Raw genomic sequence first — 57,671 nt, 5'->3', positions numbered from 1 at the left:
GCCGACGCCCACGGAGGCCGTCAGCCCCACCTCGGTGCGCACCCGCTCCCGGAAGGCGACGACGGCGGCCAGCACGCCCTCGTCGTCAGGCCCGGAGGAGGAGCCGCTGAGGTCCACGTAGGCCTCGTCCAGCGAGAGCGGCTCCAGCAGCCCGGGTGGACCGGCCAGGTCGGCCAGCAGCTCCATCACCCGGGCCGAGGCCGTGCGGTACGCCGCGAAGCGCGGGGCGAGGTAGGCCGCCCAGGGGCAGGCGCGCCGCGCCGCGGCCGTAGGCATCGCCGAGCCGACGCCGAAGGCCCTCGCCTCGTAGGAGGCGGTGGCCACCACCCCGCGCCAGGCGGTGCCGCCCACCACCACGGGCTTGCCGCGCAGCGAGGGCTTGTCGCGCTGCTCCACAGCTGCGTAGAACGCGTCGAGGTCCACGTGCAGGACGGTCCGGCCGGGCGCACGGGCGGCACCGGCGTCGGCGCTGCCCTGCGGGCTGCGCGGATCTGTGTGCTCAGGGCCGTCCGGAGGCACACGACGACGGTAGTCCGCACCGCGTCGTCCACAAGTTCGCCCAAAAGCACCCACGGACGCACACCGCGTCCGTAGGTTGTGGGCGAACGCCCGGTCGAGCAGCAGTGCGACCGGGACCGGAGCACCGTCGACACGGAGGTCACCCGTGAGCCGCAACGCCCGCCACCGCGCCCAGCCCCAGCCGAGCCGCATCACCCGCCGCGCCCTCGGCGTCGCGGCCACCGCCGCCGTCGCCGCCGCCCCCGTCGTCGCCGTGGCGGCCCCGGCGTCAGCCGCGACGGGGGACACCTGGGACCGCCTCGCCCAGTGCGAGAGCACCGGGAACTGGGCCATCAACACCGGGAACAGCTTCTACGGCGGTCTCCAGTTCACCTCCAGCACGTGGACCGGCTTCGGCGGCGGGCAGTACGCCTCCCGCGCCGACCTCGCCAGCCGCGAGCAGCAGATCGCCGTGGCGGAGAAGGTCCTCGCCGCCCAGGGCTGGGGCGCCTGGCCCGCGTGCTCGCCCAAGCTCGGGCTCGGCAGCGCCGACAAGGCCGGCTCGGCCGGGGCCGCTCCGGCCGCGTCCGACGTCGCCGCCCAGCGCGCCCCGCAAGCCTCCCGCTCGGCGGACCGCACCGGCGGCACGTACACGGTGGCCGCGGGCGACACCCTGGCCAAGATCGCCGCCTCTCAGGGCACCACGTGGCAGGCCGTCTACTCGGCCAACGCCTCCGTGATCGGCAGCAACCCGAACCGCATCTTCGCGGGCCAGGTCCTGTCCGTCTGACCTGCACCACCGCCGCTGCGGGGCTCGTCGCCCACCCGGCGACTACTAGCAGTGACGGTAGGGGCTTCCCGGGGCTCTTTTCGACACTCTGGGTCATCTGTGTCAGGGTGGAAGCCCTGATGACCCAGCAGACACACGCCCCGGTCCGAAGCTCCCGCCGTCGCCTGCTCGCCCTCGCAGCAGCAGCCTCCCTGGCAGCAGCACCCCTGGTCGCCCTCTCGGGCACCGCGGCCCAGGCGGCCTCCGCCAGCACGTGGGACCGCCTGGCCGCCTGCGAGTCCACCAGCGACTGGTCGACCAACACGGGCAACGGCTTCTACGGCGGTCTCCAGTTCACCTCCAGCACGTGGACCGGCTTCGGCGGCGGGCAGTACGCCTCACGCGCCGACCTCGCCAGCCGCGAGCAGCAGATCGCCGTGGCCGAGAAGGTCCTCGCCGCCCAGGGATGGGGCGCCTGGCCCGCCTGCTCCGCCAAGCTCGGCCTGAGCAGCGCTGACGCGCAGGGCAGCGCCGCGAGCGAGGTCTCGGCCTCCCGGCAGGCGCCCGCCGCCTCGCGGTCCGCCGACCGCTCCGGCAGCGGTGCGGGCTACACCGTGCAGCCCGGCGACACCCTCTCCAGCATCGCCGCGTCGACCGGCACCAGCTGGCAGTCGCTGCACGCGGCGAACGCCGCCGTCATCGGCGCCGACCCGGACCGGCTCAGCGTCGGTGCGGTCCTGTCCGTCTGACACACCGCCGGACCCACCTCGACACCCACCTCGACACCGGTCCAGCAGGGGCGCCCGGGACACCCGGGCGCCCCTGCTGCGCGTCACGGGAGGCTGACCGGGGTCCGCCTCACCGGCGGCGCCGGCCCACCTCCAGCACGGCGTCCTCGAGCGCCTCCAGGAGCCACGCGCCGTCCTCGTGGGAGAAGACCAGCGGCGGCCGCAGCTTGAGCACGTCCCCACCGGCCCCGCAGACGGAGGTCAGGACGCGCCGCTGCCTCAGCGCCTCGACCACGTCCAGGGCCAGCGCCGTGGACCCGGCGCCGGTGTCCGGGTCGACCACCTCGAGGCCGGTGTAGAGACCCGACCCGCGGACCTCGCCGAGGAGGTCGCTGTGGGCCGCGAGGGTGCGCAGGTCGTCCCGCAGCGCCGCCCCGACCCTCAGAGCGCTGCCCTGCAGGTCCTCGTCCCGGATGACGTCGAGCACGGCCTGCGCGGCCGCCACGGACACGGGGTTGCCGCCGAAGGTGTTGAAGTACGGCAGGTGGTCGGCGAAGGACGCCAGCACCTCGGGGCGCGCGAGCAGGCCCGAGACCGGGATCCCGTTGCCCATCGGCTTGCCCGTGGTGACGAGGTCCGGGACCAGCCCGTGGCCCGCGAAGCCCCAGAAGGCGCGCCCGGTGCGGGCGAACCCGGGCTGGACCTCGTCGGCGATGACCACGCCGCCCCGGGCGCGCACCGCGGCCGCGGCCGGCGCGAGGAACCCGGCGGGGTCGGGGAACACGCCGTCGGAGGAGAAGATCGAGTCGACGAGCAGCGCGGCGACGCCGTGACCGGCCTCCTGCAGCTCGTCGGCAGCCGCCGCGACCTTCGCGGCGAACCAGGCGGCGACGTCGTCGGAGCCCTCGGCCGCGGCGAGGCGCGGGTCGGGCGCGGGCACCGTGCGCACCCAGGGGCCGATCGGCTGCGCGGTGCCGAGCGCCGGCGACAGCTGGGAGACGGTGTCGGTGTTGCCGTGGTAGGCCTCCGAGGAGATGACCACGCCCCGGGCGCCGGTGTGCGCCTGGGCGACCCGGACGGCGAGGTCGTTGGCCTCCGAGCCGGTGCACAGCAGCATCAGCTGGCTGATCTCGTCGGGAGCCGTGGACAGGAGGTCCTCGGCGTAGTCGAGCACCGCCTCGTGCAGGTAGCGGGTGTGGGTGTTGAGCGTGGCCACCTGCTCCTGGACCGCGGCCACCACCCGCGGGTGGCAGTGCCCCACGCTCGCGACGTTGTTGTAGACGTCGAGGTAGCGCTCGCCGTCAGCGTCGAACAGGTGCGACCCGGAGCCGCGCACGAGGTGCACGGGATCGCGGTAGAAGAGGCGGTACGCCGGGCCCAGCAGCTGCGAGCGGCGGCGCGCGAGCGCCAGGGTCCGCTCGTCGACGCCGTCGGCCTCCTCCGGGCGGAAGCTGTTGGTGTCCATGATCGTGGATCGGGTGGTCGGCGGGGTCGTCGGCGGAGCGGTCACGGGCGGAGTCTGGGGGAGCCGCGTTAAGGACCTGTTTCGCCAGCTCCCAGGAGGTCCCGCGGTGGTCACGATCCGGGTGTGACCGCCACCACTCGCGCAGAGCTCGTCGAGCAGCCCAGCACCGACGTCTCCCTGCACGCCTTCGACGCGCTCGGCAAGGGCGCCCCGGCCCCGTACTGGCTGCACCGCGGCGTCTGCGCCGCGTGGGGGCTGGAGCCGATGCGGGTGGAGATGCCGCTCATCACGGTCTCGGAGAACGCCACCTTCCGGCTGGACCTCGACGGGCGCCCCGTGGGCGTGGTCCGCGTGTCCCAGCCCGGGTACGTGGGCGGACCGGCCGCCATCGCCAGCGAGATCGCCTGGCTGGGAGCGCTGCACGCGCTCGACGAGGTGCGACTCATCGACCCGGTGCCGACGGTCCGCGGGGGCTTCACCGCCGTCGTCAAGGACACCCGCGGGCACGGGTGGGCGTGCGTGTCGACGCGGTTCGTGGAGGGGTCCCCGCTGGAGGACCTCGACGACCCCGCCGAGTGCTACCGCACGATCGGCCGGTGGACGGCGCGGTTCCACCAGCACGCGCGGTCCTGGGAGCTGCCGCACGCCTTCGAGCGGTTCACGTGGGACCTGCCGGACCTGGTGGGCCCCACGGCTCGCTGGGGCCCGTGGGAGGCCGCCGTCCAGCGGGCTGAGGACGAGCTGCTGCTCGCGAGGGCGCAGGACCGTGCGCTGGAGCTGCTGGCCGACCTCCCGGCGACCCGTGAGCACCGGGGCCTGATCCACGCCGACCTGCGGCCCTCCAACATCATGGCCGGGGCCGGTGGCGCCCTGACGGTCATCGACTTCGACGACTGCGGCTTCGGGTTCTACCTCTACGACTTCGCGGCGGCCCTGAGCTTCGTCGACCACGAGCCGTACGCGCCGGCCATGGCGCGGGCGTGGGTGGCCGGCTACCGCGAGGTGTCCCCGCTGTCAGAGGTCGACCTCCTGCACGCCTGCGCGCTGGCGATGCTGAGGCGGCTCCAGCTGCTGGGCTGGACCACCGGCCACCGGGCTGACGCGCTGCCCGAGGGGCTCTTCGACGCGCAGCTGCCGGGCTCGCTGCAGTGCGCGCAGCGCTTCCTCGACGACCCGCTCTGGCTGCTGCGCTGACACCAGGGGACCTGCAGCAGGTCGTGCTCTCGGCAACACCGGAGAAAGGATCTTGCTGCATCCCCTCCACCAGGCGCGCGCACCGACCGATCCAGGTGTGGAACCGGCATCCCTGGAGGTCCTCGTGCTGCTCAACAGGCTGCAGCCCCGCCGCACCACCATCAAGGCCAAGCTCTTCGCGCTCGCCGGCACCGGAGCGGCGCTCATCGCGCTGCTGTCCGGCTTCACCGTCGTGACGCTGGATCCGTGAGCGACAGCAGCCAGCGCGCGCTGGAGCTGAGCCGCGCCGGCCAGCGGATGACCGCGCTGGCGGGCCACATCGACCAGGTGCAGGTGATCCTCCGGGACGCGTTGCTGTCCGGTGGTGGTGCCGGAGCCCAGGCCGCCGGCACCGCGTTCGAGAGCACGCAGAAGGCCGCGGCGACCGACTGGCAGGGCGTGGACCCCAGCATCCTCTCGCCCCGGGCCCGCGCTGCCGTCCAGCAGCTGCGCACGGACTACCAGGCCTACCTCGACGGCGCGCAGGAGCAGATGTCGGTGCTCCCCCGGATCGACCCGGGCAGCGAGCTGGGCCGGGCGATGCTCGGCCAGCTGGCGGCGTCCGCCGCGTCCATCACGCTGCAGCAGAAGGTCGTCAGCGACCTGATCGACGCGGACGCCTCCCGGGCCAGGGCAGACGCGGACGCCGTCCGCTCCCGCGCGGTGCTGGCACTGGCCGTCGGCGGGCTGATCGGCCTCGTCGTCCTCGTCGGCGCGAACGCCTGGGTCGGGCGGTCCGTGCTGGTGCCGGTGCGCCGCATGGTCGCGTCCCTGCAGCGCGTGGAGGCTCGTGACCTCACCGCCGAGGTGGACGAGACCGGACGCGACGAGATCGGCGACATGGGACGGGCCCTCGGGGCCGCGCTGCGGTCGCTGCGCAGCACCGTCGGAGCCCTCTCCCAGTCCGCGTCCACGATGGCCGAGGCCTCCCAGGGCATGGACCACGTGGCGGCCGACCTCACCACCGCCTCGGAGGCGTCGGTCACCCAGACCAGCGTGGTCGCCGACTCCGCCCAGCAGGTGTCCTCGGCGGCGTCCACCATCAGCGCCGCGACCGAGCAGATGAGCGCGTCCATCGCGGAGATCTCCGAGCAGGCCGTCTCGGTCTCCCAGGTCGCCTCCGGCGCCGTCGCCGCGGCCGCCGAGACCTCCCAGGCGGTCGCCGACCTCGACACCGCCAGCACGGAGATCGGCGAGATCATCCAGACGATCACCACCATCGCCGCGCAGACCAACCTGCTGGCGCTGAACGCCACCATCGAGGCCGCGCGGGCCGGTGAGGCGGGCCGCGGCTTCGCCGTCGTCGCCAGCGAGGTCAAGGACCTCGCCCAGGGCACCGCTCGCGCCACGGAGGACATCACCGAGAAGATCAGCGCCATCCAGCGGACCACGGCCCTGGCCGTGGAGCGGATCGCCGAGATCCGCTCGGTGATCGGCACCATCCACGAGAAGCAGCTGACCATCTCCTCCGCCGTGGAGGAGCAGTCCGCCACCACCGCGGAGATGGCCCGCAACGTCACGGACATCTCGCAGCAGTCGTCGAGCATCGCTGGCGCGATCGCCGCCGTCGTCCAGACGAGCAGCCAGACCACGGGTGCGGCGGCGACCGCCCGCTCGTCGTCCCGCGAGCTGTCTGACCTGTCCGCCTCGGTGCGCGACCGGCTGGCCCAGTTCCAGTACTGAGCCACCCCTTCCGACCCCGCGACACCCCGACGTCCCCTGGAGCTGACGGACCATGACGCCTTCCCCCGCGCGCACGCGCGCCACCGCCCGCACCACGACCCGCACCACGACCCGCACCACCGCCCGCGTCCTCGCCGCAGCCGCCGGCTGCGCGGCGCTGCTGGCCACCTCCGGCTGCGGCTCCGCGTCGGTGGGGGCCGCCTCGTCCACGCCGGTGGTGGGTCTCATCACCAAGACCGCCGACAGCGGCTACTTCAAGGCGCTGCGAGCCGGCGCCGAGCAGGAGGGCTCAGCGCTCGGCGTGACGGTCCGCTCCTACGCCGGCACCGGTGAGAGCGACACCGCCACCCAGATCGCTGCCATCAAGGAGCTGGAGGCGATGGGCGCGGAGGGCATCCTCATCACGCCGTCCGGCAAGGACGTGCTGCCCGCCATCGCGGAGGCGCGCCAGAAGGGCCTGCTGGTGGTGGCTCTCGACTCCCCGACCGACCCGGCGGACGCCGTGGACACCACGTTCGCGACGGACAACTTCGCCGCCGGCCGCTCGATCGGCCAGTGGGCCGCGAGGAACGTCGACCCGGCCAGGGCGCGCATCGCCATGCTGGACCTCAGCGACGCGCAGGTCCCGGTGGACGTCGCCCGCGACCAGGGGTTCCTGTCGGGCTTCGGGATCGACCTCGCCGACCCGAGCAAGATCGGGGACGAGAAGGACCCGCGCATCTCGGGCCACGCGGTCACCGGCGGTGACGCGGCGGGCGGCAAGGCCGCCATGGAGAAGCTCCTGGCGGCGGACCCGAAGATCAACCTCGTCTACACGATCAACGAGGGGTCGGCGATGGGCGCGCACGAGGCCCTGCAGGCCGCGGGGCGCGCCGACCAGGTGACGGTCGTGTCCATCGACGGCGGCTGCGACGGCGTGAAGGCTGTCGCCGCCGGGCAGATCGGCGCGACGGCGATGCAGTTCCCGCTGCGCATGGCCCGCCTGGGTCTGGACGCCGTCATCGACCACGCGCTGACCGGTGACGTGCCGTCGTCCTCCCCCGGCCTGGCGTTCTTCAACACGGGGTCCCAGCTGGTCACCGACAAGCCGGTGGACGGCCTCTACAGCAAGGGCACCGACTGGGCGGCGAAGAGCTGCTGGGGCTGACCCTCCGGACGAGCGAGTAAGGGTCACCTAACCCTGGCGGCTAGCATGGCCGCGTGCATGGACAGGTGGTCCGCGTCGAGCGGCTGACGCCGGCGCTCGTGCGAGTGGTCCTCGGCGGGCCGGGCCTGGACGGGTTCCGGCCCGCCGAGGGCACCGACGCGTACGTCAACGTGGCGATCCCCCCGGCGGGGGCGCCCTACGGGCCGGTGTTCGACCCGAAGGCGCTGCGCGACGCGGGGCTGGCGCGCGAGCAGCTGCCCGCACGCCGCCGCTACACCGTCCGCTCGTGGGACGACGACGCCCGCGAGCTGGCGGTGGACTTCGTCGTCCACGGCGACTCCGGCGTGGCGGGGCCGTGGGCGGCTGCCGCCCGGCCCGGTGACGTGCTCGTGTTCGAGGGACCGGCGTCGGGCTACCGCCCGGACCCGCTGGCCGCGTGGCACCTCATGCTCGGCGACGAGTCGGCGCTGCCCGCGATCGCCGCCTCCCTGGAGGCCCTCCCGGACGACGCGACGGCGGTGGTCCGCCTGGTCTGCGACGGCCCGGACCACGAGCTCCCGCTGGTGGCGCCGGCTCGCGCCGACGTCCGGTGGCTGCACCGCACCGGCGACGACGAGCGCGACACCGCGCTCCTCCTGGACGCGGCGCGGGCGCTGGACTGGCCCGGCGGCCGGGTGCACGCGTTCGTGCACGGCGAGGCCGAGGAGGTCAAGGCGGTCCGCCGCCACCTGCTCGTGGACCGCGGGCTGGCGCGGTCGGACATGTCCTGCTCGCCGTACTGGCGCCGCACCATGACCGACGAGGCCTGGCGGGCGGTCAAGCGCGACTTCGTCGCGGCGATGGATGCCGACCTCACCTGACGCCTCCGGCCAGACTGCGGAGGGGCCAGGGCACCGCGGACTGAGCGAATGACACGCCCCGCTACGCGACCGAGGTCCATCGCTAGAGCCGCAGCGGGTGTCATTCCGTCAGTTCGATGTGGTGCCCGTCTCACATGCCCTGGTCGACACCTGTCCCGCGTCAAGTAGCTGGCAGGTTCTGGGGTTCGGGAAAGTTGGGCACCAGCGGGTCGGCGACGCCGGTGTGCACCTCGAAGGGCCGGTTCCAGGCGATCGCCTCGTGAGGGCGCACGGTGTTGTACTCGACGCGGTAGTCCTCGGCGTGGGCGAGGAGGTCCAGGACGTGCTCGACCTCCTCCAGGAAGAGCCGCTCGTACTTCAAGGACCCGAAGCCACGCTCTCGTGAGCCGTTCTGCCCGGGGGTGCGGACCGGAGTCCTGACGTGGCGAAGCTCGGGGTGGGTGGCGATGAACGCCTCGAATCGGAAGGACCGGAACGGGCCGCCGTTGTCGGTGACGAGGGTGACCAGCGGCTGCACGTGCCCGTCCTCGTCCCGTGGGGCGAGGTCCACCAGCGGCGCCCCCGCCAAGCGCTCGGCCTCGACCAGGGCGGCCTCGACGGCGGCGATCGCGTCGTGCATGTTCGCCGTCGCGGACGTGTGCCAGCCCAGCTCGTACTTGCTCCAGTAGTCCCGCCAGCCCGCGATCCGCCACGTGCCGCCGGTGGTCGTCTCGGGCCGACGATCAACTCGGAGAAGTCCAGCTGCCAGACCTGGTTCGGGCCGGTGGGCTCCACCGCGAAGGCGGCCTTGCGGCGGGCGGGGAGCTGGCGGCGTTCTCGCTGGTAGTTGGCCTCCAAGATGAGGCCCTCGTCGCGCAGCAGCCGCAGCACGGTGGCCTGGGACACCACGTGCCCTTCATGTCTGCACATCGCCCAGACCTTGCGGTGGCCCCAGGCCGGGTGAGCCAGCGCGTGGCGACGGGCGACCTCGCGGGCCGATTCCCGCGCCGGGCGCGGCCAGGGACCCTTCGCAGGGGCGCTGGACGCGGGCTCGGGCCTGGTGACGGCGCCAGGTTCGCTCGGGCACGCCGATCAAGGAGGCGAACCTCGTGGTCGGCATGCCCGCCTCAACGCGGATCACCTCGAGGTCTTCGAAGGGCCCAGGCGCCCCTCAGCGGACTTCTTCCAGACGCGGATCTCGACGGCGCCCTCGCCCAAGGCGGTGGTCAGGTCGGCGACTTCGGCTTCGAGCTGGGCCTCGCGGGTGGAGGGTCCGTTCTTGCCCGAAGCCAGGCCTGTGCGGCCGGCTTCGAGGAACTGCCGCTTCCAGGTGCCGACGGACTGCTCGGAGACCCTCGCGCGTCTGGCGGCCTCGGCGACGGTGGTCTCTCCGGCGAGGATCGACAGCACGATCCGGGTCTTCTCCTCGGTCGCCAGGGCTGGTGGTCTTGGCATGGTGGTCAGGCTCCTTGCTGGTCAACCCCGTAGGCAACGGGGACTGCCACAAAGCCTGACGCGCGACAAAAGAACTGGTACCGCTCCTATGATGTCTGCAAGACGATACAGTCGGGCAAGAACTGTGACGAGTACCCGTTCGCCAGTGCCAAGGAGGGCGGCGCTGCTGATAGCTCGATATCGCCCGCCAAGCCGATGGCCTCGCTCAAGCAGGTCAACTCCACGCAGAACCACTTGGAAGGATCTCGCCTCAACAGTTTCTACAGTGTCTGCTCCATTGGCGTGACCCGGCAGTACTTGGTCATCCCCATCTACGGCAACCAGACGATCTCCACCACGACTGCCGATACAGCCTTCGTCTGCGGGAAGTGACTATGCCGCCTCCCTATGGGCCGCCCGACGACCCGACCTACGCCGCCTTCATCACCACACTGCAGCAGCATGAACTGCCGTTGTTCGGACACCTCCGATCACCGGCGGACATGCAGACTGGACAGTCAGTCGATCCGCCGCTGCCACCACTGGGAACTGACCTGGAAGCCTGGTGGAGCTGGCACGACGGGATTGACTACAACGTCCCCTATGACAACGACCAGCCGTACACCTTCTTTTTCTGGAGACTCCCGGGCCTGCGCGATGCCGTGGCGCTGCGCGATTGGTGGTGGGAGCAGTCCCGCGCAGGTTCGCCGGATGACCCGACGGCAACATGGCGCCCGGAGTGGCTGCCAGTACTGGTGGACCAAGACTCGATGGTCTTCGCCAATCTGCTGGCCAATCCGGGTGACCGTGATCGGATCATGCGGCTCGACCGGGAAACACCGGCGGATGAGGCGCAGGTGCTTGCGCCTGACTTCCAGACGGTAGTTGCCCGGCTGACGGATCGCTTTGACCGTGGGGTCATCAGCTGGAACTCCCGCAAGCAGGAATGGGTCGACCACGGCCTGGGTGACAGGCGCATCGAAGACGCCTGACTCAGCCCGGTCGGCCATGTGTGCGACAGCTACTGCAGTGGAAATTCGTATACATACCTGATTAAGACCTACGACCGAGGGTCGGAGAAGCTGGCACTGCGCTGCGGCACCAGCAGCTGGGGATCCAACCACATCACGGCGCGATGGAATTCCACCTTTGACTCGGAGATGGCTCTCACGATTTCACGCATAGAGAGGGTCGATGACTATCAGGGTGACGGACGAAGCGCCATCTATGCCCTCTTCGATGTCCGCCGCAACGAGATATTTCGAGTCATCTACAACGGTCGCGTATACAACGGAAATGGTGTCTCCCCTCAGGGGATCATCACCGCTTACGAGCGTTCAGGAACCATCACCACAGCAGTCCCCAACACTGCGAGCACGAACGCCACCCCCGCTACAGAACTGACTGCTCTGTCAACCAGAACATCTGAGGTACATCGATGACTCCGGGTCACGTCCCCTGTAGTGGTGTAGATCGTTCTCACCGTGCGGGGCCAGCTGGTGGGGATCATGCCGTCATGGCGGCCCCGGTGTCGACGCCTGATCCACCGGTCGTGCCGGTGCTGGTGATGGCCGGCAAGGTGGCGACGTTGGTGCCGTTCAGCGCAGCCATCGACGCCTCCGACAGGTAGCGACGCTCGCCAGCGGCCCACTCATCGTGGGCCTCGATCAGCACACACGCCGTCAGCCGCAGCAGGGCTGCGTCGTTGGGGAAGACCCCCACCACGTCGGTGCGCCGCTTGACCTCCTTGTTCAGGCGCTCCAGGGGGTTGGTGGACCAGATCTTCTTCCAGTGCGCCGCGGGGAAGGCGGTGCTGATGATCGGAACGCCAGCACGTCCTCGCGGGCGGCGTCCATGACCGCGGCGACCTTGGGGTGGGTGGTGGTGAAGCTGGCCGCGACGTGGTCCCACTGCGCGGCGACGCCGGCCGCGGTCGGCTGGGCGAACACCGTCCTGTAGGCGGCGGTGACGACCTCACCGTCGGCCTTGGCCACGTGGGCCAGCAAGTTCCTGGCGAAGTGCACCCGACACCGCTGCCAGCTGGCCCCGGACATCGAGCGCGCGATGGCCTTCTTCAGGCCCTCGTGGGCGTCGCTGATGACCAGCTGCACCCCGGACAGCCCGCGGCGCTTCAACCCCGTCAGGAACGCCTTCCAGAACGCTTCGTCCTCGGAGCCGGCGACGTCCACGCCGAGGACCTCACGGTGACCTGCGGCGGTGACGCCGGTGGCGATGACCACCGCTCTGCTGACCACGCGGTGACCCACGCGGGCCTTGCAGTAGGTGGCGTCCAAGAACACGTACGGGTAGGGGTGCTCACCCAGCGGTCGGGTCCGGAAGGCGGCGACCTCCACGTCCAGGTCGGCGCAGATCCGGCTGACCTCGGACTTGCTGATCCCGGATGCGACGCCGAGGGCGGCGAAGAGGTCGTCGACCTTCCTGGTGGACACCCCATGGACGTAGGCCTCGGCCACGACGGCGAACAGCGCCTGGTCGATGCGGCGGCGCCGCTCCAGCAGGCTCGGGTAGAAGGAGCCGGTGCGCAGCTTCGGTAGGCGCAGCTGAAGGTCCCCAGCGGTGGTCGCCAGGGTCTTGGCCCGGGTGCCGTTGCGGTGGGCCAGGCGCTGCTCGGTGCGCTCATAGCGGTCGGCGCCGATGGCTACGGCGGCTTCGGCATCCACGAGCTGTTGGTAAGCGTGCTCAGCGATCCTGCGGATGCGGTCGGACTCGGTCGTGTCGTGCAGCTCGGCGAGCAGGGCGAGCAGGGCAGAGTGGTCATCGGTCACCGCGCTGGTGTCCTTCGGTGAGTTCCCTAGGCAGGTCTCACTGACATCGCGCGGTGACCGCTCAACTTGATCGCTGCGCCGTCGCCGATGTCGACGGCCGCGTTGATCACCAGGAGCGGCTCCGGGATCTACACCACTTCACGGGACAAGACTTCTCATCTCCCACATTGGCCGGCGCCCCGCGCCAACCCAGTGGGTCTGCCTGCCCACCACCACGCCACCGGAATCATCCGCAGTGAGGGTCAGAGCGAAGTAGTCCGCGTCCCCCAGAACCTCATGCATCTGCCGGGCTAGATCACGAAGCGGATCGGCGCTCGTCAACTCTCTCGGTCCATCGTCAGGGCGACTTCTCGTCACACCTTCGCTCGATGCGGCTTCGTCCCTGCCCTCCGTCATCCCGTGGCCATGTCGACGAAGCGCGAGTAGTGGCCCTGGAAGGCCACGACGATCGTGTCCGTGGGACCGTTGCGGTGCTTGGCGACGATGAGGTCGGCCTCCCCCGCACGCGGGCTCTCCTTCTCGTAGGCGTCCTCGCGGTGCAGCAGGATGACCATGTCGGCGTCCTGCTCGATGCTGTTGTGCGAGGCGATGGAGTTGGCGACGAAGTTGTGGAGCCCCATCACCGTCGCGTCGTAGACGTCCACCGGGCCGACCGGCGTGATGGAGACGACCTCGTCCCAGAACACGTCGTTCGTCGCGATGACGTCGAGGTCAGCGGAACCCAGGACCTCCGCCACGCGCGCGAGCCGCTGACGCGTCATCGGGGCGTTCGCCTTGAGCTGGATGCCTTCGCGACGCAGGATCGAGCGGAACCGCTCCGGCTCGACACCAGAGCTCTCCATGGCCTCGCGGATCCTGGGCCAGACCTCGGCGGGCACGGAGTCCCGACGCACTCGTCCGACACGCTCGCCAATGCGCTCCAGCACGGTCTGAGCCTTCACGCCGCGAGCCCCGTGGCACCCGATCTCCGTCAGGAAGTGGCGCTGGGTGTCCACGTCCATGAGGTGCAGCTGGTAGCCATCGCGGTACCCGGCCTTCGTCACGGTCTTGAGACGCGCGTTGATGTTGAAGCGCAGCAGCAGCCGCGCGACGTCCTCGACCAAGCGGCGACTCGTGGAGGCGTAGTAGATGATCGCCTTGCCCTGGCTCTCCTGCCAGTGCACGCAGCCGTCGGTGGACCACAGGTGCCGTAAGAACATCGCCACCTGCGCCTTCGGGAGCCCGAAGACGCCAGCCGGGATGAACTTCTCGTGGCTGCGCTTGTCGAAGATGCCCAGGCCGTCGAGCCACGCTGCTATGGGGTTCCGCTTGCCGTGGGTCAGTCGGTAGGGAGCTGGGAGTCGCAGAGTGGTGACACGAGCCGCCGCGTACTCGTCGCGCACAGCAGTGATGCCGAAGCGGCGCGCAGCGGCCTCAGCGACGGCGGTGAGGTTCGCCTCGTCGATGCTCGCGTACCGGATCGGCTGGCGGGCCACCATCGACCCGTCCCCGATCAAGTGCGCCAGCAGCACCACCTCATCGTCGTCCCACGCCGTGATCTGCAGGGGCGGCGGGACGTGGCGCACCACGCCGAGACGGTCGCCGGCAGCCAGCTCTCCCAGGGGCTTCCAACCGTCGAAGGTCAGGAACGGGTGGTTGGCCGTCGCCGTGACCTCCCGACCCGACGCCAGTCGCAGGCGGAACGCCTCCCTGGTGCCACTGGGGAAGGCGTGCGTCATCGTCCGGGGGACCAGCTGGAGCCGCTCGTTGAGGGCCCAGACCGGGATGTCGCGGTCCTCGTTGGCCACGAGCTCACCGAGGGTCACCTCAGCACCCGTGTCGGCCCTCATGAGGCGTGTGTCAGCAGTCATGCAGCCGGACTCGCGCAGGTCGCTCATGGCCGGCCGCTTGTCGGTGCGCTGCTCAGGACCGCGGTTCAGCTGCGAGATGGCGATGACGGGCACCTCGAGCTCCTTGGCGAGCAGCTTGAGGGCGCGGGAGAACTCCGAGACCTCCTGCTGGCGGCTCTCGACCTTCTTGCCCGAGGTCATGAGCTGCAGGTAGTCAATGACGACCAGCTTGAGGCCGTGCTGCTGCTTGAGGCGGCGGCACTTGGCGCGGATCTCCATCAGCGTCATGTTGGGGCTGTCGTCGATGAACAGCGGCGCCTCGCTGACGGCGCCCATGGTGCGGGCCAGGCGGGTCCAGTCCTCCTCGCGCATGGTGCCCTTGCGCATGTTCTGCAGCGGCACCTTGGCCTCCGCCGACAGCAGGCGCATGGTGATCTCGGTCTTGCCCATCTCCAGGGAGAAGACGACGGCGGGCATGTTGTTCTTGATGGCCGCCGACCGCAGGATGTCCAGCCCGATCGTCGAGTTGTGCGTGGGCACCATCGAGCGCGTCGCGAGGTAGAGGTGCGAGGGGTGGTCGATCTCGATGCACCGCACGGGGACGCTCGTCACCGGACGGACCTCGACGACGTAGCGCTGCCGCAACCTCGCCGTAGAGGGGCGACGACGGAGCTTGTGGACCATGCGCTTGCGCTCGAGCCTGAACACGTCGTCGTCAGTGGTGAAGGTGATGGTGTAGCAGGTGGAACGCTCAGCGCGGCGAGTCGTCACACGGCGGGTGGAGACACCGCAGCGGTAGCCCAGGCCCAGCACCAGCTCCTGAACGTCCTGGGCGAGCCGCTCGTCGGTCACGGAGAACTGCACGCTGCCGGTCGGGGTGACGGTGCCGTCACTGTCGAGGAGGCCCGCGAGGAGATCTCTGCGCTGCTGTTCGCTCGCTCTCAGGTACGCGGCGGGTAGGTGCTTGTCTCCAAGCACCCCGAGCCCCCGCAGGAGGCCCCGGACGGACCCGTGGTCGGCGTGGCAGTCGGCGCACCGGCGCAAGCCGGACGAGGGTCGGCCGCAGTCGGGACACGTCGGCGACGGGACGGCGGGGCTGACCGTCTTGGCGCGGCCGCCACACGACCTCCCACAGGTCCAGACCTGGCTGGTGCGCGGTGTGAAGGTCGCACCGCACACCACACAGGTGCGCTCGTCGAGAGCCGGTTGCACCAGGCACCACGAGTAGCTGATCGTCCCAGGGACGGGCCGCACCTCGTAGCCCTCCCCCTCGACGAAAGCGACGATCTCGGGGTCAGCGGTGGTGAACCTGGCCGCATCGGTGTGACCGTCACCCAGCCACACGCCTAGGGCGTAGGGGGACAGAGGGAGCTGCTGTGGCTCGAGCTGGAGCGCCCCAGCGACGTCCACGCTGTGCTCGGCGCGCCGATCTGCGGTCGAACAGCGCACCGACCGGGCTATCTGCTCGGTGGTCCGCACAGCAGCGGGCAGACCCACGCGCCGTTCGTGGCGGGTCTTGGTGGCCCACTGGTGCTGGGCGTCGGCGACGACGGTGGTCCCGTCGTCGAAGACGACCTCGAAGCACGGGCGGTCGGCCATGACCTCGGTCGCCGCGACGACACGGGTCGGCGTCCCGTCGGCGGCGAGCACCTCGTCACCTACGACGACGTCCCGCATGGTCGTCCAGCCGGTGGGGGTGGGCAGAGGCGTGTCCAGCGCCAGCGCCTTCCCGATGGCCGGCCGGGCGGCGATGACGATCATCTGGCCGCCGTGCAGCCCGTTGGTGAGGGCGTCGAGGTCGGCGAAGCCCGTGGGGACGCCGATCATCCCGTCGCCGCGGTGGCTGGAGGCCTCGATCTCATCGATCGTCGCCTCGATGGTCGACCCCAGCGGCACGTAGTCCTCGGTCTGGCGCTGGTCGGTGACCGCGTAGACCTCCGCCTGGGCGGTGTTGACGAGCGCGTCGACGTCGCCGCCCTCGGCGGCGTAGCCGAGCTGCACGATGCGCGTCCCGGCCTCCACGAGGCGGCGCAGCACGGCGCGCTCGCGCACGATCCTCGCGTAGTAGCCGGCGTTGGCGGCGGTCGGCACCGAGGAGATGAGGGTGTGCAGGTACCCGTTGCCGCCGACGCGCCCGATCTCGCCCTTGCGGGTCAGGGTGGCGGCGACGGTGATGGCGTCCGCCGGCTCGCCGCGACCGTAGAGGTCCATGATCGCGTCGTAGATGAGCTCGTGGGCGGGCCGGTAGAAGTCCGTGCCGCGGATCTGCTCGACGACGTCGGCGATGGCGTCCTTGCTGAGCATCATGCCGCCCAGCACGCTCATCTCGGCGGCGACGTCCTGCGGGGGCGTGCGCCCCAGCTCCTCCGACGGTCCCGAGGAGGACTCGTACGGCTCCAGGTCAGCCAGTGACATCCGTGTCGGCCCTCCTGCCTCTCCCGAGCGGATCTCCGCTCGCCCGTCCTGCACCGCCTGCTCGTCTGGTCCTTCGTGGTGCTGGGCCCATCTAGCCACCCACCACCGACAGTCCGCGGGCCGACGGCGGAACAGGGTGGACGGGAGGGCCGGAGGGCGCTCGCCGCCTGCTGCCGCGGACTCGGTGGCAGGGACGACGGTAGGCGCCCGCGGCGGTCGGCGACGGCGATCAGCGCGGTCCGGCGCACCGACCCTGTGGACAGCCGCGGGCGGCAGGGCTCCCACCAGCGGCGCAGGAGGTGGCAGTTGTCCACAACCTGGGGACAGACCTGTGGACAACTGTGGATAACTCAGTGTCGATCACAGAAGCACGACCTGTGACCTGCATCGTTGTCCATCCACCGGGTGTGGACGGAGAACCGTCCACAGGGTGAACTCCAGGTTTCGGCGTGTCGCTGCACCGGCGTGTCGCAGCCGACGCGCCGGTGGTGACGCAGCGCTGATGGAGCATTCCCCAGCGTCGCTGTGGGTCATGAGAGCACGCCTGGCCACCGTCCACACCCTCCCGTCCACCGCCGAGCCCCCGGCCCGTTGGAGCGGCCCAGCGCTGGCACGACGCTGAGCGGTGACGCCACCCCTCGGGCACACACCTGATGACGACCACGGGGTTCCGCGCCACCTCCGGTGGGCAGGCTGAGCCCCCCTGGCGAGGACCGCTCGACGGTGTCCACTGCCGGCGAGCGACTCGCAGCCCGACGTCCCCTGACGTGACCGCCGGCCTCCGCGCCCCGGAACGCGACGACGCCCGCCCCGCAAGCGGGACGGGCGTCGAGGTGGTGCAGCGGCGCTGCAGCGCGTCAGCGGGGGCTCAGGCCTCCGGGACGACCTGCACGTCGATCGAGGCGGACACCTCAGGGTGCAGGCGCACCTGCACGGTGTACTCGCCGGTGGACCGGATCGGGTTGCCGATCTCGACCTTGCGGTGGTCGATCGACGTGCCCGTGGAGTCCTTGACCGCCGAGGCGACCAGGGACGGGGTCACGGACCCGAACAGGCGGCCGCCTGTGCCGGTGCGCACCTGCAGCTTCACCGGAGCGGACTCCAGGCGCTGCTTGACGGACTTGGCCTCGTCGATGGAGGCCAGCTCGCGGGTGGCGCGGGCCGCGCGGATGGACGCGACCTGCTTCTCGCCGCCCTTGGTCCAGCCGGTGGCCAGACCGCGGGGCACGAGGTAGTTGCGGGCGTAGCCGTCCTTGACGTCGACGACGTCGCCGGGGGCACCGAGGCCGGTGACCTCCTGCGTGAGGATGAGCTTCATCTCTCGGTCTCCTCTTGTCGGCCGGGTCAGCGCGGCGAGCTGGTGTAGGGCAGCAGGGCCATCTCGCGCGCGTTCTTCACGGCGGTGGCGATCTGGCGCTGCTCCTGGACGGACACACCGGTCACACGGCGGGCGCGGATCTTGCCGCGGTCGGAGATGAACTTCCGCAGCAGCGCGGTGTCCTTGTAGTCGACCGTGGTGATCTTCGCCGCCTTGAGCGGGTTGACCTTCTTCTTGGGCTTGCGCACAGCGGGCTTGGCCATCGTGGAGCTCCCTCTCTCGGAGCCCGACCCCGCTGGCAGGGGCCGGGATGGTGGGTGTTGGTGTGTGTCAGTGCTGGCCGGAGCCGGTCACGGGCGCAGCCGAGACCGGCCGACCTCGAGGTCTGTCAGAACGGCGGGTCGTCGTTGAACGAGCCGCCGCCCCAGCTGCCGCCGCCGGAGCCGGAGCTCTGGCCGCCGCCGCCCTGGCCGCCCGAGGGGCCGGTGGCCCACGGGTCGTTGGACTGGCCGCCGCCGGAGGAGCCGCCGTAGCCGCCACCCCCACCGGACCCGGAGCCGCCGCCGAAGCCGCCGCCCCCGCCCTGTCCACCGCCGCCGAAGCCGCCACCACCGCCACCGCCGGAGCGCTGGGTCTTGTTGACCTTGGCGTTGGCGTACCGGAGCGACGGGCCGATCTCGTCGACCTGCATCTCCATGGTGGTGCGCTTCTCGCCCTCCTTGGTCTCGTACGAGCGCGAGACCAGGCGGCCGGTGACGATCACCCGCGTGCCGCGGGTGAGGGACTCGGCGACGTTCTCCGCCGCGTCGCGCCAGACCGAGCAGCGCATGAACAGGGTCTCCCCGTCCTTCCACTCGTTGCTCTGGCGGTCGAACGTGCGGGGCGTGGAGGCCACGGTGAAACCGGCCACAGCCGCCCCGGACGGGGTGAACCGCAGCTCCGGATCGCTCGTCAGGTTGCCGATGACGGTGATCGTCGTCTCGCCGGCCATGGTGTGCTCCTCAGCAGCTGGGGGTCGTGTCGCGTGCGGTCCGCGTGCAGCGCCGGTCTAGCAGCCGGCGCCGACAGCGGGTCTCAGGCGGTCTCGAGGCGCAGGAGCTTGGTGCGCAGCACGGCCTCGTTGAGGTTGAGCTGGCGGTCGAGCTCCTTGGCGGTGGCCGGCTCGCTCTTCATGGTCACGACGGCGTAGATGCCCTCGGACTTCTTGTCGATGTCGTAGGCCAGGCGACGACGGCCCCAGATGTCGACGTTGTCGACGGTGCCACCGTCGGCGCGGACGACGTTGAGGAACCTGTCGAGCGAGGGAGCGACGGTGCGCTCCTCGAGCTCGGCGTCGAGGATGACCATCAGTTCGTAGGCGCGCATCAGCGGCCCACCTCCTCTGGACTCGGCGGTCACGGTCTCTCCGTGACAGGAGGTGCCGCCCTCGCAGGCGGCAGCGGCCCGGGGACCCGGACCAGCAGGTCAGTCTACCGGCTGGGGAGCAGCTGCTCTGACGGCGTCGTCGGAGACCCTCGCGGCCCGCCGGGAGCCCGCCGGCGCGGCACCCCTCGCCGTCGTCCTGACGCCCTGCACGGCCAGGTAGCCGAGCGCAGCCAGCCGCAGCACCAGCAGGACGGCGTACCCGCCGGGGGACAGGCCGCGACCGTCGGAGGAGCTGGTGGCGTACAGGTACAGCCACGTGCCGGTGGCGTAGGCGCATTCGGCGAGCGCCCACGGCAGGTGGTCCCGCCACCGGGGCGCGGCGACGGCGGCCAGCGGCAGCACCACCAGCGTCGCCTGCACGGGCACGCTGGGGGAGACGGCGAGCCCCCCGGCCACGAGCACGAGCGCCACGGCGGCCAGCCTGCGAACGGGGTCGGCTCCGGCGGTCCGGGCCGCCGCGGCCGCCCCCAGGAGGAGGACGACGAGCAGGCCCACGCCGGCGAGGGCGGTCACGGCCCCGGCGGGCAGCGCGGACCAGGGGAGGCGGCTGCCGTCGGGCAGGTCGCCCTGGAGGCCGGGCAGCAGCCACAGGGAGCCGAAGCCGGCGCCGCCCGAGCCGTCCCACCAGCGCGAGCCGCCGGGCTGCCCGCCGAGGCCGACGCTGGACAGCAGGGTGACCACGCCCCCGGCGAGGACAGCCGCCGCGGTGGCGGCGAGGGCGTCCAGCACCCCCAGCGGCTCGTCCTGCGCACCGTCGCCGCGCCGCGCTCCGCGCCCGAGGAGCACCACCAGCCAGATCGCGACGACGACGAGCGCTGCCGCCGGCCTCACTCCCGCTGCGAGCCCGACCAGCGCCCCCGCCACCGCGGGGTGGCGCCGCGCGACGGCGAGCAGCGCCCCGGCCAGCAGCGCCACGGCCGCGAGGTCCACGGACACCAACCCGGCGGTCACCACCACGGGGCTGAGGGCAACCAGCGCGGCGTCCCAGCCGGAGGCGCCCGCCACCCCCGAGCGCGCCCGGACGACGAGCACCGCCGCCAACGACAGCGACAGCGCCGCGAGCAGCACGGACGCGTCGAAGGCGCCGCGAGGGGTGGAGCTCACCAGGTCCAGCACCCGCAGCAGCACCGCGGTGGTCGGGGTCTGGCCGCTGGCGCCGCCGGCGCTGGCGGCCAGGGCGGGGACGTCGGAGTAGCAGGCGTGCACGTACTGGTCCGGCGCCGCCCACCCGGTGGTCCGGCAGTGCTGCCGCGTCAGCGCGGCCAGGGCGACCGGGACGACGGCCGCCAGCGCCAGCAGGGGAGCGGCGCCCCAGAGGCGGCCGCGTGGACCTCCCGGTGCGCCGGGAGGGGCGGCGCGGTCACCGAGCGGACCGCCGACCACCTCGCTGGCGGCCCTGACGACGCCGTCGCTGCGACTGGGAGCACCCACGGCGTGGATCGTCCCCCACCGGTGCCCTGCGACCCGCGCCGGGCCTCGTCAGCCCTGCCCGCGGGCGCCCGGGCCGGCAGGACCACCGGCGGCCTGCTGTCCGGGCCGGGCCTGGTTCAGACGGGCCGCCACGCGATCGGCGACGCCGGGCTGGCCGGCTGCCTGCGCGGTGGTGTCGCCCTGGTTCTGCCCCGGGCCGCCGTTCCCGCCGCCGTTCCCGTTCTGGCCGCCGTTCTGGCCCCCGTTCTGGCCCCCGGTGGCGCCGTCTGTCGGGCCGCCGGTGGCGCCGTCCGTCGGGCTCGCCGAGGCGGTCGAGCCGTCGGTGGGGCTGTCCGTCGGCGAGGACGTCGCCGTGTCGGTGGGCGTGGGCGTCGCCGTCGGGGTCGGGTTGGAGCTCACCTGCCTGGAGGGCTTCGGGAACTGCTCGATGTCGGTGCCCTTGAGCGCCTTCTGCATGTAGGAGGTCCAGATCTTGGCGGGGATGGTGCCGCCGGTGATCTCAGAGACGCCTCCCCAAGAGCCGAGAGACAGCTGGGCGAAGTCAGGAGCCGGGCCGGTGTTGTAGAGGACGACAGCGGTCTCGAGCTGCGGCGTGAAGCCGTTGAACCACGCAGCCTTGTTCCCGCTCGTGGTGCCCGTCTTCCCCGCGATGGGCCGGTTGCCGAACGCGTTGCCCACGCTTTCCGCAGTGCCGTTCTTCTTGGTCACCGCCTGCATCGCGTAGACGGTGTCGGCAACTGCCTGCTTGTCAAAGGTGTGCGTCGGGTTGGTGTTCTCGTTGTAGCGAACTGCGTCGCCCTGCTTGACAGAGGCCACGAAGTGGGCGGGGCGCACCTCACCACCGTTGGCGAGAGCCGCATAGGCCTGCGCCATCTGGATCGGCTTCACCGTAGAGGTTCCGAGGACGTTCGACAGCAGGTCCGTCTCACTCTTGGCCACAGGTGCGCCCAGCTGCTGCGCGACCTCGGCCGTCTTGTCGGGTCCGATCTCCTCGTTGAGCTTGACGTAGACGGTGTTGACGGAGTCGGCGGTCGCCTTGACAAGGTTGATGTCCCCGAACTGCTCACCGTTCCCGCGCCCGTAGTTCTTGACGGGAAACCCGTCGATGGTCTGCGGGCTGGACCCGTCGAAGGTGTCCGAGAGGCTGAACTTCCCACTCTCGAGCGCTGCCAGGAGAGTGAAGGGCTTGAACGTCGAGCCGGCCTGAGCATTTCCGTAGGTGACGGCGTCGAAGTTGTTCTTGGGGTCGTCCCCGCTGTACATCGCTCGGACGCCGCCGGTCTGCGGGTCGACGGACACGAGGCCCGCCCGTACCGACTCCGGTCGCCCGCTTGTCGGATAGGCCCGCTTGTCGGCCATGGTGTCGACGGCGGCCTGCTGGAGGTTGGGGTCGATCGTCGAAACGATCTGAAGACCTGCGGTGGCGACCGCATCAGTGGTGTCGATGCGCTGAGTCCCACCGTCGAGCGTCTCGACGGTGAGACCGTTGTCCAGACCTGCGACCTCCTGGACTACCGCCTGGAGGAGGTAGCCGTTGGGGCCCTCGAACCAGGTCGGCTTCTGCTGCTCTGCCGTCTGCGGCATCTTCGGATTGGCGGCCACCTCGTCGGCAGAGACGTACTTCATCTCAGCCATGGCGTTCATGACGTAGGAGTAGCGCTTCTGAGCGTTGGTGGAGTCGACGGCGGGGTCGTAAGCGGACGGCGCGGGGAGGATGCCGATGAGCAGGGCCGCCTGCTCGTTGCTCAGCTGGGTGGGGTCCTGGAGGCCGAAGTAGGCCTCGGCCGCCGCCCCGATGCCGTAGGCGCCGCGCCCGAAGTACACGGTGTTGAGGTAGCTCGTCAGGATCTGGTCCTTCGAGTACTGCTGGTCCACCTTGATCGCCTGGATGGCCTCGGTGGCCTTGCGCGTGTAGGCGTGCTCGTTCTTGCCCGTGATGTTCTTCACGTACTGCTGGGTGATCGTGGACCCACCGCCAGCGTCCGACTGCCCCGTGATCACACCGAGAACCGCTCGACCGAGGCCGGTGACCGAGACGCCCTTGTTCTCGTAGAAGGTGCGGTCCTCGGAGGCGACCGCCGCGTTCTTGGCGGACGTGGGCATCTGGTTGGGCTCCAGAGGCTTGCGGTCGACCCCGTCGTTGAGCTCGCCCATGACGGTCTTGCCATCGGCGTAGTAGACGGTGGTGGTCGCCTTGAGGGCGGCGGCGTTCATCGACGGCGCCGGCGTGGTGGCGTAGGCGAAGGCACCGGCACCCACCACGAGGATCACCAGGAGCAGGAGGCCGCTCACCACCAGCTGCCACGACGGCACCCAGCGGCGGCGCTTCTTCTGCGCCGGCGGCCGCGCAGGACCACCGCCCCCGTGGCGGGGGTCGGCCGTGCGCGCGGCGGGGGCGGAGCGTCGGCTGGGGGCCTGGGGGTGAGAAGGCACCGGGTGCGTCCCTGGAGTCGTGCGGGCGCTGCCAGCCCGTCCTGGGCTCGGCGGCGCCGCGGGTGGAGCGGTCTCGAGTCCCCGCCAGTATGCGGCGCTGGCCTGAAGCGGGGCTGGTCTTCGGCCTCACGGGTGGGTCACGACTCGCGCACTCCCGGTCGCGCCGCTACAGTCCGCAGATGTATCGGCTCGATACATCTGCGAGTGCTTCGCGCACCGCAGACCGGGCACCGGGGACGACGGCGGGGAGGACGGCGGGTGGCACGAGGCTCCGACGCCCTCACCATCGCCGTCCTCGGGCTCCTGGACGACGCGCCGCTGCACGGCTACGAGCTGCGCAAGCGCATCGACCTCGTCATCGGCCCGCTGCGCCGCCGCATCTCCTTCGGCAGCCTCTACCCGGCCCTGCGCTCCATGGAGGAGCGGGGCTGGATCACGCAGAGCTCGCCCACCACCGCGACGCCCCCGCTCGCCGGGAAGCGCAGTCGGGTGGTCTACCAGCTCACCGACGCCGGCCGCGGCCAGCTCCGCTCGCTGCTGGCCAACTCCGGACCGGCGACGTGGGAGGACGAGCAGTTCGACGTCCACTTCGCCTTCTTCGGCAGCACCGACCCCGCCACGCGCCTGCGCATCCTCGAGGGGCGCCGCACCCGCGTGGTCGAGCGCCTGGAGCGCGTGGGCGCCGCCGGCGCGAGCGCCCGCGCTGACAGCTGGTCCGCGGAGCTGCACCGCCACACCACCGACTCCCTGGAGCGGGAGCTGCGCTGGCTCGACGAGCTCGTCGAGCGCGAGCGCAGCTCCGGGTCCGGGTCCGGGGCTCCGTCCAGGTCCCCGCACGCACCGCCGCCCGCCCCCTCCGCGCGACCCAGCGCTGACGGGACGGGACAGGCCAGCACCACCAGCCAGCCGTCCGGCCAGCTGTCGTCCAACCAGTGAGGAGAGAACGGATGGGCTCCATCCGCGTCGCCGTCGTGGGCGTCGGCAACTGCGCCGCGTCCCTGATCCAGGGCGTCGAGTACTACAAGGACGCCGCGGACGACGCGACCGTCCCCGGCCTCATGCACGTCCGCTTCGGCGAGTACCACATCTCGGACATCGAGTTCGTGGCCGCGTTCGACGTGGACGCCAAGAAGGTCGGCTTCGACCTCTCCGAGGCGATCTTCAACTCCGAGAACAACACCATCAAGATCGCGGACGTGCCGCCGCTGGGCGTGCCGGTGCAGCGCGGCCACACGCACGACGGTCTCGGCAAGTACTACCGCGAGACCATCGAGGAGTCCGACGCCGAGCCGGTCGACGTGGTGCAGGCGCTCAAGGACGCCCGCGTCGACGTCCTGGTCTGCTACCTGCCGGTCGGTTCCGAGGACGCCGCGGAGTTCTACGCTCAGTGCGCCATCGACGCCAAGGTCGGCTTCGTCAACGCGCTGCCGGTGTTCATCGCCTCCGACCCGGAGTGGGCGCAGAAGTTCACCGACGCCGGTGTGCCGATCGTCGGGGACGACATCAAGTCCCAGATCGGCGCGACCATCACGCACCGCGCCCTCATGCGCCTCTTCGAGGACCGCGGCGTCATCGTCGACCGGACGTACCAGCTCAACGTCGGCGGCAACATGGACTTCAAGAACATGCTCGAGCGCGACCGCCTCGAGTCGAAGAAGATCTCCAAGACGCAGGCCGTGACGAGCAACGTCGACCACGACCTCGGCAAGCGCAACGTCCACATCGGCCCGAGCGACTACGTCGAGTGGCTCGACGACCGCAAGTGGGCCTACGTGCGCATGGAGGCCCGCAACTTCGGCGACGTGCCCCTGAACATGGAGTACAAGCTCGAGGTCTGGGACTCCCCCAACTCGGCCGGCGTCATCATCGACGCGCTGCGCGCCGCGAAGATCGGCCTGGACCGCGGCATCGGCGGCCCGCTGACGTCGCCGTCGTCCTACTTCATGAAGTCGCCGCCGGTCCAGAAGCGCGACGACAAGGCCAAGGACGACGTCGAGGCCTTCATCGCCGGCACCAACGAGCGCTGACGCACCGCCCGCTGACGGCAGACCAGAGGCCCGGACCCCGTGGGGGTCCGGGCCTCTGGCGTTCGACGTGGAACCCGTCGACCCGTCGGCGCCGGATCCGAGAGGGTGGGGACATGAGCGCTGACACGGCTCCCGCGGGGGGCACGAGCCGTCAGCCGCCCCGCCCCGAGACGTCCGGTCTGGTGGCCGGGGCAGCCGCTGTGGCCCGTGCTCGCGGCGCCCGCCGGCTGGTCGGGGTGCGGCTGCTGGGGCAGGCGGGCGACGGCGTGCTGCAGGCGGCCCTGGCGTCGTTCGTGCTGCTCTCCCCCGAGCGCGCCGCGTCACCCGCCGCCATCGCCGGGGCGATGGCGGTCCTCCTGCTGCCCTTCACGCTCGTCGGGCCGTGGGCGGCCACCGTGCTGGACAGGTTCCGCCGCCGCCAGGTGCTCGTCGTGGCGTCCGCTGCACGCGCCGCGCTGGCCCTGGGAGCGGCGGTCGCCGTCGTCGTCGGTCCCCCGCTGGCGGTGCTCGTCGTGGCGCTGGCGTACCTGTCGGTGAACCGCCTGCTGCTGGCGGCGCTCTCGGCGTCCCTGCCGCGGGTCCTGCCGGCGCGCGACCTCGTGGCCGCCAACGCCGTCGTGCCGACCGCGGGCAGCGCCACCGCGCTGGCGGCAGGGGCGCTGGCGCTGGCCGCCCGTCCCGTCGTCGGGCTGGGTGACGACGGTGACGCGCGCCTCCTGCTGCTCACCGTGCTGCTGTGCGCCGCCGCGGGAGCGGTCGCCCTGCGCATCGGCAAGGACGCGCTCGGGCCCGGCGACGACGACGTCGCCCAGCACACGCGACCCGAACGAGACCTCGTCGGTGCCCTGCGGCACCTGCGCGAGCGGCGGACGGCGGCACGTGCGCTGCTCCTCATCGGCGCCCACCGCCTCGGGTACGGCGTGGCGCTGGTGCTGTCGCTGCTCTACGCGCGGACGGCCGTCAGCTCCCCAGCGGGGGTGGCGCCAGCCGGTGCCACGGGGAGCACCTCCGGGTTGCTCGCCGCCACGGCGCTCGTGGGTGCTGTGACGCTGGCGTCGGGCCTGGGGTTCGCGCTCGCCGCGGGCCTGACGCCCGTGGCCGCCCGGCGGCTCGGGCCGCAGCGGTGGGCCGTCCTGGGTGCCGCAGCCTCGGCGGTGGCGCCGCTGGTGCTGGTCGCAGTGCCGGGCCCGACGGCGCTCGTGGTCGCCGCGGGGCTGCTGGGCCTGACTGCGCAGAGCGTGAAGATCTCGGTGGACACCCTGGTGCAGACGGGGGTGGACGACGGGTTCCGAGGCCGCGTCTTCGTCCTCTACGACGTGCTGACCAACGCGGCCACGGTGGCTGCCGCCGGCCTGGCGTCGCTGGTGCTCCCCGTGGACGGCTACTCGGTGCCGGTCCTCATGGCGCTCGCGGCGTGGTGGGTGGCCGTTGCTGCCCTGAGCGCCGTGTCGGCCCGTGCGCGGCCCCACGCCGGGTGCTGAGCCTGCGGGGCGCAGCGTTCCACGGGGAACGGAAACCCCGTGGAACGCGGGTCGTCGGAGCGGAAGGCTGCGGTGCGTGGACACGGGACGCAGCACGCGCATGTCGGCTGACGAGGTGGTCCGGGTGCTCGACGCGCTCGATGCGCACGGGGCGCCTGTCGTCGTGGGCGGCGGGTGGGGAGTCGACGCGCTGGTCGGTCACCAGACCCGCGAGCACTCCGACCTCGACCTGTGGCTGTCGGCGGAGGCCTTCGAGCCGTTCGTCGTCGCGGTGGGCGAGCTGGGGATCGACAGGCTGTCGGCCTGGCCCGGCGACCGACCGTGGAACTTCGTCGTGGGAGACGGGGGACTGCTGCGCCTCGACCTCCACCTCGTCGAGCCGGTGGACGACGTCGACCTCCACCACGGCAGCGCGATCGGCGGCGTCCGCTTCCCCCGGGCTGCTCTGGAGGGGAGCGGGTCGGTCGGGGGACGCGTCGTCCGCTGCGAGTCGCTCGCGTGGTCGCAGCGGTGGCACCAGGGCTACCCGCCTCGTGACGTCGACCGCCACGACGTGACGCGGCTGTGCGACCTCGCGGGTCTCCCGGTGCCCCACGGGTACGAGCTCGACGGCTGAGCGCTGGCCTGTGGACAGGATCCACGTCGGTGTGGGACGTGGATCCACGCTGCCGGTGTGGAGATCGCTGAGGTCCGTCGCCAGGTCTGGCAGGCCGCACAGGCCGAGGGCGTCGCCTCGGCCGCGAGCGCGGCAGACCTGTGGCTGCTCGACCTCGTCAGGGCGCCGAAGCTCCCCCACGTCACCGTCCGGCGTCATCGACGACTGACGGCGGCGGGTTCGACGGGACTGGTGCCGCACTGGTCACACCTCCCCGGCAGCAACATCGCGTGCGCCCGGACGATGCCGTTCCCCGAAGCGCTGGCCGTCGCTGAGCGACCGCTGCCCCAGCGTCGGTTCCTCGGGTCGGGGCGTTCCAGGGCGCCCTCGCGCGCTGCCGGCGTTCCACGGGGAACGGCGCGAGCGGTGTCGGCGGCTCCCGAGCCCGTCAGGGCAGGGGAGCTCTGAGCGGAAGGACGCGCTCGAGCACGGCCCAGAGGCGGCGTCCCAGCTCGGCGTCGGCAGCCGGGGAGCCGCCCCGGAGGAGGCCTCCACCCGGAGGCACCGGCTGCTCACCCGGCAGCACCAGGCGGTGCCCTGCCCCGCGCTCCACGACGGTGGTGGTGAGGAGACCTCGGGCGTCGCGCCGCTGCGCCAGTCGCTCGGCGGAGCGGACTGCCGGCCATACGCGGTCATCGCCTCCGGCCGCGAGGACGACGTGAGCGGTGGTGCGCTCGGCGGGAAGGGCGGCCGCGTCCAGAACCGCCGGGGCGGCTGCACGCAGGCTCGCCTCGTACCAGCCCCTCACGGCGACGCCGCCGTCCGCGGTCTCGTCAGCGGACGGCCGCCATCCGTCGAGGAGCGGCACGAAGGGGAGCGGTGCGCCCGCCACGGTCCAGGTCGACAGCTGCTCGGCCCCGCCCCCGGCTCTGCCCGGAGCGGGCCACACCACCGAGCTCGGCGCCACAGCCACCACGACGCGGACGCGGCGGTCGAGAGCGGCCACGAGCAGTGCGGCCTCCGCCCCCTTGGACGAGCCCCACACGACGACCCGCTCGCAGCGGGCGGCAAGGGCGTCGAGCGCCGGCGTGAAGGACTCGAGCGGCACCCGGTCCAGCTCCGCTGGCTGGCCGGGACCGCCGAAGCAGGTCGCCGCGAGCACGGCAGCGCCGTGGCGCGCGAGCAGGCGGGCGCGATCGACCTCCGTGCGACCGGACGATCCCGACAGCAGGAGCACCCCGCACGTCGGGGGCCCGTCGTCGGGCTCGGCGGAGAGCCACGGCCGCTGGGTCGTCGACGTCACCACGTGGTCATCCTCGACCCGACGGTCGAGGGTCCGGCGTTCCGCGTGGAACGCCGGACCCTCGTCAGACAGCCGTCCTCGTCGTCGTCCTGATGACGGCTGAGGGGGTCAGGCGTCGGGCGCCTGCAACTCCGGCTGCTGCGCCCACCACCGCAGCAGCTCGGCGCGGGCTGCGTCCTCGCCGAGGAGCCCGTCGTCGAGGCGCACCTGCAGCATGTGCTGGTACGCGCGCCCCACGACCGGCCCGGGCCTGATGCCGAGCAGCGCCATGATGGCGGCGCCGTCCAGCTCGGGCCGCACGGCGTCGAGCTGCTCCTGCTCGCGGAGCGCGGTGATGCGCACCTCGAGCTCGTCGTAGGTGCGCTGCAGCTGCTCGGCGCGGCGCTTGTTCCGCGTGGTGGAGTCGGCGCGCGTGAGCGCGTGCAGCCGGGGGAGCAGGGCACCGGCGTCGGTGACGTAGCGGCGCACCGCCGAGTCCGTCCACTGCCCCCCGCCGTACCCGTGGAACCGCAGATGCAGCTCCACCAGGCGGGCCACCTGCTTGGTGGTGTCCTTGTCGAACTTCAGCGCCTTGAGGCGGCGAGCGGTCATCTTGGCGCCCACCACCTCGTGGTGGTGGAAGCTCACGCCGCCGCCGGGCTCGAAGCGTCGGGTGGGGGGCTTGCCGATGTCGTGCAGCAGCGCCGCCAGCCGCAGCACCACGTCGGGGCCGTCGGCGTCGAGCCCGTAGCGCGGCTCCAGCTCGACCGCCTGGCGCAGCACCGTGAGCGAGTGCTCGTAGACGTCCTTGTGGCGGTGGTGCTCGTCCACCTCCAGCTGCAGCGCCGGGAGCTCGGGCAGGACGACGGCGGCCAGTCCCGCGTCGACGAGCACCCGCAGGCCGGGCACGGGGTCGGCGGCCCTCATCAGCTTCACCAGCTCCGCCTGCACCCGCTCAGCGGAGACGATCGCCAGCCGCTCCGCCATGGCCGAAGCCGCCGCGAGCGCCTCGGGGGCGAGGTCGAAGCCGAGCTGGGCGGCGAAGCGGGCGGCGCGCATCATGCGCAGGGGGTCGTCGTCGAAGGAGCGCTCCGCGGCGACCGGGGTGCGCAGGTAGCCGGCGGCGAGGTCGTCGAGGCCGCCGAAGGGGTCCACGAAGACGCCGTCGGGCAGGCGCAGCGCCATGGCGTTGACGGTGAAGTCGCGGCGGGAGAGGTCGCCGTCGAGGGTGTCACCGAACGCGACGACGGGCTTGCGGCTGTCCGGGTCGTAGACGTCCGAGCGGTAGGTGGTCACCTCCACCACGACGGCCCCGCGCCGCGCGCCGATGGTGCCGAAGGCTCGACCCGCGTCCCACGTGGCACTGCCCCAGGCGGACAGCAGCCGCTCGGTCTGGTCGGGCCGTGCGGAGGTGGCGAAGTCGAGGTCGAACTCCCCCTCGCCGCCCAGCCGGTCCAGCAGCGCGTCGCGCACTGAACCGCCGACGAGCGCGAGCTCGTGCCCCGCGGCGGCGAAGCGCCGTCCCAGCTCGGCGGCTGCGGGGGCCACCCGGGCGAGCTCGTCCAGCACGCGGCGCTCGGCGGCGAGGTGGGCGTCGGAGCGGTCAGGACGCCCACCGTCGGCGGGGGAGTCCGGGCTGTCGTCCGGGCGGTCGGTCATGACACGGATCCACTGGCGAGGCGCGGCACGAGCGTCAAGGCTGCCAGAGCTCCCGTAGTTACAGTGGCTCGCATGTCCCCAGGCGATCGTCGTCCGACGCCGGGACGGCGCCGCCACGGCGACGCCCCGGGCGGCGAGCGCCAGCAGGACCGGCCGTCGGACCGCGGTGGCCGCGCCCCGTGGCGCGGCGGTGGGCGCACCGTCGAGGAGGTGTCCGCGGGAGGCATCGTGGTGGAGACGTCCACCGGCGAGGCCCGCGCGGCGCTCATCGCGCGCCTGAACCGCGCCGGCCGCCTCGAGTGGTGCCTGCCGAAGGGCCACCTGGAGGGCAGCGAGACCCCGCAGGAGGCTGCGGTGCGCGAGGTGGCCGAGGAGACCGGCATCACCGGTGTGGTGGTGGGGGAGCTCGGCACCATCGACTACTGGTTCTCCGCGGAGGGCCGGCGCATCCACAAGACGGTCCACCACTACCTGCTCGAGGCCACGGGGGGAGCGATCAGCGTGGAGGGCGACCCCGACGCGGAGGCCGTCGAGGCGGCGTGGGTGCCGGTCACCCAGCTCGGTCAGAAGCTGGCGTTCTCCAACGAGCGGCGGATCGCCCGTGCGGCGACCGAGCTGCTCGCCAGCGGTGGGTGACCACGTGGTGGGTGTCAGCCCCCGTCGCGGACCGCGCCGGTTCGCGGTCCTGCTCGGGACGGCGGTGGTGGCGCTGGGCCCTGTCGCCTTCGCCGCTCCGGCGGTCTCCGCTCCCCCCACCGCGGCCGGGTCCGCAGCGCTGACGGGGATCCCCTCGGCGGTCGGCCCCAGCGGCATCGGCATCGATCTGGAGCAGCTGGGCACGGGCGCGGTCACCCCCGGCTCGCAGCTCGTGGTGCGCGTGCAGGTGACCAACACCAGCGGCGCTGTGCTCGACGGCGCCCGTGCGCGCCTGTTCGTCAACTCCCCGGTGCTCACCAGCCGCGCCGCGCTGGACGCGTGGGCCGCCGGTCAGGGGGCGTCCAGCGGTGACAGGTTCGCCCAGGTGGACGGCGCCGAGCAGCCCCTCGGGCGGTCGCTGGCGCCGGGGGAGAGCACCGAGGTCGACTTCTCCGTCCGGGCCGACCAGCTGGACCTGGGGAGCACCTTCGGGCCGCGCGGGGTGACGATCGACGTCCTCGACTCCTCGCTGCAGCGGCTCACCGCGCTGCGCACCTTCCTCGTGTGGGCCCCGCAGTCGAGCGCCCAGGCGACGGCTCCGCTCACCGTCGTCGCCCCGGTCACCGCGGGAGCCCCCGACGTCGGCACCGGGCAGCTCCCCGAGGAACAGGTGGAGGACCAGCTGGGGAGGCTGCGGGACCTGCTCCCGGCCATGTCGCTGCCCTCCACGAGCCTCGTGGTGGACCCGGCCCTCCTGGGTCCGTTCGCCCAGCCCGCGCAGCAGGGCTCCTCGGCCAGCCCCAGCGGCAGCGGGAGCAGCGCCGGCGCGAGCCCCAGCGGTGCCAGCGGTGCCAGCAGTGCCGGGAGCAGCTCCGGCAGCGGAGCGACCGCGACCCCCTCAGCCACCGGAGGGGCCACGACTCCCCCGGTGTCCACGACGACGACGAGCTCGTCGAGCACGGCCGGCTCGGACCCCACGTCGTCCGGCGGGACGGGCGGTGCGCCCGCGCTGACCACCGGCACCGCCGAGGAGACCTCACCCGAGCTGCAGTCGTGGCTGGACCTGCTGCGCGCACGCACCGGCAGCCAGACCGCCGTGCTCCCCCAGGGCGACACCGACGTGGTGGCCACGGCGGCCGCGGGGACCAGCGACCTGCTCGCCCTCGCGGTCGCGCAGTCGCGCACCACCCTGGAGGGCGACGACGAGCCGGCCCTGCTGTGGCCGGCCGACCCCAGCGCCGTGGCGCCCCAGGACCTCGTGGTGGAGGCGGCCGCCGCCACCCGCCAGTCCCGCGGTCCTGGCCCCGCGCCGGCCGTGCTCGTGGACGCGCGGTCGGTGCCCGGGGCCGTGGGGGGGAACGGGACCAGCGCGGCGGTCGCCACCCTGACGACCAAGGCCTCCGACGGCAGCACCGCGAACGCCACGGGCGTGCTCGTCGACGCGTCCGCGTCCGCGCTGCTCGCGTCCGCCGCCTCCGACGGCTCCTCGGTGGACGCCGCCGAGGCCTCCGCCCGCCTCCTGGCGGACACGGCGGTGTCCGCCGTGGACGGCGGGGGCGTCGTGCTGGCGCTCCCCCGCGGGTGGGACCCGGACGCGTCGGTGATGGCCTCGGTGCTGGGCCCCGTCAGCAGCGCTCCCTGGGTCCGGGCCACCTCGCTGCCTGACCTCCTCTCGTCCGGGTCGGCCCTGCCGGTCGTGTCGGTGGAGCAGGGACGGGCCGCGCAGGCCGACTCGGGCGCCACGGGGACGCCGCTGCCGGCGAGCGGCCTGCAGGCCGCGGAGAAGGCCGTGGTGGCCGCCGAGGCGGTCGCGCCCGTGGTCCAGGAGCAGGACCGGCAGGCGCTGCTGCAGCCGGTGCAGCGCAGCGCGACGGCCGCTGCCGCCCTCGGCTGGCGCAGCGACCAGCAGGGGTGGCAGCAGGCCCTGGAGCAGCTCGCGCAGACGGCCACCCGGCTGGGCACCGGCCTGGAGATCGTGCGCGGGAGCACCACCACGGTCATCTCCTCGCGGGTCAACCTCCCGGTCACCGTCCGCAACGCGCTGCCGCAGTCGGCCACGGTGCTCGTGCACCTGCGGTCGGCCAACCTGCGCCTGGTGCCGGGCGACCCGGTGGAGCTGACCGTCGCCCCCGGGTCGGACGGGAAGGCGCAGATCCCCGTGAGGGCCGCTGCGAGCGGTGACACGTGGGTGACCGTCTACCTCACCGACCCTCAGGGGAAGGTGATCGGCAAGCCGGAGGACCTGCGCGTGCGCGTGCGCGCCGACTGGGAGGGCCGCGGCGTGGCCGTCGCAGCCGCCGTCGCCGGTCTCGTCTTCGTCGGCGGAGTGGTGCGGACCGTGCTCCGCGTCCGCAACCGCCCCGCTCCCCCCGTGGTGCGCTCCGCCGAGGAGGCGGACACCGACGGACCCCCCACCCGACGTCCCGAGGAGTCCACCCGTGGCTGAAGCCCGTTCCGATCGCCGGTCCCTCACCGGGGCGGCACTGGGGCGGGCGAGCGCGGTGATGGCGGCGGGGACGGCGGTCTCCCGCGTGCTCGGCTTCGTGCGAGTGGCACTCCTGGCCCGGGTGATCAGCGCCACCGGCGACGGGGCGAACCAGTTCTCGGTGGCGAACACCGTGCCGAACATGCTCTACCTGCTCATCGCTGGCGGCGTGCTGAACGCGGTGCTGGTGCCTCAGGTGGTCAAGGCGATGAAGCGTCCTGACGGCGGCGCCGAGTACCTGGACAGGCTCGTCACGGCAGCCGTGGCAGCGCTCGCGGCGATCACCGCACTGCTGGTCCTCGCGACTCCGCTCATCATCCTGCTCACCACGGTCCAGGCGAGTCCTGCCCAGCGGTCGCTGGCCGTCGCGTTCGGCTTCTGGTGCATCCCCCAGGTCTTCTTCTACGCGCTGTACACGCTGCTCGGGCAGGTGCTCAACGCCAAGAGCCGCTTCGGGGCCTACATGTGGGCCCCCGTGCTCAACAACGTCGTCGGGCTCGCCGGTCTGGTCGTCTTCTACCTGGCCTTCGGCAGCCTGGACAAGACGGTCCCGGCACAGGCCTGGACCCCGACGCAGATCGCGGTGCTGGGCGGCAGCTCGACGCTCGGCGTGGTGGTGCAGGCGCTCGTCCTCCTGCCCGTGCTGCGGCGGGCCGGGGTCCGGCTGCGACCGCGCTGGGGTGTGAGGGGCATGGGCCTGCGCAGCGCGGGCGGGGTGGCCGGGTGGACCTTCGGCGCGCTGGCGCTGAGCCAGGTGAGCGCCGTCGTCGTCGCCAACGTGGGGACCAGCGTCCAAGGCGGAGGAGTCGCCAACAACGTCATCTGGAACTCCGCGTTCCTCGTGCTGGTGCTCCCCCACTCCCTCGTCACCGTCTCGCTCGTCACGGCGCTCTTCACGCGCATGAGCCGAGCCGCAGCCGCCGGCGAGGTCGCGGCTCTGCGCGATGACGTCTCGTCGGGTCTGCGCACCGTGGCCGTGGCCACGGTGGTCGCGACCGCGGGACTCGTGGCCCTCGCCGGACCCGCCGGCGTCCTGCTCGCCGGCGTCAACGACGGCGCGGTGCTGGCGCGCGTGCTCCTCTTCGGGGCCGCGGGCCTGGTCCCCTTCAGCGCCGTGTACCTCCTGCAGCGCGGCTTCTACGCCCTCGAGGACGCGAAGACCCCTTTCTTCGTGCAGGTGCTGAGCACGGTCCTGTGGGGCGGCACGGCGCTGGCCTGCTTCGCCCTGCCCGAGCAGCACCGGATCGAGGGCGTGGCGGTCGGCTTCGTCCTCTCGCAGTGGGCCGGGACGGTGGCCAGCGTGGTGGCGCTGCGCCGGCGGCTGGGCGGGATCGACGGCCGACGCGTCCTGCGCACGCACGTGCGGCTGGCGGTGGCGGGCGTCGCTGCCGCGGCGGCGGGGCTGGCCGTGGTGCTCCCGCTGGACGCCCTCCTCGACCGCGGGGTGCTCGGCGCCGTGGCGCTCGCGGCGGTCGGCGGCGTCGTCGTCCTGGTCGTCTACTCGGCGGGACTGCGCACCCTGCGGGTGGAGGAGGTGGAGCCCCTGCTGCGCCGGCTCCCCGGGCCGCTCGGCCGCCGCTGAGCCCAGTTCCCGCAGCTCCCGGAGGGGACCGTCCGCACCGCGGGCGGTCCCCTCCCTCGTCAGCGGTCGACGCGGGTCCCCCGGACCGGCGGTGGAGGACGGCGGCACAGACCGGGACGAAGGCCCCGAACCACCGCGGGCACCTCCGCGCCGCGGCTGCGAGCAGGCACGACGCGCTCGCCGCGCGGTCCGTGGTCCGGGCGCGGCGCGCTGCGTCCCCGTACCATCGAACCGTCGGACGACTGCGCTCCGGATGCGCTGGAGCACCGCTGGACGCCGACGGGAGGAGCTGAGGTGGCAGACGAGACCGCGCCCCTGTCCTCCCGCGGTGAGGAGCCCGGCCAGATCGCCACGAGCACCGCTCCCGGCGCGAGGACCTCGGGACGGTCGCGCACCGCGGCGGGCTCGGTGGGCGTGCTGCTGGACGGCCGGTACCGCCTGCTGCAGCGGCGCACGAAGGACGGCTCCTGGGCCACCTGGGACGGCGAGGACGACCAGCTGCTGCGCCCGGTGGTCATCACCGTGGTCTCCGGCCCGACGGCCGCCGAAGCCGTCGACGCCGCTCGCCGCTCGGCGACCCTCGAGGACGAGCGCCTGCCGCACCTGCTCGACGTCGGGCTGGAGCGCGCCGCAGACGGCACCGCCCTCGGCTGGGTGGTCACCGAGCGCTCACCGGGCCGCTCGCTCGCCGAGCTCCTGCGCGAGTCCCCGCTCCCGTCGGCCCGTGCCCGAGCGCTGGTCGGCGAGGCGGCCGCCGTGCTCGCGCGCGCCAGCCGCTCCGGCCTGCACCACCGCAGGCTGGAGCCCGGCGCCGTGGCGCTCACCGCCGACGGTGCCGTCAGCGTGCTGGGGCTCGAGGTGGCCAGCGCTGCCGCCGGCCTGCCGGCGCGCTCCCCCGAGGAGGCCGAGCGCGAGGACGCCGAGGGCCTCGTCCGCGTGCTGTACGCCGCGCTGACGGGTCTGTGGCCGGCGGGCCGCAGCGGAGCGCTCGGCGCCGCGCCCACGGGCCGCGGTGGGAGCCCGGTGGCACCGGGTGAGCTCACCGCCGGCGTCCCGCACGACCTCGACGCCCTCTGCCTCGCCGTGCTGGGCCCCTACCGCGAGGGCCCCGCGACCCCCGCGGACGTGGCCGCCGCCCTGGCCCCCTGGGGCAGCTCCACCGGCCCCGTGACCCGCACCGGACTCGGCCTGCCGGCCACTCCCGCCCCCTCGGCGGCGCCGAGCCCGCAGGCGCCCACCGGCAGCGGTGCTGCTGCTGGCGCCGCCGCCGCTGCGTGGGCCTCCTCCCCCGCGCGCTCGCGGCTGGGCGGCGGTCCGGGTCTGCACTTCTCCGGGGACGGAGCTGGCGCTGAGAGTGGCGAGCCGGTGGTCCACGCCACCCGCGCGTCCCGCCGCGCCGCCCAGCGCAGGGCCGAGCGGGAGGCCGAGCGCGCCGCGCACGGCGAGGACGCCTTCGAGGCCCTCCTCGGCCCCGTCACGGGTCCCCGCCGCCCGGTGCCCCCCGTCCTGGACCGCACCTCCGAGGACCCCCGGTCCCCCGCCGCCACCGCACCCCTCGACGACGCCGTGCGCTGGGGCGCCAGCGCGGCTGCCACGGCCGCCACCGCGCCTGCACCCGCTCCCGCGCCGGTGCAGGACCGGACCCCGGCGCCGGCCGCCACCACGCGCGTGGCCCCGCACCGCGCACCGGCGACGGCCGCCTTCTCCGACACCGACGCGACGGACTGGGTCGGCGCTGGCTGGGGCCACGCCCCCACCGGCGCCGGAGCCGCCCCCCGGTCCCGGCGCGTCCCCCAGGCCCACGTCGGCCCCGCGCACCACGGCGCCGACGGCGAGGACGAGCCGCACGTCGAGCGCCGCCGCCGCGGCCCGCTCCTCGCCGTCCTCACCGTCCTCGTCCTGCTGCTGCTCGCGGCGGTGTGGCTGCTCCTGCCGCGGGTCCCCCAGATCGCCGGTGCGCTCGGCATCGCGCCGTCGGACACCTCCGCCCCCGGCACGTCGGCGGCGCCCGCCGCCTCGGCGCCCGCCGTGCCCGGGACCGGTGCCACCGAGGCGCCGTCCGCCGCGAGCGGACCGGGGGAGATCACGAGCGCCCGGGCCGAGGACCCGTTCGGGGACGGCACCGAGAACGACGAGAGCGCACCCCGCGCCGTCGACGGCGACCCCGCGACCGCGTGGCGGTCGAGCACGTACAGCACCGCGGCGCTCGGCAACCTCAAGCGCGGCGTGGGTCTGGGACTCGTCCTCGGGGACGGCACGACCCCCAGCACCGTGACCTCGCTGCAGCTGCGCACGGAGGGCACCGGCGGCCGCCTGGAGGTCCGCACCAGCCCCGACGGCGGGTTCGACGGCAGCACCGTGGTGGCCACCACCGAGGCCGGCACCGGCGGCGCCGCGGTCGACGTGCCGCTGGACCGCCCCACCACCGCCACGCACCTGCTGCTGTGGTTCACCGAGCTGCCCCAGACCTCCTCGGGCTACGCCGCCGCGGTGGACGAGGTCTCCGCGCGCTGACCCGCTCGCGCGCGGCCCGGGAACAGCGCGCCCCTACGATCGGTTGAACGACTCGCGCCCCGTGACCAGCAGCGGGACCCGGCGCAACCGCCTTCGAGGGGAGACCCACGTGCCCGACGACGTCCGCGACCTGGTGATCGTGGGATCGGGACCCGCAGGCTGGACGGCCGCCATCTACGCCGCCCGCGCCGACCTGCACCCGGTGGTCGTGGCGGGCTCCGTCACGGTCGGCGGCGCCCTCATGAACACCACCGAGGTCGAGAACTTCCCGGGCTTCCCCGAGGGGCTCATGGGCCCCGACCTCATGGAGCGGATGCAGGCCCAGGCCGAGCGCTTCGGCGCCGAGGTCGTCTACGACGACGCCACCGAGCTCGACCTCACCGGTGACGTCAAGGTGGTCCGCACCGGCCTGGGGGAGACCTACCGCGCCCGCGTGGTGGTGCTGGCCACCGGCTCCGCCTACCGAGAGCTGGGCCTGCCCAACGAGAAGCGCCTCTCCGGCCACGGCGTCTCCTGGTGCGCCACCTGCGACGGCTTCTTCTTCAAGGGCAAGGACGTCGCGGTGGTCGGCGGCGGTGACTCCGCCCTGGAGGAGGCGACGTTCCTGTCGCGCTTCGCGGACTCCGTCACCCTGGTGCACCGCCGCGACGAGCTGCGCGCCTCCAAGATCATGCAGCGCCGCGCGGAGAACGACCCGAAGATCCGCTACTCCTGGAACTCCGCCGTCGAGGACGTCGTGGGCCAGGACAAGGTCACCGGGCTGAGCCTGCGCGACACCGTCACCGGCGAGCTGCGCTCCCTCGACGTCCAGGGCGTCTTCGTGGCCATCGGCCACGAGCCCCGCGTCGACCTCTTCCGCGGCCAGGTGGACCTGGACGACAAGGGCTACGTGGCGGTGGAGGGGCGCTCCTCGCGCACCAACCTGCCGGGCGTGTTCGCCTGCGGCGACGTGGTCGACCACGAGTACCGCCAGGCCATCACCGCGGCCGCCTCCGGGACCGTCGCCGCCCTGGACGCCGAGCGCTACCTCGCGGCGCTCGCCGACACCGACTCCCCGCGCGTCGCCGCGGTGGAGGCGGAGGAGGTGGCCGAGGCCACCGCCGTCGGCTGACGGACCGCCCCGGCCCGCCCGCCCCCTGATCCACCAGAGCCCACCCGCAGACCGAGAGGAACAGCCATGACCGCTCGCGCCGTGACCGACGCCACCTTCGACACCGAGGTGCTGCAGAACGACAAGCCCGTCCTCGTGGACTTCTGGGCGCCCTGGTGCGGTCCGTGCCGCCAGGTCTCCCCGATCATCGAGGAGATCGCCGGTGAGCACGCCGAGGTCCTCGACGTGGTCAAGGTGAACACCGACGAGAACCCGCGCACCTCCGCGGCGTACGGCATCACCTCGATCCCCACCCTCAACGTCTACAAGGGCGGCGAGCTGGTGAAGCAGATCATCGGCGCCCGTCCCAAGCCGGTCCTCGAGCGCGAGCTCGCCGAGTTCATCGGCTGACCACCTCACGACGACGGCCCCCGACCGCGAAGGTCGGGGGCCGTCGTCGTCGCCGGCCGAGGAGGTCTGTGCGCCCCTCTGCGGGCCGCGCAGGACCAGGTCAGACCCCGGACAGGACCGGGACCCGCGCGCGCCCCAGGATGCGCTCCAGGGCCGCTTCGACGTCCTCGCGCCAGGACAGCGCCGTGCGCAGCTCCAGCCGCAGGCGGGGGTAGCGGTGGTGGGGCCGGACCACGGTGAAGCCGACGGCCTCGTAGAAGTCCGCGGGGACGATGCAGTCCGCCGACAGACCCGCCCGCCGCTCCTCCAGCTCCGCACCCGCTGCGCCGAAGGCCTCCACCGCGCGCACCCCGCGCTGGGTGAGGTCCTTGGCGGCGCTCTGCACGAGCATCCGCGCGATGCCACCGCCGCGGTGCTGCGGCTCGACGAACCCGTTCATCAGCAGGACGGCGTCACCGCTCACCGGAGAGGTGGGGAAGGCGCGCGAGCGGGGCACGTGCACGGGGGGCGCGTACGTGACGAAGCCCGCGAGGGCGTCGTCCACGTAGGCCAGCCGCCCCGCGGAGCCCCACTGCAGCAGCACCTCCGAGAGCCACGCCTCCTTCTCGAAGGCGGTGCCGCCGGCGGCGACGGCGCGCCCGGCCGAGACCGGGTCCAGCTCCCACGCCACGCACCCGCGGCAGCGGGTGGGCAGGTCGGCCAGCGCCTCCAGGGTCAGCGGCGCGACGCGGCGGGACACGCCCCGTCCTCCCGGGGCGTCAGAGGGCGCCCAGGGGCCCGCTGGGTCCCCCGGCGTCATCAGCGTCCACCGAGGTCGCCTGGGCGACCCCCGACTCGCCCGGAGCCAGCGACCCCAGGATGCGGTCGAGGTCCTCCAGGGTCGCGAACTCCACGGTGAGGCGCCCCTTCTTGGCACCCATCGCCACGCTCACCCGGGTGTCGAACCGGTCGGACAGACGGGCGGCGAGGTCGTCCAGGACGGGTGCGGCGGCGCGCACCTGCGGGCGGCTCGGGCGCGCAGCACCCACACCGCCCAGGGCGACCAGCTCCTCGGTGGTGCGCACCGAGAGCCCCTCCGCCACGATCCGCTGGGCGAGCCGCTCCATCGCGTCTCCGGTCGGCAGACCGAGCAGCGCGCGGGCGTGGCCAGCGGACAGCACCCCGGCGGCCACCCGCCGGGCCACCGACGGCGGCAGGCGCAGCAGACGGATGGTGTTGGAGATCTGCGGCCGCGACCGCCCCAGGCGCTGGGCCAGGGAGTCGTGCGTGCAGCCGAAGTCGTCGAGGAGCTGCTGGTAGGCAGCGGCCTCCTCGAGGGGGTTGAGGTCGGCGCGGTGGAGGTTCTCCAGCAGCGCGTCGCGCAGGAGGTCCTCGTCGGTGGTGTCGCGCACGATCGCGGGCACCGTGGCCAGGCCTGCGCTCTCCGCGGCGCGCCAGCGCCGCTCGCCCATGACCAGCTCGAAGGACATCTGCTCACCGGGCGGCGGCGTGCTGCCGTCCACGCGGCGCAGCGGTCGCACGACCACCGGCTGCAGGACGCCGATCTCCTTGACGCTGTGCACGAGCTCGGCGTGCGCGTCCTCGTCGAAGACCTGGCGCGGCTGCCGCGGGTTCGGGCTGACCGAGCCCACCGGGACCTCGGCGAACCAGGTCCCGGGGATGGGCAGCAGGTCGTCGTCGGTGGCCGCAGCCCGGGAGCCGGGCCTGCGGGGGGCCTGCCAGCTGGGCGGCACCGACGCCCCGTCGCGCAGGTCGATGACCTGCCCACCGGCGGCGGCACCGCCGGCGGGGTCGCCGTCGACCTCAGGACGATCAGGACGGTCAGGACGACGGTCGGTGCGCTCCGGCGGCTGCACGGCACGCAGCTGGCCGGTGACCTCGGGGGAGACGGCGTCCGGGATGAGGGCTCCCAGGCCCCGCCCGAGCCCGCGCTTGCGCTCGCTCACGCGCGGCGCTCCGCGGCGCGCCGACCGGCGGTGCGGTCAGGGGTCCACGAACCGCGCAGGTCGAGGGGACCGGTGCGCAGGTCGACCACGGCCGCCGGCTGCTCGCGCTGCGGCTCCACCGCGGGCTCGGCCTCCACCGCGGGCTCGGCCTCGGCTGCAGACCCCGCTGAGCTCTCCGGCGCGGTCTCCGGCTGGGGCACCTCAGGCTCCTCCGCGGGGGTGTCGGCGGGCTCGGGCCGCACCTCGGCGACCTCCGGGTCGGCGGCGCGGTGCTGGACGGCCTCGCGGTGCGCGGTGGCCGCCTCGGTGCGGAGCTGGTGGCTCTCCACCAGCTCGCGCGCTGCCTGGAGGTAGGACAGCGCCCCGGAGTTGCCCGGGTCGTAGGTCATGACGGTCTCCCCGTGGCTCGGCGCCTCCGAGATGCGCACCGAGCGGGGGATGGTGGTGTCGAGGACGCGGCTGGGGAAGGCCCGGCGGACCTCGTCGGCCACCTCGCGGGCGAGGCGGGTGCGCGCGTCGTACATGGTGAGCAGCAGCGTGGAGATCTCCAGCTCGCTGTTCAGCGAGGCCTGCACCCGGCCGATGTTGGCCCGCAGCTGGTTGAGGCCCTCCAGCGCGTAGTACTCGCACTGGATCGGGATCAGCACCTCGCGGGCGGCGACCAGTGCGTTGAGGGTGATGAGGCCCAGGCTGGGCGGGCAGTCGAGGAGCACGTAGTCCAGGCGCGGCCGGCCCTGCTGCTCCCGCTCGGCCACGTAGCCGGCCAGCGCCTCCTTGAGCAGGGAGACGCGCGCCACCATGTCGCTCTCCTGCGCCAGCTCCATCTCGGCGCCGGCCAGGTCGATGCTGGCGGGGCAGACCTCCAGGCCGCGCACGTCGGGGCACTGCCGCACGGCCTCGGACAGGCGCAGCCCGTCGACGAGCACCTCGTAGGTGCCGGGCGTGCGGTCCTCGTGGGCCACCCCCAGCGCCGTGGACGCGTTGCCCTGCGGGTCGACGTCGAGCACCAGCACCTGCAGGCCGCACTGGGCCAGCGCCGCGGCGAGGTTCACCGCGCTGGTGGTCTTGCCGACGCCGCCCTTCTGGTTGGCGACCGTCAGCACGCGCGTCTGCGACGGCTTGGGCAGCGTGCGCCCGCGCAGCCGGATCCGGCGGCGAGCGTCCTCGGCGGCCTGGCGCGCCAGCGGCGTGTCCTCGCCGGCGTCCGGGATCGCCTGGGCGAGCAGCGCCCTGCGGGCGAGCTCCTCGTCCTCCGGCGTCCCAGCAGGCTGCTCAGCCACGTGGCTTCCGCGCGCGCTGCCGCGCCGCTCGTGTTCGACCACCGACGTCCTCTCCGCCTCGCGCACCCCCGACCGGGTGAGGGGCGGCACCCACAGTAACGCTCACCACGGTCGTCGGGACCGCGACGAGCCCGGTCCCGACCTCGAGCACCTGCGGGTCGAGGCCACCGAGCCGCGCCAGGGCCGGCTGGGCCGACCGGACCTCGTCCGCTGCGCTGCGTCCCTTGAGCGCCAGGAGCACGCCCCCGCGCCGCGCCAGCGGCAGGCACCAGCCGGCGAGGCGGTCCAGAGGCGCCACCGCCCGCGCGGTGACCACGTCCGCGGCGGGCAGAGCCCCCGGACGCCCCGGGGCGACCTCCTCGGCGCGGGCCCGCACCACGCGCACCCGCCGGCCGATGCCGAGGTCTTCCACCACCTCGCCCAGCCACACGGCCCGCCGCTCCAGGGGCTCGACGAGCACCACGGTGGCGTCCGGGCGGGCCAGCGCCAGGCACAGGCCCGGCAGCCCCGCACCGCTGCCGACGTCCACCACGAGGGCGGCACCGGGCAGCAGCTCCCCGACGACGGCGCAGTTGAGCACGTGCCGCTCCCACAGGCGGGGCACCTCCCGCGGCCCCACGAGGCCGCGCTCCACCGCCGTGGTGGCCAGGTGGCCCGCGTAGCGGCGCGCGAGGTCAACCCCTGCGCCCTCGTCGTCGTCGGCGCCGAAGACGGCGCGGACGGCCGCCTCGAGGGCGGGCGGCTCCAGGAGCCGCCCGCCCTCGACCTGCGGCGGCGGGACCGGCGCGCGCAGCGCCTCGGTCGCCTCGGTCGCCTCGGCCCCCTCGGTCGCGTCGGGATCGACGGGCACGTCAGGCGGCGGGGGAGACCACGACGCGGCGGTGGGGCTCCTCGCCCTCGGAGTCGCTGACCAGGCCGGCCGCCGCGACGGCGTCGTGCACGACCTTGCGCTCGAAGGGGTTCATGGGCTCCAGCGCCACCGGGGAGCCGTCGCGCTGGACCTCCGCCACCGCCTGGGCGGCCAGCTGCTGCAGCTCCTCGCGGCGGCGGGCGCGGTGCCCGGCCACGTCGAGCATCAGCCGGCTGCGCTCACCGGTGCGCGCCTGGACGGCCAGCCGCGTGAGGTCCTGCAGCGCCTCGAGCACCTCGCCGCGAGAGCCGGCGAGCCGGCGCAGGGCGACGGCGTCGCTGCCCTCGGCGACCACCGAGACGGCGGCGCGGCCGTCCTCGACGTCGATGTCGATGTCGCCGTCGAGGTCCGCGATGTCGAGGAGCTCCTCGAGGTAGTCCGCCGCGACCTCGCCCTCCTCCTCGAGGCGCTCGAGGCGGCTGCGGCGCTCGCCGCCGGCCTCGGCCTCGGGCGCCTGGCCCTCGGCGGGCTCGGGCGCCTCGACGGGCTCCTCGGCGCTGCCGTCGGTGGTGCTGGTGGGGACCTCGTGCGTGGCCTGCTCGGTGCTCACCACGGCCTCCTCGTCGTCGGGTGGGCGGTTCAGTTCTGGGGGCGGCGCGTGGGCTCAGCGGGGCCGCGGCTGCGGTCCTTGCGCTTGGGCTGCACCCGCTGGCCGCTGCGCTGGACGGAGCCCTGGTCGACGACCTGGCCGGCCACGACCTCGGTGGACGCGGACTCACCGCGGCGCAGGGCGCGCTTGGCGCGGCGCTCCTTGAGGGCCTCCTCGGCCTTGGAGCCCGGCGCCGGCATGCGGCGGATGACGTAGGCCTGCTGGCCACCGGTCCACAGGTTGGTGGTGAACCAGTAGATGAGCACGCCGATCGGGAAGTTGACGCCGGAGACGGCGAAGATGATCGGGAACAGGTACATGATCAGCTTCTGCTGCTGGGCGAAGGGGTTGTCCAGCGCCGACGCCGGCATGTTCTTGATCATGAGCTGCCGCTGCGTGGTGAAGGTCGTCAGGCTCATCGCCACGATGAGCACCGCGGTGAGGACCTTGACGTTGAGGTCACCGCTGCCCAGGAAGGTGTCCGTCAGGCGGGCGCCGAAGATGGTCGACTCCGCGGCCTGCTTGGCCAGCACCCCGGTGAGCGGGCCGACGCCCTGCTCGTTGCGGATCCCGTAGTTGAGCACCCGGAACAGGGCGAAGAAGATCGGCGCCTGCAGCAGGATCGGCAGGCAGGAGGAGAAGGGGTTCGTGCCATGGGAGCGGTAGAGCTCCATGGTCTCCTTGCTCATCGCCTCCCGGCTGGCCGGGTCGGTCTTGCCCTTGTACTTCTGCTGGATCTTCCGCATCTCCGGCTGCAGCAGGGCCATGCCCCGGCTGGCCTTGATCTGCTTGACGAACAGCGGGATCAGGACGATGCGGATGATGACCACGAGGGCGACGATCGAGAGCGCCCAGGTCCAGCCGCCGTCCTCCGGCATGCCGAGCGCTGTCAGCCCCGCGTGGGCGCCGACCATGATCCAGGCCACCACCCACTCGAGCGGGTAGATCAGGCTCTCGAAGAAGTTCATCTCGTCCTCACGGGCTGGGGACGGGAGGCCCCGCGGTCAAGGTCGTCGTGCAGGTCGGGCCGGGCGCGGTGCCCGGAGTGCCGGTGGCGCTCGCACCGGTCTGCGACGGGCGGGCGGACCCCACCAGTGTGAGGCCTGTCGACGGCGGCTCCGGCGCGAGGCTCGGGCACCGGGTCCCAGCCGCCGGCGGCCCAGGGGTGGCAGCGCAGGAGGCGCAGCCCGGTGAGCCAGGTGCCGCGGACGGCTCCGTGGCGCCGCAGCGCTGTGGCCCCGTAGGAGGAGCACGACGGCGCGTACCGGCACACCGGCCCCAGGAGGGGGGACACGAGCAGCTGGTAGACCCGGACCAGCAGGAGGAGCACGACGGCGAGGCCGCGGTCCAGCACCCGCAGCGCGCGGACGAGGCGCCTCACCGCTGCGGTCCCTCGTCGGGCACGAGCTTGCGGACCGCCGAGGCGAGGTCCCTCGCCAGCACCTCGCTGGAGGCGTCGGCAGCCGCAGGGTTGGCCCTCACCACCGCGCGGCTGCCCGGGGGCAGCTCCGGCAGCTGGTCGCGCACGAGGTGGCGCAGCCTGCGCTCGACGCGGTTGCGGACCACCGAGCCGCCCACGGCCTTGGAGACCACGAAGCCGACGCGCACCGGGCCCTCCGCCCCGTCGAGGCCCGAGGGCTCGAGGAGGTGGAGGACGAGGTGGCGCCGGCCGGCGCGCCGCCCGCGCCGCACGACCGCCGAGAAGTCGACGGGACGGCGGAGGCGGTGCGCTGCGGGGAGCACGAGGCAGCGGGCCCGGGGGCCGCTGGTTCTCAGGCGGACAGCTGGGCGCGGCCCTTGGAGCGCCGCGCGGCGAGGATGGCGCGGCCGGCGCGGGTGCGCATGCGCAGGCGGAAGCCGTGCACCTTGGCCCGGCGCCGGTTGTTCGGCTGGAAGGTCCGCTTGCTCACGCCCGTCACTCCATCACGTCGCTGATCAGCTCGTTGTCCGGGGCGACCGGGCGCTCGGGTGAGCGCGGTCGCACCGAGCGGCGGGACTCCGGCCCGTGGGCCCTCGACCACCTGGCCGGGAGGGCACCGACGGACGCACGAGCGCCTGCCGCAACCGCTCCACGGTAGGGGCCGCGGGCCTCGAGGGTCAAACCTGGCGGCTCGCCGGGCGCTGCCGACGCGCTGCCGACGCGGTGCCGACGCGCTGCCGACGCGGCTCCGACGGGGTGCCAGGTCGCTCCAGACCCCCTCCGGCGTGCCGCCTTGTGCCGGGCGAGACCGTGCCGCTAGCGTCGTGCGCTCCCGCTCCGGGGTCGGCAGTGCCGCCTCCCGACCGGTCGACGTCCCCACCTCCGTCCACAGCCTGTGGACAACCCTGTGGACGACGTGCGCGACCCTTCGCGCGGGCGTGGGAGGGTGGAGCGGTGGCCGATGAGCATGATCTCCCCTCGGCCTGGCCTGGCGTCATCGCCGCGCTGGGCGCCGACGCGCGCATCTCGCGCCAGCAGCTGGCGTTCCTGCGCCTGACCCGTCCGCTGGGCCTGCTCAACGACATGGTGCTGCTCTCGGTGCCCAACGAGCTCACCAAGGAGATGATCGAGCAGCGGCTGCGCGAGCCCGTGGCCGCCGCGCTGTCGGAGCGCCTGGGCCGTGAGGTCCGCGTGGCGGTGGCGGTGGACAGCAGCCTCACCGACGCCCCCCCGGTGGAGGCGCCGCGCGCCCCGGCCGCCGGTGACGGGCAGGTGCCCTCGCCCCGCGGCGACGCCGAGGGGGCCTCTGCGGACGGGACCGGCGAGGACGGCCCGGCCGGGGACGACGACGGGCCCGAGGACGGCGCCGAGCTGCTCGCCACGGGTGAGGACGGCGCGCTCTTCGGCGTCAGCAGGCCCTCGCAGGTGCCCCGCAGCCGGCGCGGGGAGCAGTCGCGCAAGGACGCCGAGCCGGCGCGCCTCAACCCCAAGTACACCTTCGACACCTTCGTCATCGGCTCGTCCAACCGGTTCGCCCACGCGGCGGCCGTCGCCGTGGCGGAGGCGCCTGCCAAGGCCTACAACCCGCTGTTCGTCTACGGGCCCTCCGGACTGGGCAAGACGCACCTGCTGCACGCCATCGGGCACTACGCCCAGCACCTCTACCAGGGCGTCAAGGTGCGGTACGTGAACTCCGAGGAGTTCACCAACGACTTCATCAACTCGATCCGGGACGACCAGAAGAACTCGTTCCTCCGGCGCTACCGCGACGTCGACTTCCTGCTGGTGGACGACATCCAGTTCCTGTCGAACAAGGTGCAGACGCAGGAGGAGTTCTTCCACACCTTCAACGTGCTGCACAACGCCAACAAGCAGGTGATCATCACCTCGGACCAGCCGCCCAAGAACCTGTTCGGCTTCGAGGAGCGGATGCGGTCCAGGTTCGAGTGGGGCCTGACCACCGACGTGCAGCCGCCGGACCTGGAGACGCGCATCGCGATCCTGTCCAAGAAGGCCATCACCGACCGCATCTCGGTCCCCTACGAGGTGCTGGAGTTCATCGGCTCGCAGATCTCCACCAACATCCGCGAGCTCGAGGGCGCCCTGATCAGGGTCACGGCCTTCGCCAACCTCAACCGGGCCGACGTCGACCTCGCCCTGGCCGAGGTGGTGCTCAAGGACCTCCTGACCGGGGAGACGGCGCAGATCTCCCTGGCGACGGTCATGGCCCAGACGGCCGACTACTACAAGCTGACCATCGAGGACCTCTGCGGGCCCGCGCGCTCGCGCTCGGTGGTGAACGCCCGACAGGTGGCGATGTACCTGTGCCGGGAGCTCACCGAGCTCAGCCTGCCGAAGATCGGGCAGGCGTTCGGCGGCCGCGACCACACCACCGTCATGCACGCGAACCGCAAGGTGCGCGAGCAGCTGGCGGAGCGCCGGCAGACCTACAACGAGGTCACCGAGCTCACCAACCGCATCAAGCTGCAGCACCGGGCCTGACCCGCTCGAGGCCCTGACCAGCGCGGACGCGAGTTGTCCACAGGCTGTGTCCCCAGGTGAGGACGGTCCACAGCCATCCACAGGGGCTGTGGACAAAGCTGTCCACAGCCCCTGTGGAAAACCGCCCGGATCCTGTGGACGACGTGTGGACAACTGGGGGTCGATCTGTGGACGCGATGTGGACAAGATCTGGCCGTCCACAGGCACCCGTAGTTTTTCCCCACGTCATCCACAGCTCTGTCCACAGGTGTGCACAACCCCTCACCTGCGATGACGGGGGTTTTCCACAGAATCCACAGGCCCTATGACTACTACGGAACCAGTCATCTAGCGGATTCGATCGCGCCGCCTTCATCTGCGCCGGACCGCCCGGACCGCCGCACGGGGTGGCTGTGGGTGGCCGACCGGGCGAAGGCCCGCAGACCGTTACCCTCGCCGCTCGGGGCCCTCTCCGGGCACGCACAGCACCAACGCATGGAGGTGGACCCGTGAGGTTCGGGGTCGAGCGCGACGTCCTGGCCGACGCCGTCGGGTGGACGGCGCGGACGCTTCCGGCCCGTCCTCCGGTCCCGGTGCTCTCGGGCGTCCTCCTGGAGGCAGCCGAGCCGGGCGTGCTGAAGCTGTCGAGCTTCGACTACGAGGTCTCCGCCCACGTGGAGGTCCCCGCGGAGGTGCACGAGCCCGGGCGCGTGCTCGTCTCGGGGCGCCTCCTGGCCGACATCGCCCGCTCCCTGCCCGCGCAGCCGGTCCAGGTCTCGCTGCAGGGGCCCCGCGTCGTCGTCACGTGCGGCTCGAGCCGCTTCACCCTGCTGACCATGCCGGTGGAGGACTACCCGGCGCTCCCGGCCATGCCGGACGTCCTCGGCAGCGTGGCCGGTGACGTCTTCGCCTCCGCCGTGGCGCAGGTGGTGGTGGCCGCCAGCCGCGACGAGACGCTCCCGGTCCTCACCGGCGTCCGCGTGGAGATCGAGGGGGACGAGCTGACCCTGCTCGCCACCGACCGCTACCGCCTCGCGGTGCGGACCCTGCCGTGGAGCGCGGGCGAGGGCGGGGCGTCCTCGGCGGCGCTCGTGCGGGCCCGCACCCTGTCCGAGGTCGCCCGGGCCATGGGCAGCGGCGAGGTCGTCCTGGCGCTGTCGTCGGAGGCCGCCGGCGGCGAGGGCCGCGGACGGGGCGCCTCCGGGCTGGTCGGCTTCGAGGCCGGAGGGCGGCGCACCACGTCGCTCCTGGTCGACGGCGACTACCCGAAGGTCCGCTCGCTGTTCCCCGCCGAGTCCCCGATCGCCGCGGTGGTCTCCGTCCCGGCGCTGGTCGAGGCGGTGCGCCGCGTGGCGCTGGTCGCCGAGCGCAGCCGCCCCGTGCGGCTGTCCTTCAGCCAGGGCCAGGTGGTCCTGGAGGCCGGCGACGGCGAGGACGCGCAGGCCTCGGAGGCGATCCCCGCCCAGCTGCACGGTGACGACGTGTCCATCGCGTTCAACCCGCAGTTCCTGCTCGACGGCCTCGGCGCGCTCAACATGCCGTTCGTGCGGCTGTCCTTCACGCTTCCCACGAAGCCCGCCGTCCTCACCGGTCAGACCGACGAGGACGGCGAGCCCAGCGACCACTACCGCTACCTGCTCATGCCCGTGCGGATGGCCGGCTGACCCCCGCCCACCCGCGGGCGCCCCACTCAACGACGCACTCCCGGAGGTCTGCTGTGCACATCGGTCTGGTCGGTCTCGGCAAGATGGGCGGCAACATGCGCACGCGGCTGCGCCGCGGCGGCATCGAGGTCACCGGCTTCGACAACAACCCCGACCTCTCCGACGTCGAGAGCCTGGAGGCGCTCGTCGAGGCCCTGCCGGCCCCGCGGGCGGTCTGGGTGATGGTCCCGGCCGGGAAGGTCACGCACAGCGTCATCGACCAGCTCAAGGGCCTGCTGTCGGAGGGCGACGTCGTCATCGACGGCGGCAACTCCAAGTACACCGACGACGCCGCCCACGCGGAGTCCCTCGCCGAGCGCGGCATCGGCTTCGTGGACTGCGGGGTCTCCGGCGGCATCTGGGGCCTGGACAACGGCTACGGCCTCATGTGCGGCGGGGACGCCGAGCTGGTGGAGCGGCTGCTGCCCGTCTTCGACGCGCTGCGCCCCGAGGGCCCCCGCGAGGAGGGCTTCGTGCACGCCGGGGCCGTCGGCGCCGGGCACTACGCGAAGATGGTCCACAACGGCATCGAGTACGGCCTCATGCAGGCGTACGCCGAGGGCTTCGAGCTGCTCACCGCCAAGGACATCGTCACCGACGTCACCGGCTCCTTCAAGGCGTGGACGCGCGGCACCGTGGTGCGGTCCTGGCTGCTGGACCTCCTGGTGCGCGCCCTGGAGGCCGAGGGCACGAGCCTCGGCTCCATCCGCGGCTACGTGAACGACTCCGGCGAGGGCCGCTGGACCGTCGAGGAGGCCATCAACGAGTCGGTCCCGATGCCGGCCATCACGGCCGCGCTGTTCGCCCGCTTCGCCTCCCGCCAGGACGACTCGCCGGCCATGAAGATGGTGGCCGCGCTGCGCAACCAGTTCGGCGGCCACGCGGTGGAGTCACTGGGCGGGGACGACGCGACCTCCGACCAGACCAGCGGCGGAAAGCCCGAGCAGGGCGTCCAGGAGGCCAGCGCAGCCGAGGCGGGACCGAGCTCCGGCTCGGGCTCCACCTCCCGCTGACGGGCGCCGGCAGGTGCACGTCACGCACCTGTCCCTGGTCGACTTCCGCAACTACGCGGGCGCGGAGGTCGAGCTCGCCCCGGGCCCGACCGCCCTGGTCGGGCCCAACGGGCAGGGCAAGACCAACCTCGTCGAGGCCGTCGGCTACGCGGCGACCCTCGGCAGCCACCGCGCCGCGACGGACGCGCCCCTGGTGCGCGCCGGCGCGGAGCGGGCGGTGGTGCGCGCCGCGGTGGACCGGGCCGGTCGCTCCACCCTCGTGGAGGTGGAGATCTCACCCGGCCGCGCCAACCGGGCCCGCCTGAACCGGGCCCCCCTGCAGCGCGCGCGGGAGGTCCTCGGGTCGCTGCGCACCGTGCTGTTCGCGCCCGAGGACCTCGCCCTGGTCAAGGGTGACCCCGACGGCCGGCGCAGGTTCATGGACGACGCGCTGGTCGCGCTCGCCCCGCGCCTGGCCGGGACCCGGTCCGACCTCGACCGCGTGCTGAAGCAGCGGGGGGCTCTGCTGCGCCAGGCCGCGGCGGCGCGGCGGGGCGGGCGGTCCGGGAGGCCGTCCCGCTCGCGCGACCGGGCGGCCCTGGCGGCCCGGGAGGCGGGCTGGGAGGACGCCGCGGCCGCCGAGGCCGCCACGCTCGACGTCTGGGACACCCACCTCGCCACGGCCGGGGCGGAGCTCCTGGCGGCCCGGCTGCTGCTCGTGCGGCGCCTGCACCCGCACGTGGCCCGCGCCTACGCCGCGGTCAGCGGGGCTGGGGGAGCGCCGGGCGACGCCGACGGACCCGTGCGGCTGGGGTACCGCAGCAGCCTGCCGCTGCTGGCCGACCTCGACCCCGCCGGCGACGCCGAGCTGCCGCCCCGCGCGGAGCTGGCGCAGGCGCTGCTGGAGCAGATGGCGCAGGTGCGCGCCGAGGAGCTGGAGCGGGGGACCTCCCTGGTGGGGCCCCAGCGCGACGACCTCGTGCTGGAGCTGTCCGGCCTGCCCGCGCGGGGGTACGCCAGCCACGGCGAGTCGTGGTCGTACGCGCTCGCCCTGCGGCTCGGCCTGTACGAGCTGCTGTGCGGCGACGGCCCGAAGGACCCCGCGAGCGAGCCGGTCCTCGTCCTGGACGACGTCTTCGCCGAGCTCGACGCGGGGCGCCGCCAGCGCCTCGCGGCGCTCGTGGCGCCGGCGGAGCAGGTGCTCATCACGGCGGCGGTCGCCGAGGACGTGCCCCCGGAGCTGTCGGGCCGGCGCCTCCAGGTGCGCGCCGGCACGGTGGAGCCCGGTGGCGCCTGACCCGCCGGCCGCTCCGCCGGGCCCCGAGGACCCCGACGCGCTCCCCGGGCCCGAGCAGCTCCCGGACGCCGCGGCCACGGCCCTGCACCGCGTGCGGGCGGCGGCGCGGGCCCGGGGGGCCCGGCCCGGCCGGCCCGGCTCGCTGCCTCCGGTGGGCCGCTCGGGTGCCGGCGGTGCGGGGACCGCCGGGGCTGCGCCGGGCGGTGGGCGGCGCTCCGGCCAGGCCGCCGGGGGGAGCGGCGCGCGACCCGACGCGCGCGACCCCCAGACGGTGTCCTCGAGCATCGGGCGCCTGGTCAGCGAGCGCGGCTGGCGGACGCCGGTCGCGGTGGGCGGCGTCATGGGCCGCTGGGCCGACGTGGTCGGCGCCGAGGTGGCGGCGCACTGCCAGCCGGAGACCTTCTCCGAGGGGGAGCTGGTGGTGCGCGCGGACTCCACGGCGTGGGCCACGCAGGTGCGGCTGCTCACCGCCACCGTGCTCCGGCGCCTCGACGAGGACCTCGGTGAGGGCGTGGTGACGCGCCTGGTGGTGCGCGGCCCGGCCGGGCCCTCCTGGCGGGCGGGCAGCCGCTCCGCGGGCGGTCGCGGCCCGCGGGACACCTACGGGTGATCGCGGAGGGCGCAGCGGGCGCGCAGCCGCCCCCGGAGCGCCGGGGCGGACCGGGGGCACCACCGTGGGTCTGTTCGTGGCGCTGCGGGCCGTCCACGGGCCGCAGAAGGGGTGGTGCTGACCCGGGCGAGCGCGTCCGGCGCCGCGGTGTCGGGGCTTCCCCGTAGGATGGAGGCCCGTGCGCGCCCCTGGGCGCGTGACTGCGCGAGGAGGACCGTGGCCGACCCCACAGACGACGCCGTTCCCGTGCCCGAGGCTCTCACGCAGCCCCTGGCCGAGCAGCCGGAGGAGCACCACCGCGCGAGCGGCCCGGCACCGTCGTCCCCCACGTACGACGCCAGCAACATCCAGGTCCTCGAGGGCCTCGAGGCCGTCCGCAAGCGGCCCGGCATGTACATCGGCTCCACCGGTGAGCGCGGCCTGCACCACCTCGTGTGGGAGGTCGTCGACAACTCCGTCGACGAGGCCCTCGCCGGCCACGCCACCACCATCGACGTGACGCTCCTGGCCGACGGCGGCGTGCGCGTGGTCGACGACGGGCGCGGCATCCCCGTCGACGTCATCCCGTCGGAGGGCAAGCCCGCCGTCGAGGTGGTGCTGACGGTCCTGCACGCCGGCGGCAAGTTCGGCGGCGGCGGCTACGCCGTCTCCGGCGGGCTGCACGGCGTGGGCATCTCCGTGGTCAACGCGCTCTCGCGCCGGGTCGAGGTGGAGGTGCGCCGGCAGGGGCACGTCTGGCGCCAGGCCTACCGGCACGGCGTCCCCGAGGCCCCGCTGGCCAAGGGCGAGGAGGCCACCACCACCGGCACCACGGTGACGTTCTGGCCCAGCGAGGACACCTTCGAGACGGTCGTCTTCGACTACGAGACGCTGCGAGCCCGCCTGCAGCAGTACGCCTTCCTCAACCGCGGCCTCGAGCTGCGGCTCACCGACGAGCGCCCCGCCCCCACCGAGGAGGGCGAGGACTACGACGAGTCGGTCAAGGCCCGCTCGGTCACCTACCGCTACGACGGCGGCCTGGTCGACTACGTGCAGCACCTCAACAAGCAGAAGCGCTCCGAGGCCGTGCACGAGTCGGTGATCTCCTTCGACGCCGAGGACGCCGACCGCGGCATGTCGGTCGAGATCGCGATGCAGTGGACCACCGCGTACTCCGAGTCCGTGCACACCTACGCCAACGTCATCAACACCCACGAGGGCGGCACCCACGAGGAGGGCTTCCGCGCCGCGCTGACCGCCCTGGTCAACCGCTACGCGCGCGCCAACAACCTCCTCAAGGAGAAGGACGAGAACCTCACGGGCGACGACGTCCGCGAGGGCCTCACCGCCGTCGTCTCCGTCAAGCTCGGCGAGCCCCAGTTCGAGGGCCAGACCAAGACCAAGCTCGGCAACACCGAGGTCAAGGGCTTCGTCCAGGGCCGCATGACCGAGAACCTCACGGACTGGTTCGAGCGGAACCCCAACGAGGCCAAGGCGGTGGTCCGCAAGGCCATCAGCGCCTCGCAGGCCCGGCTCGCTGCCCGCAAGGCCCGTGAGGCCACCCGTCGCAAGGGCCTCATGGACGGCGTGGGCCTGCCGGGCAAGCTCAAGGACTGCCAGTCCAACGACCCGACGCGCTGCGAGGTCTTCATCGTCGAGGGCGACTCGGCCGGCGGCTCGGCCGTGCGCGGCCGCGACCCCGAGACGCAGGCGATCCTGCCGATCCGCGGCAAGATCCTCAACGTCGAGAAGGCCCGCCTCGACAAGGCCCTGGGCAACCAGGAGGTCCAGGCGCTCATCACCGCGTTCGGCACCGGCATCGGCGAGGAGTTCGACCTCTCGAAGCTCAGGTACCACAAGATCGTGCTCATGGCCGACGCCGACGTCGACGGCCAGCACATCACCACGCTGCTGCTCACCCTGCTCTTCCGCTACATGCGGCCGCTGGTGGAGGCCGGGCACGTCTACCTGGCCCAGCCGCCGCTGTACCGGATCAAGTGGTCCAACCGCGAGCACGACTTCGTCTTCTCCGACCGCGAGCGGGACGCCGTGATCGCCGACGGCACCGCGAACGGGGGCCGCCTGCCCAAGGAGGGCTCCGTCCAGCGCTACAAGGGCCTGGGCGAGATGAACTGGGACGAGCTGGCGCTGACCACGATGGACCGCGCCCACCGGACCCTGCGGCAGGTCACCCTCGACGACGCCGCCGCGGCCGACGCCATCTTCGCCGTGCTGATGGGGGAGGACGTCGACTCGCGGCGCTCCTTCATCCAGCGCAACGCCCACGACGTGAGGTTCCTCGATGTCTGAGCCCCCCACCGGCACCGTGCCCGACGCCGCGTCGTCGGGAGGCGACCGCATCGAGCAGGTCGACCTGCAGCTGGAGATGCAGCGGTCGTACCTCGACTACGCGATGAGCGTCATCGTGAGCCGGGCCCTGCCCGACGTGCGCGACGGCCTCAAGCCCGTGCACCGCCGCGTCCTCTACGCGATGTGGGACGGCGGCTACCGGCCCGACCGCCCGTACTCCAAGTGCGCCCGCGTGGTCGGCGACGTCATGGGGAACTACCACCCCCACGGCGACACGGCGATCTACGACGCCCTGGTGCGCCTGGCCCAGGACTGGTCGCTGCGGTACCCGCTGGTGGCCGGCCAGGGCAACTTCGGCTCCCCGGGCAACGACCCAGCTGCCGCCCCGCGGTACACCGAGTGCCGCATGGCGCCGCTCGCGCTGGAGATGGTGCGCGACATCGACGAGGAGACCGTCGACTTCTCGCCCAACTACGACGGGCGCGAGCTCGAGCCCGACGTCCTGCCGGCGCGGTTCCCCAACCTCCTGGTCAACGGCTCCGCCGGCATCGCCGTGGGCATGGCCACCAACATCCCGCCGCACAACCTGCGCGAGGTGGCCGACGGCGTCCAGTGGGCGCTGGAGCACCCCGACGCCGACGAGGAGGAGCTCCTCCAGGCCCTCATGGCGCGGATCCAGGGGCCGGACTTCCCGACCTCGGCCACGATCCTGGGCCGCTCCGGCATCGAGGACATGTACCGCACCGGGCGCGGCAGCGTGCCGATGCGCGCCGTGGTGGCGGTGGAGGAGATCCAGAACCGCCAGTGCCTGGTGGTCACCGAGCTCCCCTACCAGGTCAACCCCGACAACCTGGCCACGAAGATCGCCGAGCTGGCCAACACCGGCCGCATCTCGGGGATCGCGGACGTGCGCGACGAGACCTCGGGCAAGACCGGCCAGCGCCTCGTCGTCGTCCTCAAGCGCGACGCCGTGGCGAAGGTCGTGCTCAACAACCTCTACAAGCACACGCCGCTGCAGGAGAACTTCAGCGCGAACATGCTGGCCCTGGTGGACGGCGTGCCGCGCACGCTGCCGCTGAACGCCTTCGTCTCGCACTGGATCACCCACCAGCTCGAGGTCATCGTCCGGCGCACCCAGTTCCGCCTGCGGCGGGCGCAGCAGCGGGCGCACATCCTCATCGGCCAGCTCAAGGCCCTCGACGCGCTCGACGCCGTCATCGCCCTCATCCGCGCCTCGGCCACCACCGAGGACGCGCGCACGGGCCTGATGTCGCTGCTCGACATCGACGAGGTCCAGGCCAACGCCATCCTCGAGATGCAGCTGCGCCGCCTGGCCGCCCTGGAGCGGCAGCGGATCATCGACGAGCACGACGCCCTCGTCGCGCAGATCGCCGACTTCGAGGACATCCTCGCCCGGCCTGCCCGCCAGCGGACCATCGTCGGCGAGGAGCTCGGCGAGATCGTCGCCAAGTACGGCGATGACCGCCGCACGCGCATCGTGCCCTTCGAGGGCGACATGAGCGTGGAGGACCTCATCCCCGAGGAGGACGTGGTCGTCACGATCACGGCCGGCGGGTACGCCAAGCGCACCCGGGTGGACGCCTACCGGGCCCAGCGCCGCGGGGGCAAGGGCGTGCGGGGTGCCGCGCTGCGCGCGGACGACCTGGTGAGCTCCTTCTTCACCACCACCACGCACCACTGGCTGCTGTTCTTCACCAACTTCGGCCGGGTGTACCGGGCCAAGGCCCACGAGCTGCCCGAGGGCGGCCGTGACGCTCGCGGCCAGCACGTGGCCAACCTGCTGGCCTTCCAGCCCGGCGAGACCATCGCCCAGGTGCTGGACCTGCGCGACTACGCCCAGGCGCCGTTCCTCGTGCTGGCGACGCGCAGCGGCCTGGTGAAGAAGACCCGGCTGGTCGAGTACGACTCCCCCCGCTCGGGCGGGGTCGTGGCCATCAACCTCCGCGACGGTGACGAGCTGGTCTCGGCACGGCTCGTCGGCGACGAGGACGACCTGCTCCTGGTCTCGCGCCAGGGCCAGTCGGTGCGCTTCACCGCCTCCGACGAGGCGCTGCGCCCGATGGGCCGCGCCACGTCGGGCGTCACGGGCATGCGCTTCCGGGACGGCGACGAGCTGCTGGCCATGGACGCCGTCCGCGACGACACCACCGCCGACGTCTTCGTGGTCTTCGCCTCGGGGATGGCCAAGCGGACCGCCGTCGACCAGTACCGCGTCCAGGGGCGCGGCGGCTACGGCGTCCGCGTGGCCAAGCCCTCCGAGCGGGGCGGTGACCTCGCCGGCGTGCTGCTCGTCGGTGACGAGGACGAGGTGCTCGTGGTGATGGCCAGCGGCAAGGTGGTCCGCAGCCGCGCCGCTGAGGTGCGGGCGACCGGCCGCGACACCATGGGCGTCAGCTTCGCCAAGGTGGACGCGCGCGACCAGATCCTCCTGGTGGCCCGGAACGCCGAGCGGGCGGCGGAGGACGAGATCGCCGACGAGGCCCAGGTCCAGGACGAGGCTCCCGGTGCGGCGCCCGGCGACGACGGTCCGGATGCCGTACCGTCGGCGCAGCCTGAGCCTGAGCCCGGAGGTGGGGCGTGAGCCCGTCCGAGAAGACTGACGCCCGAGACCCCTCGGGCGGCGCTGGACGGTCTGCGTCCGCCGGAGCGTCCGCGGGGACGCCGTCCGCCCCTGGCGGGGGCACGACGTCCGGGTCCGCGCGTCCCGCCGGCCAGCGACCGTCGGGCGGCACCGCCCGGCCGACGTCGGTGGTCGGCGGCGCCGGGACCCTCGGCAACGGTCCCCGGCCCGCAGCGGCGGGCTCGGCGCAGCGGGGCACGACGGCCCGTCCGCCGGCCTCTCCGCCGGCGTCGGCGGCCGCCACGACGGCGCGGCAAGCACCGGCCGCCGCGCCGCAGGCGGCGGCTCCCACCGCCGTGCGGCCGGCGCGCGCCGGCT

Annotated in this window: 48 protein-coding genes and 3 pseudogenes (1 of these 51 running past the window's edge); 27 read left to right on the top strand and 24 right to left on the bottom strand. The window is 73.3% G+C overall.

What is annotated here, in order from left to right; all coding sequences use genetic code 11:
• Positions 1 to 519, bottom strand: partial view of a DNA polymerase IV gene (locus H7K62_RS20905; RefSeq protein WP_370591885.1) — the beginning only. 984 nt of this gene lie to the left of the window's left edge; only the first 519 of its 1,503 coding nucleotides appear in the window; its start codon is at positions 517 to 519; the stop codon falls past the left edge of the window.
• 145 nt (positions 520 to 664) lie between these two features.
• Here H7K62_RS20905 and H7K62_RS23350 point away from each other — a divergent pair, with 145 nt between their 5' ends.
• Positions 665 to 1,288 carry a LysM peptidoglycan-binding domain-containing protein gene (locus H7K62_RS23350; protein ID WP_370591884.1) on the top strand — a complete coding sequence of 208 codons (624 nt, stop codon included), beginning with the start codon at positions 665 to 667 and terminating at the stop codon, positions 1,286 to 1,288.
• Positions 1,289 to 1,407: 119 nt separating this feature from the next.
• Positions 1,408 to 2,016, top strand: a complete 609-nt coding sequence (locus tag H7K62_RS23345) for a LysM peptidoglycan-binding domain-containing protein (RefSeq protein WP_186722378.1) — start codon at positions 1,408 to 1,410, stop codon at positions 2,014 to 2,016.
• Between the two features lie 109 nt (positions 2,017 to 2,125).
• On the opposite strand, the gene H7K62_RS20890 is transcribed toward H7K62_RS23345, so the two are convergent.
• The gene (locus tag H7K62_RS20890; protein WP_186722395.1) at positions 2,126 to 3,460 is read right to left on the bottom strand and encodes an aspartate aminotransferase family protein; all 1,335 of its coding nucleotides are present in this window, start codon (positions 3,458 to 3,460) and stop codon (positions 2,126 to 2,128) included.
• Between the two features lie 123 nt (positions 3,461 to 3,583).
• Here H7K62_RS20890 and H7K62_RS20885 point away from each other — a divergent pair, with 123 nt between their 5' ends.
• From H7K62_RS20885 to H7K62_RS24400, 5 genes are all read left to right on the top strand, one after another.
• Entirely contained in the window at positions 3,584 to 4,654 is a 1,071-nt protein-coding gene (locus H7K62_RS20885) for a phosphotransferase enzyme family protein (RefSeq protein ID WP_186722376.1), read from the top strand.
• 97 nt (positions 4,655 to 4,751) lie between these two features.
• Positions 4,752 to 4,904: a hypothetical protein gene (locus H7K62_RS20880; RefSeq protein ID WP_186722374.1), complete on the top strand. Its 153-nt coding sequence runs from the start codon at positions 4,752 to 4,754 to the stop codon at positions 4,902 to 4,904.
• Positions 4,901 to 6,376: a methyl-accepting chemotaxis protein gene (locus H7K62_RS20875; protein WP_186722372.1), complete on the top strand. Its 1,476-nt coding sequence runs from the start codon at positions 4,901 to 4,903 to the stop codon at positions 6,374 to 6,376. Before H7K62_RS20880 ends, H7K62_RS20875 begins: the two co-directional genes overlap by 4 nt.
• Positions 6,377 to 6,428: 52 nt before the next feature.
• The gene (locus H7K62_RS20870) at positions 6,429 to 7,523 is read left to right on the top strand and encodes a substrate-binding domain-containing protein (RefSeq protein WP_186722370.1); all 1,095 of its coding nucleotides are present in this window, start codon (positions 6,429 to 6,431) and stop codon (positions 7,521 to 7,523) included.
• 53 nt (positions 7,524 to 7,576) lie between these two features.
• The gene (locus H7K62_RS24400) at positions 7,577 to 8,383 is read left to right on the top strand and encodes a siderophore-interacting protein (protein WP_186722368.1); all 807 of its coding nucleotides are present in this window, start codon (positions 7,577 to 7,579) and stop codon (positions 8,381 to 8,383) included.
• Positions 8,384 to 8,543: 160 nt separating this feature from the next.
• Here the strand turns inward: H7K62_RS24400 and H7K62_RS23140 are convergent, their stop codons facing one another.
• The 3 genes and pseudogenes from H7K62_RS23140 to H7K62_RS20855 all read right to left on the bottom strand — a co-directional run bounded on the left by H7K62_RS23140 (position 8,544) and on the right by H7K62_RS20855 (position 9,817).
• Positions 8,544 to 9,002 (bottom strand): integrase core domain-containing protein, encoded by a 459-nt coding sequence (locus H7K62_RS23140; protein WP_255480914.1) that lies wholly within the window; start codon positions 9,000 to 9,002, stop codon positions 8,544 to 8,546.
• Positions 9,003 to 9,280: 278 nt separating this feature from the next.
• Positions 9,281 to 9,331, bottom strand: a pseudogene (locus tag H7K62_RS24395) (hypothetical protein); the annotation flags it as partial.
• A 168-nt stretch (positions 9,332 to 9,499) separates the two neighbouring features.
• Complete coding sequence (locus H7K62_RS20855) at positions 9,500 to 9,817, bottom strand: helix-turn-helix domain-containing protein (protein WP_186722366.1); 318 nt, start codon at positions 9,815 to 9,817, stop codon at positions 9,500 to 9,502.
• A gap of 105 nt (positions 9,818 to 9,922) precedes the next feature.
• On the opposite strand from H7K62_RS20855, the gene H7K62_RS24390 reads away from it, so the two are divergent.
• The gene (locus H7K62_RS24390; protein ID WP_186722393.1) at positions 9,923 to 10,189 is read left to right on the top strand and encodes a NucA/NucB deoxyribonuclease domain-containing protein; all 267 of its coding nucleotides are present in this window, start codon (positions 9,923 to 9,925) and stop codon (positions 10,187 to 10,189) included.
• Positions 10,190 to 10,191: 2 nt separating this feature from the next.
• Positions 10,192 to 10,788, top strand: a complete 597-nt coding sequence (locus H7K62_RS20845) for an SMI1/KNR4 family protein (RefSeq protein WP_186722364.1) — start codon at positions 10,192 to 10,194, stop codon at positions 10,786 to 10,788.
• A gap of 514 nt (positions 10,789 to 11,302) precedes the next feature.
• Here H7K62_RS20845 and H7K62_RS20840 read toward each other — a convergent pair.
• From H7K62_RS20840 to H7K62_RS20805, 8 genes and pseudogenes are all read right to left on the bottom strand, one after another.
• Positions 11,303 to 12,582: pseudogene (locus H7K62_RS20840) on the bottom strand (IS256 family transposase).
• 392 nt (positions 12,583 to 12,974) lie between these two features.
• Positions 12,975 to 16,826 carry a replicative DNA helicase gene (locus H7K62_RS20835; RefSeq protein ID WP_186722362.1) on the bottom strand — a complete coding sequence of 1,284 codons (3,852 nt, stop codon included), beginning with the start codon at positions 16,824 to 16,826 and terminating at the stop codon, positions 12,975 to 12,977.
• 868 nt (positions 16,827 to 17,694) lie between these two features.
• Entirely contained in the window at positions 17,695 to 18,144 is a 450-nt protein-coding gene (gene rplI / locus H7K62_RS20830) for a 50S ribosomal protein L9 (protein WP_186722360.1), read from the bottom strand.
• A 26-nt stretch (positions 18,145 to 18,170) separates the two neighbouring features.
• Positions 18,171 to 18,407: a 30S ribosomal protein S18 gene (gene rpsR / locus H7K62_RS20825; protein WP_109772846.1), complete on the bottom strand. Its 237-nt coding sequence runs from the start codon at positions 18,405 to 18,407 to the stop codon at positions 18,171 to 18,173.
• Between the two features lie 125 nt (positions 18,408 to 18,532).
• Positions 18,533 to 19,135 (bottom strand): single-stranded DNA-binding protein, encoded by a 603-nt coding sequence (locus tag H7K62_RS20820; RefSeq protein ID WP_186722358.1) that lies wholly within the window; start codon positions 19,133 to 19,135, stop codon positions 18,533 to 18,535.
• A gap of 83 nt (positions 19,136 to 19,218) precedes the next feature.
• Complete coding sequence (gene rpsF, locus H7K62_RS20815) at positions 19,219 to 19,509, bottom strand: 30S ribosomal protein S6 (protein ID WP_186722356.1); 291 nt, start codon at positions 19,507 to 19,509, stop codon at positions 19,219 to 19,221.
• 99 nt (positions 19,510 to 19,608) lie between these two features.
• A complete protein-coding gene (locus H7K62_RS20810) occupies positions 19,609 to 21,000 on the bottom strand; it encodes a glycosyltransferase 87 family protein (RefSeq protein ID WP_186722349.1) in 1,392 nt (463 codons plus the stop codon).
• A 48-nt stretch (positions 21,001 to 21,048) separates the two neighbouring features.
• A complete protein-coding gene (locus H7K62_RS20805) occupies positions 21,049 to 23,292 on the bottom strand; it encodes a transglycosylase domain-containing protein (protein WP_186722348.1) in 2,244 nt (747 codons plus the stop codon).
• A gap of 399 nt (positions 23,293 to 23,691) precedes the next feature.
• Here H7K62_RS20805 and H7K62_RS20800 point away from each other — a divergent pair, with 399 nt between their 5' ends.
• From H7K62_RS20800 to H7K62_RS20785, 4 genes are all read left to right on the top strand, one after another.
• A complete protein-coding gene (locus H7K62_RS20800; RefSeq protein WP_186722346.1) occupies positions 23,692 to 24,369 on the top strand; it encodes a PadR family transcriptional regulator in 678 nt (225 codons plus the stop codon).
• An 11-nt stretch (positions 24,370 to 24,380) separates the two neighbouring features.
• The gene (locus H7K62_RS20795; RefSeq protein ID WP_186722345.1) at positions 24,381 to 25,460 is read left to right on the top strand and encodes an inositol-3-phosphate synthase; all 1,080 of its coding nucleotides are present in this window, start codon (positions 24,381 to 24,383) and stop codon (positions 25,458 to 25,460) included.
• A gap of 113 nt (positions 25,461 to 25,573) precedes the next feature.
• Complete coding sequence (locus H7K62_RS20790) at positions 25,574 to 26,941, top strand: MFS transporter (RefSeq protein WP_186722344.1); 1,368 nt, start codon at positions 25,574 to 25,576, stop codon at positions 26,939 to 26,941.
• 76 nt (positions 26,942 to 27,017) lie between these two features.
• Positions 27,018 to 27,557, top strand: a complete 540-nt coding sequence (locus H7K62_RS20785; protein WP_222437989.1) for a nucleotidyltransferase domain-containing protein — start codon at positions 27,018 to 27,020, stop codon at positions 27,555 to 27,557.
• A 427-nt stretch (positions 27,558 to 27,984) separates the two neighbouring features.
• Here H7K62_RS20785 and H7K62_RS20780 read toward each other — a convergent pair whose 3' ends face one another.
• Positions 27,985 to 28,839, bottom strand: a complete 855-nt coding sequence (locus H7K62_RS20780) for an acyl-CoA thioester hydrolase/BAAT C-terminal domain-containing protein (RefSeq protein ID WP_186722343.1) — start codon at positions 28,837 to 28,839, stop codon at positions 27,985 to 27,987.
• Between the two features lie 108 nt (positions 28,840 to 28,947).
• Entirely contained in the window at positions 28,948 to 30,477 is a 1,530-nt protein-coding gene (locus H7K62_RS20775; protein ID WP_186722342.1) for a CCA tRNA nucleotidyltransferase, read from the bottom strand.
• A 72-nt stretch (positions 30,478 to 30,549) separates the two neighbouring features.
• Here H7K62_RS20775 and H7K62_RS20770 point away from each other — a divergent pair, with 72 nt between their 5' ends.
• The 6 genes from H7K62_RS20770 to trxA all read left to right on the top strand — a co-directional run bounded on the left by H7K62_RS20770 (position 30,550) and on the right by trxA (position 39,195).
• Positions 30,550 to 31,113: an NUDIX hydrolase gene (locus H7K62_RS20770; RefSeq protein WP_186722337.1), complete on the top strand. Its 564-nt coding sequence runs from the start codon at positions 30,550 to 30,552 to the stop codon at positions 31,111 to 31,113.
• Positions 31,114 to 31,117: 4 nt separating this feature from the next.
• On the top strand, positions 31,118 to 33,559 hold the full coding sequence (locus tag H7K62_RS20765) for a DUF6049 family protein (RefSeq protein ID WP_186722335.1): 2,442 nt from the start codon (positions 31,118 to 31,120) through the stop codon (positions 33,557 to 33,559).
• Complete coding sequence (gene murJ, locus H7K62_RS20760; RefSeq protein ID WP_186722332.1) at positions 33,552 to 35,180, top strand: murein biosynthesis integral membrane protein MurJ; 1,629 nt, start codon at positions 33,552 to 33,554, stop codon at positions 35,178 to 35,180. Before H7K62_RS20765 ends, murJ begins: the two co-directional genes overlap by 8 nt.
• 294 nt (positions 35,181 to 35,474) lie before the next feature.
• Positions 35,475 to 37,694 carry a protein kinase family protein gene (locus H7K62_RS20755; protein ID WP_186722330.1) on the top strand — a complete coding sequence of 740 codons (2,220 nt, stop codon included), beginning with the start codon at positions 35,475 to 35,477 and terminating at the stop codon, positions 37,692 to 37,694.
• A gap of 109 nt (positions 37,695 to 37,803) precedes the next feature.
• Positions 37,804 to 38,805 (top strand): thioredoxin-disulfide reductase, encoded by a 1,002-nt coding sequence (gene trxB / locus H7K62_RS20750; protein ID WP_186722328.1) that lies wholly within the window; start codon positions 37,804 to 37,806, stop codon positions 38,803 to 38,805.
• A gap of 66 nt (positions 38,806 to 38,871) precedes the next feature.
• Positions 38,872 to 39,195, top strand: a complete 324-nt coding sequence (trxA, locus tag H7K62_RS20745; RefSeq protein WP_147926407.1) for a thioredoxin — start codon at positions 38,872 to 38,874, stop codon at positions 39,193 to 39,195.
• A gap of 100 nt (positions 39,196 to 39,295) precedes the next feature.
• Here the strand turns inward: trxA and H7K62_RS20740 are convergent, their stop codons facing one another.
• The 9 genes from H7K62_RS20740 to rpmH form a co-directional block, all read right to left on the bottom strand.
• Positions 39,296 to 39,934: a GNAT family N-acetyltransferase gene (locus H7K62_RS20740; protein ID WP_186722326.1), complete on the bottom strand. Its 639-nt coding sequence runs from the start codon at positions 39,932 to 39,934 to the stop codon at positions 39,296 to 39,298.
• 19 nt (positions 39,935 to 39,953) lie between these two features.
• The gene (locus H7K62_RS20735) at positions 39,954 to 41,141 is read right to left on the bottom strand and encodes a ParB/RepB/Spo0J family partition protein (protein ID WP_186722324.1); all 1,188 of its coding nucleotides are present in this window, start codon (positions 41,139 to 41,141) and stop codon (positions 39,954 to 39,956) included.
• The gene (locus tag H7K62_RS24385; protein WP_370591883.1) at positions 41,138 to 42,421 is read right to left on the bottom strand and encodes a ParA family protein; all 1,284 of its coding nucleotides are present in this window, start codon (positions 42,419 to 42,421) and stop codon (positions 41,138 to 41,140) included. Before H7K62_RS24385 ends, H7K62_RS20735 begins: the two co-directional genes overlap by 4 nt.
• Positions 42,414 to 43,169: a 16S rRNA (guanine(527)-N(7))-methyltransferase RsmG gene (locus H7K62_RS20725; RefSeq protein WP_186722387.1), complete on the bottom strand. Its 756-nt coding sequence runs from the start codon at positions 43,167 to 43,169 to the stop codon at positions 42,414 to 42,416. The genes H7K62_RS24385 and H7K62_RS20725 overlap by 8 nt, the downstream gene beginning before the upstream one ends.
• Before the next feature lie 103 nt (positions 43,170 to 43,272).
• The gene (locus H7K62_RS24380) at positions 43,273 to 43,881 is read right to left on the bottom strand and encodes a Jag family protein (RefSeq protein ID WP_186722322.1); all 609 of its coding nucleotides are present in this window, start codon (positions 43,879 to 43,881) and stop codon (positions 43,273 to 43,275) included.
• 29 nt (positions 43,882 to 43,910) lie between these two features.
• Positions 43,911 to 44,888, bottom strand: coding sequence for a membrane protein insertase YidC (yidC, locus tag H7K62_RS20715; protein ID WP_186722320.1), 978 nt, complete (start codon positions 44,886 to 44,888; stop codon positions 43,911 to 43,913).
• Complete coding sequence (yidD, locus tag H7K62_RS20710) at positions 44,885 to 45,271, bottom strand: membrane protein insertion efficiency factor YidD (RefSeq protein ID WP_370591886.1); 387 nt, start codon at positions 45,269 to 45,271, stop codon at positions 44,885 to 44,887. The genes yidC and yidD overlap by 4 nt, the downstream gene beginning before the upstream one ends.
• A gap of 26 nt (positions 45,272 to 45,297) precedes the next feature.
• On the bottom strand, positions 45,298 to 45,663 hold the full coding sequence (gene rnpA, locus H7K62_RS20705) for a ribonuclease P protein component (protein ID WP_186722318.1): 366 nt from the start codon (positions 45,661 to 45,663) through the stop codon (positions 45,298 to 45,300).
• 29 nt (positions 45,664 to 45,692) lie between these two features.
• On the bottom strand, positions 45,693 to 45,830 hold the full coding sequence (gene rpmH, locus H7K62_RS20700) for a 50S ribosomal protein L34 (RefSeq protein ID WP_109772950.1): 138 nt from the start codon (positions 45,828 to 45,830) through the stop codon (positions 45,693 to 45,695).
• A 464-nt stretch (positions 45,831 to 46,294) separates the two neighbouring features.
• Here rpmH and dnaA point away from each other — a divergent pair, with 464 nt between their 5' ends.
• From dnaA to H7K62_RS21690, 8 genes and pseudogenes are all read left to right on the top strand, one after another.
• The gene (gene dnaA, locus H7K62_RS20695) at positions 46,295 to 47,842 is read left to right on the top strand and encodes a chromosomal replication initiator protein DnaA (protein ID WP_186722315.1); all 1,548 of its coding nucleotides are present in this window, start codon (positions 46,295 to 46,297) and stop codon (positions 47,840 to 47,842) included.
• A 488-nt stretch (positions 47,843 to 48,330) separates the two neighbouring features.
• On the top strand, positions 48,331 to 49,485 hold the full coding sequence (dnaN, locus tag H7K62_RS20690; RefSeq protein WP_186722313.1) for a DNA polymerase III subunit beta: 1,155 nt from the start codon (positions 48,331 to 48,333) through the stop codon (positions 49,483 to 49,485).
• Between the two features lie 53 nt (positions 49,486 to 49,538).
• Positions 49,539 to 50,537: a phosphogluconate dehydrogenase (NAD(+)-dependent, decarboxylating) gene (gnd, locus tag H7K62_RS20685; RefSeq protein ID WP_186722311.1), complete on the top strand. Its 999-nt coding sequence runs from the start codon at positions 49,539 to 49,541 to the stop codon at positions 50,535 to 50,537.
• A gap of 13 nt (positions 50,538 to 50,550) precedes the next feature.
• A complete protein-coding gene (locus tag H7K62_RS20680) occupies positions 50,551 to 51,813 on the top strand; it encodes a DNA replication/repair protein RecF (protein WP_186722309.1) in 1,263 nt (420 codons plus the stop codon).
• Positions 51,803 to 52,423 (top strand): DUF721 domain-containing protein, encoded by a 621-nt coding sequence (locus tag H7K62_RS20675; protein ID WP_186722307.1) that lies wholly within the window; start codon positions 51,803 to 51,805, stop codon positions 52,421 to 52,423. The genes H7K62_RS20680 and H7K62_RS20675 overlap by 11 nt, the downstream gene beginning before the upstream one ends.
• Before the next feature lie 168 nt (positions 52,424 to 52,591).
• Positions 52,592 to 54,712, top strand: coding sequence for a DNA topoisomerase (ATP-hydrolyzing) subunit B (gyrB, locus tag H7K62_RS20670; protein ID WP_186722382.1), 2,121 nt, complete (start codon positions 52,592 to 52,594; stop codon positions 54,710 to 54,712).
• The gene (gene gyrA, locus H7K62_RS20665) at positions 54,705 to 57,314 is read left to right on the top strand and encodes a DNA gyrase subunit A (RefSeq protein WP_186722305.1); all 2,610 of its coding nucleotides are present in this window, start codon (positions 54,705 to 54,707) and stop codon (positions 57,312 to 57,314) included. Before gyrB ends, gyrA begins: the two co-directional genes overlap by 8 nt.
• A pseudogene (locus H7K62_RS21690) lies at positions 57,311 to 57,671 on the top strand (hypothetical protein); the annotation flags it as partial. The gene gyrA and the pseudogene H7K62_RS21690, both read left to right, overlap by 4 nt.

This window comes from Quadrisphaera sp. RL12-1S (assembly GCF_014270065.1).
GTDB lineage: Bacteria > Actinomycetota > Actinomycetes > Actinomycetales > Quadrisphaeraceae > Quadrisphaera.
This window is presented reverse-complemented; position numbering and strand designations above follow the sequence as displayed.

What these genes read in the sequence shown, in the direction of transcription:
- gyrA (WP_186722305.1), top strand. Translation starts at nt 54,705, where the DNA reads ATGTCTGAGCCCCCCACCGGCACCGTGCCCGACGCCGCGTCGTCGGGA.
- rplI (WP_186722360.1), bottom strand. Translation starts at nt 18,144, where the DNA reads ATGAAGCTCATCCTCACGCAGGAGGTCACCGGCCTCGGTGCCCCCGGC.
- H7K62_RS20845 (WP_186722364.1), top strand. Translation starts at nt 10,192, where the DNA reads ATGCCGCCTCCCTATGGGCCGCCCGACGACCCGACCTACGCCGCCTTC.
- gyrB (WP_186722382.1), top strand. Translation starts at nt 52,592, where the DNA reads ATGGAGGCCCGTGCGCGCCCCTGGGCGCGTGACTGCGCGAGGAGGACC.
- H7K62_RS20870 (WP_186722370.1), top strand. Translation starts at nt 6,429, where the DNA reads ATGACGCCTTCCCCCGCGCGCACGCGCGCCACCGCCCGCACCACGACC.
- trxA (WP_147926407.1), top strand. Translation starts at nt 38,872, where the DNA reads ATGACCGCTCGCGCCGTGACCGACGCCACCTTCGACACCGAGGTGCTG.
- rpsR (WP_109772846.1), bottom strand. Translation starts at nt 18,407, where the DNA reads ATGGCCAAGCCCGCTGTGCGCAAGCCCAAGAAGAAGGTCAACCCGCTC.
- H7K62_RS20890 (WP_186722395.1), bottom strand. Translation starts at nt 3,460, where the DNA reads ATGGACACCAACAGCTTCCGCCCGGAGGAGGCCGACGGCGTCGACGAG.
- H7K62_RS20790 (WP_186722344.1), top strand. Translation starts at nt 25,574, where the DNA reads ATGAGCGCTGACACGGCTCCCGCGGGGGGCACGAGCCGTCAGCCGCCC.
- H7K62_RS23345 (WP_186722378.1), top strand. Translation starts at nt 1,408, where the DNA reads ATGACCCAGCAGACACACGCCCCGGTCCGAAGCTCCCGCCGTCGCCTG.
- H7K62_RS20820 (WP_186722358.1), bottom strand. Translation starts at nt 19,135, where the DNA reads ATGGCCGGCGAGACGACGATCACCGTCATCGGCAACCTGACGAGCGAT.
- rpsF (WP_186722356.1), bottom strand. Translation starts at nt 19,509, where the DNA reads ATGCGCGCCTACGAACTGATGGTCATCCTCGACGCCGAGCTCGAGGAG.
- H7K62_RS20835 (WP_186722362.1), bottom strand. Translation starts at nt 16,826, where the DNA reads ATGTCACTGGCTGACCTGGAGCCGTACGAGTCCTCCTCGGGACCGTCG.
- H7K62_RS20855 (WP_186722366.1), bottom strand. Translation starts at nt 9,817, where the DNA reads ATGCCAAGACCACCAGCCCTGGCGACCGAGGAGAAGACCCGGATCGTG.
- H7K62_RS20795 (WP_186722345.1), top strand. Translation starts at nt 24,381, where the DNA reads ATGGGCTCCATCCGCGTCGCCGTCGTGGGCGTCGGCAACTGCGCCGCG.
- H7K62_RS23140 (WP_255480914.1), bottom strand. Translation starts at nt 9,002, where the DNA reads ATGCACGACGCGATCGCCGCCGTCGAGGCCGCCCTGGTCGAGGCCGAG.
- yidC (WP_186722320.1), bottom strand. Translation starts at nt 44,888, where the DNA reads ATGAACTTCTTCGAGAGCCTGATCTACCCGCTCGAGTGGGTGGTGGCC.
- H7K62_RS20770 (WP_186722337.1), top strand. Translation starts at nt 30,550, where the DNA reads ATGTCCCCAGGCGATCGTCGTCCGACGCCGGGACGGCGCCGCCACGGC.
- H7K62_RS20775 (WP_186722342.1), bottom strand. Translation starts at nt 30,477, where the DNA reads ATGACCGACCGCCCGGACGACAGCCCGGACTCCCCCGCCGACGGTGGG.